The following is a 57,671-nucleotide window of genomic DNA, read 5'->3' as shown; positions in this document are numbered from 1 at the left end:
ATCTTTCGGGTATGAGCAACTGGCTTAAAAATTATAGTGGTATGTTCTGGCTTATTGGCGGCATTACAGCCGGTAGTATAGCCGGTATGGTGTTTGGTAAGCAGGCCGAGATTGTTAAACCTATTGGTGACATCTTTCTAAACTTGTTATTCGTTGCGGTTATCCCATTGGTGTTTTTTGCTATCGCTTCGGCAATTGCCAACCTGCAGGGCGCACAAAAACTGAGTAAAATAATGGGTATCATGACGGCTGTATTTTTAGGAACAGTTATCATTTCGGCCTTATTAACTATCATTGCCGTATGGCTGTTCCCTGTTCATCAGCAATTAAATGCCACCGCCGCTGTAATACAAGATGCTGGTAAGCCCTTTTCGGGAGATCAGATAACACAGCTATTTACAACCGGTGAGTTTTTCCAGTTGTTATCCCGCAAAAACATGTTGGCCATGATCATTTTCGCCATATTGGTTGGTTTCGGCACTTTACAATCCGGCGAAAAGGGAAAGGCATTCGGCAATTTTTTAAACTCGGGCAAAGAGGTATTTCAAAACGTATTCATCATCATCATGAAACCCGCGCCTATTGGCTTGGGCGCTTATTTTGCTTACCAGGTAGCCGAGTTTGGTCCAACACTATTTGGCACATATGCGCATACTTTGGGTATTGGTTATGGCGTAAGCCTATTTTATTATGCTGTTTTCTTTAGCCTGTATGCTTTTATAGCGGGCGGTATAACTGGGGTAAAACGATATTGGCAAAACAACATTATACCATCTGCAACAGCTGTAGGTACTTGTAGCAGCATTGCCACCATTCCGGCTAATTTGGACGCCGTTAAAAAGATGGGCGTTAACGATGTGATAGCCGGCATAACCATCCCGCTTGGCGGTACACTGCATAAAGATGGCTCAAGCGTTTCGTCAATTCTAAAAATGGCGGTGGTGTTCGCCATGTTTGGGAAAGGTTTTGACAGCCCGCAAGTGATACTTTTAGCCTTGGGGATGACGGTGCTTGTGAGCATTGTTGAAGGCGGTATCCCTAACGGCGGTTATGTAGGCGAGTTGCTGTTCATCTCCGCCTACGGCTTTCCGCCCGAAGCATTACCCCCGGCAATCATCATCGGAACATTGATCGATCCTGTAGCAACACTATTAAATGCCACCGGAGATACCGTTGCCGCAATGCTGGTTAACCGCTTTGCCGAAGGGCGAAACTGGCTTAAGGCGGCTTAATAATGCTTGGTTGGATTCCTTAACACCCATTACTAACAACGCTAACATAAAATAGATAAGTTTACAGCAAATACTACTCATGAAAAAGCACTGCCTATTTGTTTTTATTGCATCCTTGATCGGTTTCAATGCCTTTGCCCAGTCGGATTCTATAACTTTTGTTAAAGCCAGGTGGGAAACCCAAGAGATAGCGCCGGGTTTAATATTTAAGCACTTCCAATTTGAAAAATGCTTGTTTGATACCAACGAGAACATCAGCATCCTCGAGATCAATCCCAGCAAAAAATTAAAGATCGCTTTGGGATATGAAAAACAGCTCCTCAAAAAAGTAAGCGATTTTGGTAAAAGTGCTAATGCGCTGGCAGCCATTAACGGCAGTTTTTTTGATGTAAAGAACGGCGGCTCGGTTGATATGCTTCGGTTTAACGGGGAGCTTATCAGTACAAACCATTTAGATAAATCGGGCGAACGTGCAAGGCACCAACGGTCGGCCCTGTTATTTAATAAAGGTAAATTGAGCATCGCTAAATGGGACGGTACCCCCGATTGGGAAAGCAAACTAAGCGGCGATATGCTTAATACCGGGCCCTTGCTTATTTACAATAATAGTCCGCAAGTATTAGATAGCACATTGTTTACCCGTGCCCGGCATCCGCGCACGGCCATTGTCATAACTCATAACCGTGTTTTACTGATCACCGTTGACGGGCGAAATGCAAACTCGGCAGGGGTAAATCTGCATGAGCTTACTAAAATATTAACCTGGCTAAAAGCAAACCAAGGCATTAACCTGGATGGCGGCGGCTCAACAACGCTATGGACCAACAAAAACGGCGTTATGAATTACCCTTGCGATAATAAAAAATGGGATCACGAAGGTGAACGCAAAGTGGCTAATGTGGTATTGGTAACTCAATAACCTACTCGCTCTCTTCGTTCTTAATGCCTTTAAGCAATGCGTAGATAGCCATGGCGTGCCCGTGGCCTAAATCAAAATCATCTTTAAGCCATTTAACAATATCACCGGCTTTTACTTTCAATTCGCCGTTTTGGGTAAAACCTTTTTCTTCGGCCATTTGCCTAAAATCTGTTGGTCCTTTACCGGTTTTTGTTTTGATGGTATTGAGATATGCTTGAAACGACATACGTTTGATGTTTAATTATTTCCTGTTTCCTCTTTTATTAATGATCCAGATCAGTAAGCCAATCAATATAAATACCGACCAGATGCCCATTTTAAATCCCAGCCGGAATACCGAACCTACTAACATATAGCAGCTATTCAGCAAAATGGCTATCAGCACTAAACCAAAATAGTGAATTTTCTTCATCAGGGGGCGAAAGTAAAAATTTAGAATGATATTGTACCCTCATCTAAACAAGCGCTTTATGTAAAGATTATAATTAATATCGTTTAAATTAAACCTAAATAGCTGCATAATGGTTGATGTATCGTATTTTTATGGGTGATTTTTTACTTGGTTAACTGATATGCGGGCGTTTGCTGTAGCTTTAATTATTTTCCTTTCGGGATGGTCCGCGTGTTTTGCGCAGGGTTATACCATTGAAGGTAAAATAACTGATGTGCATAGTAACCCTCTTGCCTTTGTTCCGGTTTACATTAAAGGCACCACAAACGGAACCATTGCCAACGAACATGGCGTTTACCAGCTCAAACTCCAACCCGGCACATACACCGTAGTATTCCGTTTTGTAGGCTATGAACAGCAAACCGAGCAAATAGTAATTATTGACCAGAACGTAAAGCTCGACATGAAGCTTGAGCCCGAAAGCTACACGCTGGAATCATACCTTCCGCAGGATACCGAATTGGATAGCGCCTATGTAATTATGCAGAAGGTAATAGCCCGCCGCAAATTTTATCTCAATCAGGTTAAAGAGTATTCGTGCCAGGTTTATCTCAAGGCTGATCAAAAACTTTTAAACGCCCCACACACTTTTTTAAAGGCCGATGTTGCCAAAATATTAAACCTCGATCCCGAAAGGCGCGGTATTATCAGCCTGTTTGAGTCGATATCAAATTTTGATGCGCGCCATCCCGGTAAGGTAAAAGAGGTGATGCTGGGCGTCAAATCTGCCGGTGGTGAAAACCCATTTGGCTTTAACCGCGCTACCGACTTACAGGTTAACCTGTACGAAAACCTACTCTCGTGGGGTGGCATGAGCAACCGAAGCTATATATCGCCCATTGCCGATAATGCATTGCGGTTTTATCGCTACCGCCTGTTACAGCGCTTTACCGACGACGATAAAACCATTGATGTAATTGAACTTACTCCCAAACACGAAAACGAACACGTTTTTCACGGCGTTATCTATGTGATAGAAAACGATTGGAAGCTTTACAGCGCCGATCTGCACCTCTATAAACGCGCCCATATCGATTTTGTGGATACCCTAAATATCCGCACTCAATACATCCCGGTAACGGATAGCGTATGGATGCCCCTGTCCTTAAACTTTAGCTTCACAGGCAACATAATGGGTTTTAAATATGCCGGTTACTTTTTGGGCGTGGCCAATAATTACAATATCCAGCCCAATTTTGATAAGAAGCATTTTAGCGGCGAAGTATTTGAGGTAGGCAAAAACATCAACAAAAAAGACTCCACCTTTTGGGCCAATAACCGCCAGGTACCCTTGCTGGAAGATGAACGACGCTATTACCACCTATTTGAACAAGCCCAGAAAAAACAAGATGAAAACCATGCTAAAGACTCCGTAAAAGGTGTAAACAATAAATTCAGGCTCATACCCTATGTACTAAAGAACTATACCTATCACGATCCTTTTAAAAAGATCACTATCGATGTACCCTCCCCCTCCAAAGTAGTGTTCTACAATACAGTGGAAGGAGCCAGTGTGGATATCAAACCCCGCTTTTTTAAAGAGTACGACCGGCGCAAAACCCTCACCGTTGAACCCGAAGCGCGCTACGGTAACTCCAACAAAATATTCACCTTTAATACCTATGTTAACTATCGGTACAACCCATCAAAACAGGCCGCGGTATACGGTAGTTTTGGGTCCGATTTCCTCGATTTAAACAACTCCGGAACATTGAGTTTATTCCTCAACTCATTAAGTACCCTGTTTACCGGCAACAACTATTTAAAGCTTTATAAAGCCACGTTTGCATCGGGCGGTACCCAGGGCGAAATAATGAACGGGGTGTTGCTGAACGGGCAAATTGAATACGCGCACCGCGAAACAGTGATCAACACAACCCTTTACTCCATCCGGAAAGATAGTACCCAGCTCACCTCAAACAACCCGCTTAACCCGGGCAGCAATGTGCCGCTCTTTCCAAATCACAATGCGTTATCAATACGGGCATCAGCTACCATTACGTTCAATCAGCAGTACACCATCAATCCCGATGGTAAGTTTATTGAGCCTACTAAATATCCTCGCCTGCGTATCAATTACCGCAAAGGCTTCCCTATTCTAAATTCGAGTGTCAATTACGACTTCCTTTCTTTCGATTTCTTTCAGGATCAGCTTAAATGCGGCATCTATGGCTCTGCCTCGTATTTTATCTCGGTTGGTAAATTCTTTAATGCCAGGAGTATTTTTTATCCTGATTACAAGCAGTTTCGCGGTGGACAAAGCTTCTTCTTCGATTCAAGCCTGGGCGCTTTCCACTTCCTTGATTTCTACACTTACAGTACCGATAAAAAGTATTTTGAAGCCCACTATGAGCATAACTTCGCCGGCTTCTTTTTGGGAAGAGTGCCACTTATCCGCAGTCTGAATATAGAGGAAGTGATAGGCGGATCGTACCTGGTGCAAGAGTTGTTGAGCAGTTATAAAGAATACTACTTCGGTTTAAAACGAAGCGTGATCCGGCTGGACTATGGTTTTTCCTACGGCCTCAACCAGCCACGGATACAAGGCCTCAAGTTTACCTATAACTTTTAGGCTACGGCTATTTCTTATCCTCTTTAGGAGGGTCTGTTTTATCATCCTTTCCTTCACTACCCTCCTTAAAATGGCGGATGCTTTGGCCAAGCCCTCTCGCAAACTCAGGGATCTTCTTTCCGCCAAACAGTAATATAGCCAAAAGTACAACCACCAATAGGTCTGGTCCACTCAAAAATAAAAGCGTTGCGTTTGTCATACTTGCAGGTTTACAAAAAATGTTCAACTAAGTTACAAATTAAAACCACTTTAGCTTTTTATCAGACAGGTTACCAAACCAATAACTCCAATAATCAGCGTAACAAATGATGCCTGCCTGTCGGCAGACAGGGGTATCTATGGGTGTTTCGCAATCAAATCATGCAGCGATTGGGGGGGATAAAGTAGGATTTATTTAAATCATTAAAAAATCTTGCTACTTGATACCTGATACTCAAAGAGGGGGATAAAGTAAGACTTTTTTTGTCCTGATTCCCTGTCTGCCGACAGGCAGGCTGCATCTTGGATCTTGATTCCTCTTCTCTACAAGATACGAAAAATTCACGTAATTAGCAAAAAGGACAACAGCCGGCCCTACAATTTAGCTGCGGCCACAATATCCCTAACTTCCAGTATGTTTTTCTCAAAGCCATGCAAAGTTACATTGATCATGGCCTGCCCAACTTCCGATAACAAGCACGACGAGTTAGGAAACACAGTATGCAAAAACGGATATAACCAGCTTAAATAGCGGTAAAGTTTAGGCGTATTTTTAGCGTCCGGTGCGGCCTTCATCAATCCCGGTCTAAAGGCGAATGCCTGCTTAAACGGGAGTTTCATTAAATCATTCTCGGTTTTACCTTTTACACGTGCCCACATTGATTTGCCTTTTTCGGTACTGTCCGTCTGCGCTCCGGATACATAGGTAAAAGTCATATCGGTGTTCAACCGGCTAACGGTACGGGCAAAATTCATGGTCAGGTCATAAGTAAGCTTGGTATACTCCGGCTCCTTCATCCCTACCGATGATACCCCCAAACAAAAGTAACAGGCATTGTACCCGCTCAATTGCCCTTCAATAGCGCTCAGGTCAAAAAAGTCCCCGTGAATAATTTCTTTCAGTTTAGGATGCACAAACCCACAGGGCTTACGGTTGATTACCAGCACCGCTTCAACCTGCGGATGCTTCAAACATTCCATTAAAACACCTTCGCCCACCATCCCGGTAACGCCGGTAATTATCGCTCTTATTTTATTGTCCATTTCAGAAGGTAAAAGTCAATAAATTAAACCTACGTTATTTTGTTGAATAGCTCGTTTTTCTTTGGCAGGCAGTTCGCCAGGATACTTTCACCATCAAAAATCCCCCCTTTAGGGGGTTAGGGGGCTCTCCACTGTTCCCTCAAACACCAATTTAGCAGGCCCCTCTAAAAATATATTGCTAAACTCATTCCCATCCCGGTCAAAGTGAATGATCAGATCACCACCTAAAACTTTTACAGGCGTATCCACATGCCCGGTTTTATTATGATGTATAGCCATCGCGATAGCGCAAGCCGTAACGCCCGAACCACAGGCATAAGTTTCATCCTCAACACCACGCTCAAAAGTGCGCACAAAATAACCATCGTTCAAAGGCTCAATAAAATTCACATTGATCCCCTTTTCGCGATAGGTAGCATTATTGCGGATAGCTCCGCCATCGTGAAAAACGTTTTTCGATTTCAGATCATCAACCAATTGAATATAATGCGGCGAACCCGTGTTCAGCACATAAGCCTCACCATCGCGTTTAACGCTGCCTTCAAATATCATTTGTAAACTAACCCAATCGCCAGTGTTAGATATTTTGGCATAATGCGGGCCGTCAACCGCCAAAAATTCAGTTTCGTTTTCAATCACACCCAGGTACTTGGCAAAGGCCACAATGCATCTACCGCCATTACCGCACATGCTGCTGGGCTGCCCATCGCTGTTATAATAAACCATTTCAAAATCGTAGCCTTCTTTCAGTTGCAAAAACATCATCCCATCGCCACCCACACCAAAACGGCGGTCGCATAGTTTGGCAATTAATTCCGGATTTTGATGATCTACAACGTTTTCGCGGTTATCAACCAACACAAAATCATTCCCTGCTCCCTGGTATTTATAAAATTGAATATTCACAGTATCAAATTAAAGTACACACAAAAATATCATTTATTAGGTAACCTTTTCAGGGCAGTTCTGTCATAATAAAATCACGTAAGTTTATGAACTTAAAAACATTAACATTTTTTAACACAAATTGGGCTAACTGCCTATTGACTTGATAGTCTATATGGTATTAAATTTGAATAAGAAAAGTGAAAAAGATAGAAAATATGAAAAAATTTGGTTTAACAGTTTTAACAGCCTTCTTAGGTGGTGCCATGGCGATAGGCGCTTATAAAGTAATTGAGAACAATAGAGAAAACAACATGTCTTTCGAAGATCGCCAAAAAGTGTACTTCGCAAGTAACCGCGAGCCGGCTATCGTATCATCAACCGGTAATCTCGATTTTACCGAAGCGGCAGCGGCAGTAACCCCGGCAGTAGTTTATATCCGTACCACTTTCGCGCCAGCAAGCGGCGGCGGTCAGGACGAAATGGAGCAAATGTTCGGTCAGATGTTTGGCCAGCGCTCACGCCCGCAAGGCCCTCAAAAAGCATCGGGCTCAGGTGTGATTATTTCAACAGATGGCTACATTGTAACCAACAATCACGTAGTTGAAAAGGCCGACAAAATTGAGGTGACTATGAACGATAAGCGCGTTTTCCAGGCAAAAGTTATCGGTACCGATCCAAATACTGATCTGGCCCTGATCAAGATCAGCGGAACTAACCTGCCCATTGTAAAGCTGGGTAACTCAGACGAATCTCGCGTTGGCGAGTGGGTACTGGCTGTAGGTAACCCCTTCAACCTAACCTCAACCGTAACCGCCGGTATCATTAGCGCCAAGGGCCGTAACATCGGAATCATCGGCAGCCATAGCGACGAGGATAACAATAACCCGTTTGGCCGTACCCGTTTACAGCAAAGCGCGCCTAAATTGAATAAAGCCATCGAGTCGTTCATCCAAACCGATGCCGCCATTAACCCCGGCAATAGCGGCGGTGCATTGGTAAATACAAAGGGTGAGCTTATCGGTATCAATGCCGCCATTGCCTCACAAACCGGCTCATACGAAGGCTATGGCTTTGCCATCCCGGTTAATCTGGCCAAAAAAGTATTGAACGATATTCAAAAATACGGTTCAGTAAAACGTGGTTTGGTAGGTGTTAGCTTTACCGAGTTAAACACCGATGCAGCACAACAATTAGGTACCGATAAAACCGTAGGCTTATACGTGAACGACCTGGTAGCAGGTGGTGGTGCCGAAGCAGCCGGATTGCGCAAAGGCGATATCATCTCCAAAGTGAACGGGCATACCGTAACCGAATCTTCCGACTTGCAGGAAACCGTAGGCCGCCTACAACCCGGCGATAAGATCAACTTAACCGTTATCCGCGATGGCAGCGAGAAAAACTTCGCCGTAACGCTTAAACCCGAAACCATAGAAAACCGTGTAGCTGCAGTTAACAGATCTGCCGAGGAGCTATACAACAAATTAGGTGCAGGCTTCCAGGCTTTAACCGATGGGCAAAAAGCTAAATACGGTGTAAAATCGGGCGTGGCCGTAACGCAGGTTCGCCCCGGCAAAATGTTTGATGATCTGGGCGTAGAAGTAGGTTCGGTAATCACCAGCGTCAACAACACCCCCATCAACGCCCCAGCTGATATTGATAAAGCGTTAACCAACCTAAAAAACGGTAACCTCAAAATATCCGGCATCGATCCGCAAGGTCAGGCATTTAACAATGTTTATACAGTTAGATAATTGATTAGTGTTTTTTAGTTGAATACCGGGCTAACCGCCCAAAAGCAAAATAGCCGGATAACAATATGTTACCCGGCTATTTGCGTTTAAAACAAAATGAAAAATAAAAAGGAACAGTTTTATATCATTTATAAAATGTAATACATCGCGTTTTTGCTTTTATTTACGCCGTCGGCGCTTACCTTATCCTGCACAACCTCATCATGCAGTAGCTGGCTCAAATCGTGTTCTATTTTATTGCTGATACTTGTTGTAGGCGTATCGGTAGGTTTGTTCTCAAACGGATCCTGTAAATGGATAGCCATTTTTTCTATCAAAAAGAACGACGATGAGATAGCAACCACCAACGGTATCTGGAATACACCAAACAACTCAATTAAGCCAAAGGGCAGCAGCATCACAAACAGCAACACCATAATATGGATATAAAAGCTATAGGTTACCGGGAAAACGGTATTCTTGATCCGCTCGCAGCCACCCATCGAGTTGCAAAAACGAGTTATCGTTTCGTCCATGCTCACCTGCTGGTATTCGTTTATCCAATTCATACGCAACAGCAAGCGCAGGTCCGATCCATGTTGCTCCATCAGCGCCAGCGGTACATGGTCCATATGCGCAATGGCCCTTCTTTCATCTTCGGATATATGCTTACCTAAATTCCGGCTCGCATTCTGGCCGCGCAAATGGCTGCTTAAACTATGGCACCAGGCCATCTGGCGTTTAATAATGCGCTCTTTCATTATCCTTTTATCCTCCTCATCATACGAGTTATCAACAAAGGTTAACACCTGCCTGGCAAACGTTCTCGAATCATTTACAATGGCGCCCCATAGTGTCCGCGCTTCCCACCACCTGTCATAAGCCTGGTTTGACCGGAATGCCAGCAGCAACGATATAATAGTACCTAAAATACTGGGTATAGCTATCGGAATAGATACCCCCGGAAAGTTAAAATAGGTATGTGCCACATACACCACGGTTGAATACAGGGCCAACAAGGTAATCTCTACCTTTACTTTGCCTAAAACATAGCTTATCGGGATATTCTTTTTAAGTAACATAAAACCTGGGTTTAAATTTAAACTTCGTTTTCAACCAACTCATTAGCGGGTTGTAGCTTGGGTTTAGGTAACACATACTCAAACACGGGCTTACAATCTAAATGCATTACGGGCCTGTTGCAGCGGCTTATCAGTACCGATGGGTCAATACTGTTTTGAGTAAGCTCATCATATTGATAGTTATTCAGCTTAACAACGGCATCAATATTATTGGCATCTAAAAGGTTGTTGAATATGGCTACCGTACTGCCATAAAAAAATTCTATCCTAATGTTGTTTATCCTGTCGGGATAATTGTTTTTCAGCGTTGCGCCCAGTTTATAAAAAGCTTCCGGTACATGGCGGTACTCTGCCGATCGGCGCGATAACATCAACAACTCCTGGATCGAATCGGTAATATCCAGCACATGTATCAGTATAATGTTTAGCTTATCCGGATAAGTCCTTTTTAATAGTTCGGGTACACAATTAAAGGTTTCCGGTTTAAAATCTGTTGGAATGAGAATAGTTTTCATAATTGCCTTATTATTTGGTTAACTAATATTGTTTGATACAATAGTAGCCCCCACTAATTAGCAACTGATAAGAGAGTTATTAGAATTTGATTAGAATATCACAGGTGCCCTGATCTCTTAATTCGATATTGGACATTCGAAATTCATTATTCGGTATTACCCCCTTTCACTTCCTCAACCATAGCATAATCTGCCCCCGGCGGGGGCTAAACATTTGTAGAAAACAAATAGATCCTTGTTTTATGCCCCGGAGCGGGCTACCCTTCTATAAGCGACAAACGGACCTATTAATACCATATTTACGCTTGCGCCGATGGCAAAAATACCTGTATCTCGGTCCCAACATTAACCTCCGATCGGATCCCGATACTACCCTTATGCAAGCGGATAATGTTTAGCGCCAGCGGCAGGCCAACACCATGCCCATAAAAATCCGAAGTGTTTGATGCCCTAAAAAAAGGCTCAAATATGTGCTGCACTTCCGTTTCCGGAATGCCTATCCCTTTATCTGTTATGGATAATACAATGTTTTTATTTTGTACCCTTAGCTTAACCATTACCAGTTTATTTTGCGAGTATTTGCACGCGTTGTTAATAATATTGGTAATAGCCAGGTTAAGCAGGTTGCTATTGCCGGGTGTATTCAAGGCCTCCTGGTTTTGGGGCAGTTCGCTAAGGTCAACCTCAATATTACTTTCGGGATGTATTTTTTTTACCGATGCAATGGCCAGCCAAACCAGCTCGTCAACCCTGATACTTTGCCAGTTTTGCTTCTTACCATCATAACCCGATTGCGCCAACAGCAAAAGGCTGTTCAATATCTGTATCAGTTTATTGGTTTCGGCTTGCATCACATGCAAAAACTGCTGCCCGGCCTGGCCTGTAGGGTAGTTTTTTAAGGCTATCTCAACCTCGCTGTTAATAATAGTGAGCGGGGTACGCAGCTCGTGCGATGCATTGCTCACAAAATTGTTCTGAGTTTCAAAAGCCGTTTCAAGCCGGTTAAGCATATCATTAAACGTGAACGATAGTTCGGCAATTTCATCCTTGCCGCTTGGCTCAAGGCGCAAGTGCAGGTTGTTTGATGTAATGCCCTTAACCCTGTCCGTAAGCTTGCGCACCGGTATAAAAGTATAATGCGAAAACACCTTCCCGGCAAAAAACACAACAATAAGGGATCCCAAAAAACCTATCAGTAGTATTTTTTGCAGCTCATGTATCTCATTCAACCCATAGGGGTTTGTGGCAGATACCGCTACTATAAACTTTTCGTTACCGCGGTTTACAATTTTGCCGGCAAAAAACTGGTTGTCGTTTTTATAACTATAAATACTATAAGTTACTACCGCGTTAAAAAACTCTTCGGGCAAACCATCATTGCTAAAGGTTCCTAAAGCGTTCGCTTTTATAATGTGTTCCTTTTCGTTGTCCAGTTTTTCAAGGTAACGGTTGCGCACCTGCTGGTACGCCCGGCTCTCTTCACCCGGAAAAAGGTGTATCTGGGCGGCAAGCTTTACCCGGGCCTCCAAACGTTTATAAAAATCCTGGTAGTTAAATTTATATTCAAAATACAAAATAAAGGCGTTCAACAATATCAAAATGCCGGTTGATAAGGCTAAAAACATCAAAGTTATTTTGGTCTGAATTTTCATTTATCAGCCTCCTTCATCATATAACCCATCCCAAAAACAGTATGTATATATTTAGTAGGATTAGTTTTATCCAATTTTTTACGCAAATAGTTAATGTATACATCAACCACGTTAGTACCCAGGTTAAAATTAATATCCCAAACATTATCAAGCAATTGTATGCGCGAGAGTACTTTACGCTGGTTTTTAATAAAATACTCCAGCAAACGGTATTCTGTAGCGGTTAAATTAAGCGGTACATTATTCAGGCTCGCAACTTTGGCATCAGTATTCAATATAATATCATCTATGCGGTAAGTGTTTTTTACAGCAGGAGTACTGTTGCCCGCCCGTCGCAACAGTGTCCGGATACGCGCTGCCAGTTCGGCCAGTTTAAAGGGTTTAACCATATAGTCGTCGGCGCCGCTGTTAAGCCCGGTCACAATGTTCTCAGTCGAATCAAGCGCGGTGAGCATCAGTATAGGGATGTGCGCATCTCGCTCGCGTATTCGCTGGCAAAGTTGTATCCCGTTCATCGAGGGCAGCATCACATCCAGAATGATCAGGTCAAAAGCATGATCTCTTGTCATTTGCAGAGCGGTTAACCCATCGGCGGCAACGCTTATATCATAACCCTCGTCGGCCAGACCGCGTTTAATTACAGATGCAATATTGGGTTCGTCCTCAACTAATAATATAGCCATTAACTACAAAATAATAAAAAAATGTGTACCAAGCATAATTGCCGGTAATCTGCATTATAATTTAGTTTAAGGCTGTTATTGCATAAAATGTTTTATGATTTTTTTGAGCAGCAAATAATTCGCTGTAAAGCTTAAATTTGCCCCAGATGATGTGCGACGAATTAGTGTTCCCCTTTTTAGAGCAAACGTTGACGCTGCTTTGCCAAAAAGCCATTTACTGGAAAGAAGAAAAAGCCCTCATAGCTGCCGACGTACACCTGGGCAAGGGCGGCCATTTCCGCAAGGCCGGAATAGCGGTTCCCCGCGATCTGGCACAGGAAGACTTAGCCGTACTATCCGACCTCATCCATCAACACAAACCCGAAAAAATTATCTTTTTAGGCGACTTGTTCCACAGCGATATGAATACCGATTGGGATTGGTTTGCCCTCTGGCGCGAACAATTCCCCAAACTCGAGATCATCCTGATCCGTGGTAACCACGATGTGATACACGACAGCCATTACCACAAACTAAACATAAGCCTGCACCACGAGCTGCTAATAGGGCCATTCCTGATGCTTCACCACCCATTGCCGCCAACAAAATTAGAACAAGCCAGGGGTTATGTACTCTGTGGTCACATCCATCCCGGGGTAAATTTGCAGGGTCGTGGCAGGCAATCCATCACCCTTCCTTGTTTCGCCTTTTCAGATAAACAAGCCATCCTGCCATCATTTGGCAAATTCACCGGCAAGGTAGCCATCCAGCATCAGCAAACAGATAAGGTTTTCGGTGTATTACCCAATAAAATAGTAGCGCTCGGTCTTGCTATTTGATACTAACTACTTGCTATTAATTATTTATGCTTCTCCAAATACTGCGTAGCCTCTAATTTGACCGATCCTAAAGAGATGTCTTTCATATAAATATTCCAGTCCTTATCAACAAGGTAATAGGTTGGTATAGTTGTAACATTCCAGTTTGCCGCATTAGGCGAATCATTGCCTTTCAGATCGCTAATTTGTGGCCAGGGTAGTTTATCATCCTTTACAGCAGTTGCCCACCATAATTGTTTTTTATCTAACGATACGCTGATCACCTCAAAGCCCCGGTCTTTTAACAACCCATAAACGGCCTGGATATCTTCATGATTAATCCGGCTAAACTGGTTAACAGACCGCCAAAAATCAATCAAAAACAGCTTCTTACCTGCTTTAACGGCCGCGAAGGTTTTCCCGTCAAAAAACTTGCCCTCAATAGCAGGAGCCTTTTTGCCGGGTGCCAGGTTAATGTTCAAGGTCAGTTTTTTGCTTATTTCTTTACCCTCTTCGCTGTTTTTTGCAGTAGCGTTTAAAATATTGAAAAGAGTCTGGTACTTTTCCGGGAAATCGGTATAAGCTTGTTTAGCCATAAAATGAGCGGCCAACTCGCTTTCAGGATATTTTTTAACAAAGCGCTCTAAAACAGTAAATTCAGCATGGCGTGCTTTATCTTGTGCCATTTCAATTTTGGCTACCAGGTTCCGGTAAGCATTTTCGGGTAGGTTTTTTCCACCATCCTCAAGCTCTTTGTTAAGTTCGGTTGTCTGTGCCCTCGCGTTTCCTACTACTTCATCATAAATAGCATAATAATTAGTGATCTCCTGCTGCTTTTTTGATGAGCTTTCTATTTTAGGATATTTGGATAGTTTGTTGGCATCGGCTGTAATTGTGTACTTACCCGGCTCTAAATAAACCTCAAACGGAGTATGCGCTACAATTCCGTCTTTTGCTATATTAAGTTCGTAAAAACCGGGCTCATCCAACTGCTTTTTAACGGTACACTTTCCATTTTTAATGTTTTCGCCAAAAATAGTTTGCTGCCCCTGGTCTTTAATAGTGAAAACACCGCTGCTTAAACCAGTTGCGGTCACATCAAATTCTATAATTTTAGATGGCTGGCAAGCCGATAAAAAAGCCACCACTATGGCTAATAGGATATATTTTTTGTTCATAAGGTTTTTAGTTGGCACAATATATGGCATTACTTTAAATTCAATGTTTCCTGTTTTGACATTAGAATGGTTCTAAATAAATTATAAAGCACGAATAAGCCAAATCCATTTATATCTTTTGGCATTTAATAAATACTTTTGCCGAAATAAATCTAACAATATAATGAGCGAATTTAAACAAACCTTTAACTCTTCATTGGGCAAAAAGCTGATCATGGCTTTAACAGGATTGTTTCTTTGTACTTTTTTAATAGTGCATTTAGGAGGTAACCTGTTGTTGTTTAGCAACGATAATGGTTATTCATTTAACGTATATGCAAACTTCTTAACGCATTTCCCGCCAATAGAAGTAATAGCATACCTGTTATACATCAGTATTATAGTGCATGCTATATACGCAACTATATTAACTATCAAAAACCGTAGGGCAAGGCCGGTATCTTATGCCTCGGCTCCAAAATCACCAACCTCATGGTCGTCACAAAACATGGGTTTGCTGGGTTCTATCCTGCTATTATTCATCGTGATCCACATGAGCGATTTTTGGTACAAGTACAAATACACCGATACCATCGCTTTTAAAGAATACCGTACCAACCTGTCATCAGGTGTAACAACGGTTCAGCCATTCACACCCGAGGCTAAAGATTTTGAGCATTCAGTTTCAACCCAGGGTAACGAAGAGATCGTTCGTGTTAAAGATATCCACGCTAAAGTGGCCGAAACCTTTAGTCAATGGTGGTATGTTATCATCTATGTTATCGCTATGGGAGCCTTATCATTCCACTTGCTGCATGGTTTCCAAAGCGCGTTCCGTACCATGGGTTGGGTTCACCGCAAATACACACCGGTAGTTTACTTTATAGGTACCTGGTTGTTCGCGGTAATTATCCCGATAGGTTTCGCGGCTATGCCGGTTGTGTATTTCTTTTGCAAATAATAATATCCTTTTTGGGGTAAGAATATAAATTATATCAAAATATGATCTTAGACGCTAAAATTCCAGTAGGCCCATTGGCCGAAAAATGGGGCAAGCATAAGTTTAACCTTAAATTGGTTAACCCTGCAAACAAGCGTAAATACGATGTTATTGTAGTTGGTACCGGCCTTGCTGGTGCATCTGCAGCGGCATCACTGGCCGAGCTTGGCTATAATGTAAAAGCGTTTTGCTTTCAGGATAGTCCGCGCCGTGCACACTCTATTGCCGCGCAAGGTGGTATAAACGCCGCTAAAAACTATCGTAATGACGGTGATAGCGTTTACCGGTTATTTTACGATACCATTAAAGGTGGCGATTACCGCGCCCGCGAAGCCAACGTTTACCGTTTGGCCGAGGTTTCTGTTAACATTATCGACCAATGTGTGGCGCAGGGCGTACCATTCGCCCGCGAATACGGAGGTTTATTAGATACACGTTCATTCGGTGGCGCGCAGGTATCACGTACATTCTACGCCCGCGGCCAAACCGGACAACAATTATTATTAGGTGCCTACTCTGCCCTAAACCGCCAGATCCACTTAGGCAAGGTGAAAATGTACACCCGTACCGAAATGCTGGACGTGGTTACCGTTGATGGCAAAGCGCAAGGTATCATCACCCGTAACTTAAAAAGTGGCGCTATCGAAACCCATTCTGGTCACGCTGTATTGCTGTGTACCGGTGGTTATGGTAACGTGTTCTACCTGTCAACCAACGCGATGGGCTGTAATGTAACCGCAGCCTGGAGAGCTCACAAACGTGGTGCTTTCTTCGCTAATCCTTGCTACACTCAAATTCACCCAACCTGTATCCCGGTATCTGGTGATCACCAGTCTAAGTTAACCTTGATGTCTGAATCACTTCGTAACGACGGACGTGTTTGGGCGCCAAAAACAGTGGAGCTTGCGCAGCGTTTACGCAAAGGAGAATTAAAAGTAACCGACTTAAAAGAAGAAGACAGGGATTACTTCCTGGAACGTAAATATCCATCATTCGGTAACCTGGTTCCGCGCGACGTGGCATCACGTAACGCTAAAGAAGCTGTTGATGAAGGTAAAGGTGTAGGTGCGTCAGGCGTTGCCGTATATTTGGACTTTGCCGATTCTATCGCCCGTTTGGGAGAAGATGAAGTAAGGGCACGCTATGGTAACCTGTTCGATATGTACGCGCAGATCACCGACGAAAACCCTTACAAAACACCAATGCGTATTTACCCGGCGGTTCACTATACCATGGGTGGCCTTTGGGTTGATTATAATTTGCAAACCAGCATTCCTGGCTTGTATTGCTTAGGCGAGGCTAACTTTTCCGATCACGGCGCAAACCGCTTAGGTGCTTCGGCGCTGATGCAGGGTTTATCTGATGGTTATTTCGTTATCCCTTACACTTTAGGAGATTACTTAGCTACAATCGGTCCAAAACCTATCGACGCTACTCACCCGGCATTCGCGGCAACCAAAAAGGATGTTGAAGAACGCATCGCAAAATTATTAGCCTTGCGTGGAACCAAAACCGTTGATGAATATCACCGCGAATTGGGCCACATTATGTGGGAATATTGCGGAATGGCACGTACTGCCGAGGGTTTGACTAAAGCGAAGGGTTTGATCCACGCTTTGAAAGAAGACTTCTGGAAAAATGCAATTGTGCTTGGCGCGAACGAAGAGTTTAACTCATCGTTAGAGAAAGCCGGCCGTGTTGCTGATTTTATCGAACTGGGCGAACTGATGGTTGATGACGCTTTAATGCGTTCGGAATCATGCGGTGGTCACTTCCGTGTAGAATCACAAACCGAAGAAGGCGAAGCTTTACGCGACGACGAGAATTTCGCCTTCGTAGCAGCCTGGGAATACGCAGGCGAAAACCAACCAGAAGTGCTCAACAAAGAAGCACTGGTTTATGAAAATGTTAAGTTAACACAACGATCTTATAAATAGTAGTGAGTAGTTAGTATCAAGTAGCAAGACAAAAAAATCTTGTTACTTGATACTCGCTACTTGATACCAAATCTCAATTCAAAAAAGATATGAGTACTGGAAATATGAACCTGACGTTAAAAGTATGGCGTCAACCAAATTCTGAAACACCGGGTAAACTGGTTACTTACAAGGCAGAAGGCATCTCTCCGGATATGTCTTTCCTTGAAATGCTCGACGTGGTGAACGAGAGCCTGATCCATAAAGGAGAGGACCCTATCCACTTTGATCACGATTGCCGCGAAGGTATTTGTGGTATGTGCTCATTGTACATCAACGGTCAGCCGCATGGTCCAAAAAGGGCTATTACAACCTGTCAGTTACACATGCGCAGTTTCCACGATGGTCAAACCATTACTATTGAACCATGGAGAGCAGCAGCATTCCCGGTAGTGAAAGATTTGGCTACAGACCGTTCCGCGTTTGATCGTATCCAGCAAGCAGGTGGTTACGTATCGGTAAACACAGGTGGTGTGCCAGATGCTAACGAGATCGCTATCCCTAAGGTAATTGCCGATGAGGCTTTTAACTCGGCTACCTGTATAGGTTGCGGCGCTTGCGTTGCGGCATGTAAAAATGCATCAGCCATGTTGTTCGTATCGGCTAAAATATCACAATTCGCGCTGTTGCCGCAAGGCCAGCCAGAACGTTACCGCCGTGCCCAATCCATGGTTGCTCAAATGGATGATGAAGGCTTTGGTAGCTGTACCAATACCGGTGCCTGCGAGGCCGAATGTCCTAAAGAGATCAGCCTGGTAAACATTGGCCGTATGAATAATGATTACCTGAGCGCCAAATTATTCCGCCAGGAAGAGATCACCCATCACAACGATTAAGGTTTAACCTATCATAATTTAAAAGCCATCCTTTTGGGGATGGCTTTTTTGTTTGAGGTGTTGTTATCTGTATAACCGAACCCTTCACCACGTCATCGCGAGGTACGAAGCAATGACGTTTTTTTTTGTTTGCTTTTACCAACAGTAAACAACACATTTGCAGTATGCCCAAAGGAACACTTTACTTAATACCAGTACCACTTGCCGAAAACGCGGCGGCCAAATCGTTTACACCTTACCTGGTTGATACCATAAACAACATCACCGAATATATTGTTGAGAACGAAAAAACCGCCCGCAAATTTTTAAAAGAAGCGGGCTTAAAAACCGCCCAAAGCGAACTGCTTATTCACGACTATGGTAAACACAACCGCGGCAACAGTCTGGGCTATTTCTTTGCAGGATTAGAATCCGGTAAAAGCGTTGGCCTGATGAGCGAGGCCGGCTGCCCCGGCGTAGCCGATCCCGGTGCCGAAATTGTTGCCGAAGCACACAAGCGCGGCATATCCGTAGTGCCTTTAGTTGGCCCAAGCTCTATTTTGCTTGCGCTGATGGCTTCAGGCTTTAACGGTCAAAGCTTTACCTTCCATGGCTATATACCTATTGATAAGGCCGAGCGCAGCAAGCGTGTTAAAGAACTGGAAAGCTTATCTACCCGGAACGATCAAACACAGATATTTATCGAAACCCCATTCCGCAATAATTCTATGTTGGAAGAGGTTTTGAAAAGTTGTAACCCCAAAACCAAACTTTGCATTGCCTGCGATGTTACTGCTGAAACAGAATTTATCAAAACCATGAACATTGAAAGCTGGCGCAAGCAAGTGCCCGATCTGCATAAACGGCCAACTATTTACCTGCTATTCCATTCATAAATGAAATTACCGGGCGAACAAGCTTCTGTACTCATTGTAGGCGCCGGTCCGTCGGGTTTAATGATGGCCGCGCAACTGTTGCGCAATGGCATCCAGCCGGTAATTATCGATATTAAAAAAGGCCCTACAGATCAATCCAAAGCTTTAGCGGTGCAAACTCGCTCGCTCGAAATTTACCGCCAGTTAGGCATTGTTGATCCCGTTTTAAACGGAGGTAAAAAAGCGACAGGTGTATTTTTGAATCAGGAAGGCAAACAGGTAGCCAGGCTTTCGCTGAACAATATTGGCGAACCGCAAACCCTATTCCCCTACATCCTGATGTATCAGCAAAGCAAGAACGAACGTTTGCTGTTGGATTACCTTACCCAAAATTGTTGCCCCGTTTACTGGGATACCTCACTAATATCTTTTGATCAAAAAAATGATAAGATCGAGGTATTACTCAACAACGAAAACGAAAAAACCTTCCTCACCTGCGATTGGCTCATTGGTGCTGATGGCGCGCACAGCATTGTACGCAAAGAGCTATTCATCAAATTTGAAGGCGATACCTATGCCAACGAGTTTTACCTTGCCGATGTTACCTTTGCCGATCTGAACGACGATAAGCTCCATCTTCATCTATCAAAACCAGGCTTCGCGGCCTTTTTCCCGATGCCCGAAGATGGACGTTACCGCATAGTAGGTAGCCTTACACCTGATCTATTAGCCAAACAGGATTTAACTATTGATGATGTTAAGCCCCTCTTAAACAATGTAGCCAAAGCTAAGATCAGCATTGCCGAAACGCATTGGTTTACCACCTACCGCCTGCACCATCGCATGGCCGAAAGCTTCCGTTCAGATCGTGCTTTCCTTATCGGCGATGCCGCGCATATCCATTCGCCCGTTGGTGGCCAGGGCATGAATACCGGCTTACAGGATGCCTACAACTTAGCCTGGAAATTAGCAGGCGTGATCAACAACCAGCTCAACAAATCAGTATTAAGCAGCTATGCTGACGAACGCATGCCCGTTGCAAAAGACCTGCTCAAAACTACCGATAGGGCCTTTACCTTTATCGTATCCGATGGTTTCTTAAATCGCATCCTAAAAAAATGGGTACTACCCTTCGCTATCAAAAAACTATGGGGAAGCGAAAAACTAAGGCGTGCGTTTTTCAATAGGGTATCACAAACCAGCATCAACTATCACCATAGTAAAATAAACCTGCACCTAAGCCAGGGCACTAAAATAATTGCCGGCGACAGGCTGCCCTACCTCAAAGTATACGACGAAAAGAAACAGCAGGAAACCGATCTGCATGAGTGGTGCAGCAAACCAGGTTTCACCTTCATCGCCTTGGGCAAACAAACCGAAGATGAGCTTTTCCGCCTGGCCAAATGGATAACACAGCACTATCCCAACATCCTCAACTTCTTTTACCTGCCGCCAACCAACAAAAACCGCCACATTTTCGATGCTTTTGAGATGGGCGCAAGCCAGCAGAAAACATTGATCATCCGCCCGGACATGTACATCGGCTTTATTAACGATTCAATTGATATTGCTAAGATTGATAACTATTTGAGTACGGTAATGGGCGTGGTGAAGAGCGTGTAATTATTATTCCCGGGGTTATCTAATCCTTTTAAATTTATAGGTATAAGCTGTATCTACGCCGTAAATTATACCCGAAGATGCGAAATAGCTTTTCAGCAAATCTAATTTGCCTTCGCAATACCCGCCTATATTCATTTTCTCGGGACGGGTACTAATTTTCCTGCATTCAAAACAGATCTCGATGTGGGCAAATATCTTACCTTTTGAATTTGTAAATACAATAGCGTTACGTGGTTCATAACATGCGTACTGGTTATAAATTATATTATAATCAATTGCGCGCTGGTCTATGTTGTAAAGAATATCAGTTAGTTTATTGACTTGTACTTTATTCAATAATTTGACTTCTATAAACTGGGTGGTATCTGTTTCGTTCCCATTAAATGGATATTTCCAATAGTTAATTTTTTTGGGTGCTTTTTGGGCTACGCTATCAACGAATACCTGCACGTTAGGGTCGGAAAGGCCGTAAAATGCAACCAATTTAACTTGTACCGCTTTATTAAACGGATAAAACCTTAATCGTTGCGCGGCGGAGTATTTATTACGGTGAACACATTGAGCATTGTATTCGGCCAGTTCAGTTTCAGCCTTCGTTGGTTCGTGCCAGCGTGGTAACTTGCGTTGGCCGAAAGCAGAAAACAACGGTAATAAGAAAACTAAAATAAGTGCTGCTTTTTTAAGCATGAATGTAGGTTTATGATATAAATCTAAGCAAAACACAGCTCCTACCCATGTATAGTTTCCTTCTTCCCGTAATTCTTAACCACTTCGGCTTCGTAAGCTAAAAACTCTTTCCAGCGGGCATCAACATCAATATTGCCGCAATGCTTTTTAGCCAGATTTAAAAACATGGTATAATGTCCCGCTTCGCTTACCATCAATTCATAGTAAAACTCGGATAATTCCTTGTCGTTAATATTCTCGGATAGCACCTTGAACCGTTCGCAACTGCGGGCCTCTATCATCGCCGAAAGCAACAATCGGTCTATCATCTGGGTTAACCTGCTTCCTCCCGGTGTTAAAAACTTGAATAGCTGGCCCACATAATCATCTTTACGCTCCTTACCAAACTCATACCCACGTTTAACAATGATCTCGTGTACACGCCTAAAATGGTCCATTTCTTCGCGTACCAATTCGGCCATTTCTTGCACTATATCCGGATAGTTATGGTTTTGGATGATGAGCGTAATGGCATTGCTGGCCGCCTTTTGCTCACAATAAGCATGGTCGGTCAATAACTCTTCAATATTGCTTTCTACCACATTTTTAACCCAAAGCGGGTCGGTAGGTAATTGTAGTTTTAGGATAGTTTTTTCGCTCACAGCACAAAGATAGGGTTTTGATGGCCGTTATAAAAAACACAGCCTTCATTCCAGCCACCCAATGTTAGATATTAGTTCCCAGGTACCATTAGTTAACTTAAACAAATAATGGTTACCACTCATACCTCGTGTAGTTGCCACAAACGCATACTGCCGGTCGGTTGAGAAAACCGGTTTAGAAAAAGAAACGCAAGTAGTTTCGGCCAAGGCTTTCGGGTCGGGTTTATGACCGGTATTTGGCAAGATTTCGCCCGTTTCAGTATTTACCGACGGGAAACTGGCTGTTATCTTCGCCCATGCCCATTTTTTACCAACATGATCTTTATTAACATATCGCGCTTTCGGCAAACCAAAGTCAGACCATTTTATAGAAAAAGTATCCCTTTTAGCATTGCTTACAAATTCCTTTACAAGCTGAATTTTCAATTTATTATCTGCTAATTTAATATCAGCACTAATATTCTCATTAATAGAAGAGGTATTTCCCTTATTGATCAAATAAAAGTATGGATAGTCTGAAGGTATCTCAACTTCAATCACCTTGTTTATCAACTTTACCATACTTGTATCAATGGCTGTAGCCGAAAAACCTGATAAGATGAAAATGATTGTTGAAGCCAGCCGTTTCATATACTCAAATCTAAATTATTTAGAATGAAGTATCTATAACAATGTGGTTACCTGTACAAACCCTTACTTTCAATAAATTTTAAAACCGGGTCGGGCACAAAAAACTGCACATTCTTTTTAGCTGCGATAGATTTACGGATAAAGGTTGCCGATAGTTCCATCAACGGTGTCATGGTAATATGTACCGATGGGTGCGATGCCAGATCGGTATTCTCATAACCCGGGCGCGGGTAAACATAGATCTGGTAATCGCGCAAAATGAGCTTGTAATTCTTCCATTTATGCAGTGTGACTAAGTTGTCCGATCCCATAATTATGGCAAACTCATGCTCAGGATATTTCTCTTTCAGTAAGGTTAGCGTATCAATGGTATACGACGGCTGTGGCAGCTTCAATTCAATATCGCTTACGTTTAGGTTATCGCTATGGTCGGTTGCCAAACGGGCCATTTCAAGGCGATCATAGGTATTGATCAGGTCGCCGTATTTTTTTAGTGGGTTTTGTGGCGATACCACCAGCCAAACTTTATCCAGATCGGTATGGTTAGCCATATAATTGGCAATAATTAAATGGCCGATATGTATGGGATTAAACGAACCAAATAGTAAACCGATCTTCATTTTTCCGTTTATGCTGCGCTTATTGCTTTAAAAAATCAGTTACTAATGCCTTTGCTTCTTTGCAAGCCGTTTCAAGTTCGTAATTTTTTAGGATTATATCAAATTGCGGAGCATAATTCAGTTCTTTTTCTGCTTTTATAAAGCGTTCATGTAGTTTTTCGGTGCTATCAGTACCCCTGCCGGTTAAACGTTCCTTTAAAACCTCCAGCGATGGGGGCTGAACAAATATGGCTAAAGCATGTTCTTCGTACTTCCGTTTCAGGTGCAAGCCGCCTTCAACATCAATATCAAAAATTACATGTTTGCCCTTATCCCAAATGCGTTGTATCTCTGATCTCAGCGTGCCGTAAAACGTTCCCGAATAAACCTCTTCAAACTCAACAAACTGCTTTTTAGCTATGCGGTGCAAAAACTCTTCGTTTGATATAAAGTAATAATCGCTGCCGTCGTGCTCATCGCCGCGCGGCTTGCGGGTAGTTGCCGAAATGGAAAACTCCAGGTCCGGAATTTGTTTCAGCAGATGATGCACTATGGTAGTTTTACCAGCTCCTGATGGTGCCGAAAATATGATGAGTTTACCTTGGGTCATTGTAATTAGTCAATGGTCCATAGTCCATGGTCCATAGTTTTGATCCATTGTCTATGGACCATCGGCTATGGACTATCTTCTACAGTACGTTCAATAGTTGTTCTTTAATTTTCTCCAGTTCTTCTTTCATGCCAACAACAAGCTTTTGTATGTTGGCATCGTTGGCTTTTGAGCCGAGGGTATTGATCTCCCTGCCGATCTCCTGCGAAATAAAGCCCAGCTTTTTACCGTTGGCATCAGCATTCTTCAGCGTTTCGATAAAGTAATCACAATGCGCTTTCAGGCGTACCTTTTCTTCGGTAATATCCAGCTTATCAATAAAGTAGATCAATTCCTGCTCAAAGCGGTTTTGATCCAGGTTTTCGCGACCAACACTTTCAGTCAAAAAAGTATTCAACCGCTCGCGGATAACCGGAACACGTTTAGGCTCTTCAACTTCAACCTTTTTTAGGTTATCCATGATGATGCCAATGCGCCCTTTCACCTCTTCTTCAAGCACGTTGCCTTCGTCACTTCTAAACTGTTGGAATGCCTTTAATGCCTTTTGGAAAGTTTGCTCAACAATTTTCCATTCCTCGTCAGATACTGTTTCTTCGCCATATTTAACAACTTCGGGTAAACCCAAAGCCAGTTGCAACAGGTTGTTTGTAGGTTCGTTCAAATCAATACTAACAGCCTTTAATTGCTCGTAGTAATGTTTTAAAAGCACGGTATCAATACCGGCAGCTTTTACCTGCTGACTAACTTGCTCAATATTGATAGATAAGCTAACTTTACCGCGTTCTATTTGCTTGCTGCAATCGTTGCGCAACTGAAATTCTTTATCGGAGAATGAGCGGGGGATTCTGAGGGTCAGTTCAAGAAATTTACTATTCAGGGATTTTATTTCAACAGTATATTTTGTACTTCCCGAATCGTAGGTGGCCAGTCCATACCCTGTCATGGATTTTATCATGTGCAAAGATAAAAAATTAAATAGGATAGCTAAACACCATTTAAAGGGATATTTAACAAGTATTTAACAAATAAACCTCTCTTTAAACGTTAACTTTGATACATTGAGTAAACCTGATAAAAATACCATCCCACGCTACAGTATCCCAACCATCACTGTAATACTATGCTGCTTTAGCCTGTTTTTACATGCCCAAAGGCAAGAGTTTATGCTCAAAGGAGTGGTGTTTAAAGCCGGCAATATTCAACAGCGATTAAGCAAAGTATTGGTGGCAAACTTAAACAGTACAGGCATTGTAACTACCGATGACCTCGGCATATTCAATATTCAGGCCGCTGTTGGCGATACCCTGCTCTTTCGCCAAAAAGATTATGCCGATCAAAAGGTTGCCGTAACCGGCCAAAGCACCGCCATGGTATTTATGCAAACTAACATTACCCTAAATCAGGTTGATATAAAAGGCCTAACCAAACGCCAGGAGCTACAAGGCGTAATGAAAGAATACAATAGCCAGGGCATCTACAGCAATGGCAAGCCATCGGTAGCATCTGCCATACTAAGCCCCCTAAACGGATTGTATGACCTTTTCGGAAGCGGCCCAAAGCAAGCCCGCCGTTTCGCAAGGTTCAGCGCCGCTGACCTGGAACAAACCGAGGTCGATCGCCGCTTTACCAAATCATTTATCCAACGCATAACCGGCATAACAGATACCATCAAGCTTCAGGCATTCAAACAAGCCTACCGCCCATCATACGAGGATATCAAAAGCTGGAACGATTACGACCTTATCAATTACACCAAACGCTCCTATACCGATTTTGTAAAGAATGGCGAAAAAGCACCGGATAATGGATTGCAAAAATTGGTGCCTGTTACACCGCCCCAAAAGCCGGAATAAGCCGTTAATCGTTTTTTAAAATAGCCAGGTAATGATCTGGTCCCCATGATGCCAAACCTCGGTATTTCCCCGTTAACTTGCCTATTATTAACGATTTAATGCGAGCAAAAGCAGAGCGCTTGTAACCAACAGACGCATAAGTATGTATCAACCTTTCCACTTTAAAGCCAAGGCTTTGGTAAAATGCTGGGGCAGCAAACACTACATGCTCCGGATATTTTAGATACCACCAATTGCTACCCGCCCAACGAGCGCTTTTACTACGGATATTACCGGTAAGGATAACCATACGGCCGTCTTTTTTCAGTTTTGATTTACAGAATTTTAGAAAACCAGGCATATCATACAAATGTTCAACTAAATCAAATGCAGCTATCACATCCAAACTACCATCTTCAATTTCGGATAAGTTAAGACACACTTTATGACCTTTTGCCAGTAATATTTTTTGGCTTTCGGCTGATAGTTCATTACCATAGGTAATGCAGCCGTTCTCTTTGGCCAGGTCAAGCAATTCGCCGGTATTACAGCCAACATCCAGCACATGGCTTCTTGCAGGAAATATATCCAGCAAGGCTTGCACTACATTTGGAGTTTTCATTTGCCTGAAAGGAGCGGCCTTCCATCGCTCACCGCTAACACTATTGGCATATAATTCCATAGCTGTAGCTTCAGGAACGGCATTTTGTATAAAGCCCGACAGGCATTGTGTACAGTGGTATAACTCTGGCTTATTGGTGAGTTGTATCTCTGTTGTAGAAAAACGAAGTGGGGTTAAATAATCAACATTACCTACACGTTGTATTCCCGAAGCGGCACAAATCGGACAATTAGTATGTTGAACAGTATTGTTTATAAGTTGCATCAGGCTGTATAAATATAGTTTTTAAAAGCACCTCCAATATGATAACAGGCCTACCTTATTGAAGATATTGCCGACTAATATAAAACAAAAACTGAATTTGTAATGCAGATAAACTAAAGCAGGTAGCCGAAGGAAACAAAAAGCTATATCCCCAAAGCCTCACAAGCCTTCTCAGCCGCTAACTTCTCAGCATTCTTTTTATTAAACTCTTTACCCGTACCTAAAACCTCGCCATCAATACTGGCTTGTACGGTAAACAGTTTATTGCTTTCGCCTTCCTGGTTCTCGGTTAAGTCAAACGATACATCCTTGCCATGGCGCTGGCTCCACTCAATCAACTTACTTTTAAAGTTAGTTTCGGTTTTCTCTAATTGATGGATGTCAATATGCGATTTGATGATGTGGTTCACCAAAAAACTCTTGGTAAAGTCATACCCTTTATCCAGGTAAACAGCCCCTACCAGGGCCTCAAAAGCATCACCCAAAAGCGATCCCTGCCTTGAGTTGCCAACCATACGGCTATCGTACTCAATCAGCTTATCAAAGCCCAGTTTACGTGCAAGTTGGTTCAGGTTAACACGGCTCACAATTTTTGATCGCAACTCGGTTAAAAAACCTTCATCCTCATAAGGGTAAAGCTTAAACAAAACCTCGGCAACCACGCTGCCTAAAACAGCATCGCCTAAAAACTCTAATCGCTCGTTGCTGTTCTTAACGCCCTTCTTAACGTTGGTAGCTACAGATTTATGCCTAAAAGCCAACCTGTATAAACTCAAATTGCCCGGCACAAAGCCGAGCAAATTTTTTAGTGCCTTTACATACTTTCTATTCGGAGAAAAATATAGCTTATAAACCCTTAGAATTGGCATTCAATACTATTAAGCCAGGTACTTGGTGAAAATAACCGATGCATTATGGCCGCCAAAACCAAACGTATTACTTTGAGCGGTAGTAACCTCACGCTCCTGTGCCTTGTTGAATGTAAAATTCAATTTCGGGTCCAGATCCGGGTCATCCGTAAAGTGATTGATGGTGGGTGGTATAATGTTGTTTTTAACAGCCAGAATAGCCGCAATGGCTTCAATAGCTCCGGCAGCACCCAACAGGTGACCGGTCATTGATTTGGTTGAGCTGATATTGAGCTTGTAAGCATCTTCGCCAAAAAGGGTTACGATGGCTTTTGTTTCGCTCATATCACCAAGCGGGGTTGAAGTTCCGTGAACGTTGATGTAATCAATGTCACTGGTTTTAAGGCCCGCATCACGTAAAGCATTGGTCATTACCAAACGCGCGCCTAAGCCCTCAGGGTGAGGAGCGGTAATATGGTTAGCATCGGCACTCATGCCGCCACCAATTATTTCCGCGTAAATTTTAGCGCCACGTGCTTTGGCATGTTCCAGTTCTTCCAGAATGATGGTACCCGCGCCTTCGCCGGCCACAAAACCGTCGCGATCCTTATCAAAAGGGCGCGATGCAGTCGCAGGGTCGTCGTTACGTGTGGATAAGGCATGCATGGCGTTAAAACCACCCATACCAGCCTCATTGATGATCGCCTCACTTCCGCCAGATATAATGATATCACTGATACCCAGGCGTAAATAATTAAATGCATCAATTAGCGCGTTTGTTGATGATGCGCAGGCAGAAACAGTTGAAAAGTTTGGCCCGCGTAAACCGTATTTGATACTGATATGCCCTGGAGCAATATCAGCGATCATTTTAGGGATAAAGAACGGGTTAAACCTTGGCGTACCGTCGCCTTTGGCAAAGTTTATCACTTCGTCCATAAAGGTTTTCAATCCTCCAATGCCCGATCCCCATATCACACCTATGCGGTTGGTATCAAGTTTGTCAAAATCAAGGCCCGCGTCCAATACCGCCTCATCTGTAGCAAATAGGGCATATTGCACAAACGGATCAAGTTTTCGTGCTTCTTTTCTTCCTAAATAACCGTCGGCATCAAAGTTTTTTACCTCGCAGGCAAATTTTGTCTTGAACTTCGAGATATCAAAACTTTTGATGATGTCGGCACCGCTCACCCCTTTGATCAACGAATCCCAGTAATCCGGAACGTTGTTTCCAATAGGTGTAAGTGCGCCAAGCCCGGTTACTACAACTCTTTTAAACTCCATACTAAAATGTAAGGTTGGAGTGTTGCTTACTTAACGTTTTTTTCAAGGTAAGCTACAGCTTGACCTACAGTGCCGATTGTTTCAGCCTGATCGTCAGGAATAGCAACGTTAAATTCCTTTTCAAACTCCATGATTAATTCCACGGTATCTAATGAGTCAGCGCCAAGGTCGTTGGTGAAACTTGCCTCTGGTGTAACTTCACTTTCGTCAACACCTAATTTTTCTACGATAATAGCTTTTACTCTTGAAGCGATATCCGACATAGTCTTTATGATTTAATGATTAATAAATTCTGTGCAAAGAAAAATAAATTCTGTCAATAATCAAATCTAAAATCTTTTAGCAAATTAATAACACAATTCGGTGCTAAGAGTTTTGGGTTTAGGTAAGTTATTTCGATGTCTATTTTTTTATAAAGGTACTCATCGGTTGCAATCCGCATGGGTATCAGCAAGCTTATTTTTCCACAAAATACGATTAAAGCGTTTATGCGCTTACAACCATCAATAATTGCACCGCATATATTATATATAATATTGAAAATATCCCATTCCTTTGTACTTTTACAGCCGGATAAATCAATCTGTTTTGAATAAAAAAGTACTCAAGTTTGAGATCGATCTTGATTTTGTGCTCATCGCCATTACCTCGTCGTTAAAAGATTACCGCCTTTGTTACATGATCAATAAAGGCCTTAATTTCAACTTTATACGCGATGAGGACTTGCAGCTCGACTCGCACAACGGCTCATCAAAAGTGTTTTTTTCTTTTTTTAAGTACTATTGGGAGGCCAGCGAAACCGAGTTTTTTTTCATCTCGAACAAAGGCACCGAGGGCTACCTGATACCCGAAATGAACAAGACAGATTACCTTTTAATGATCAAAAATTATATTGATGAAGACGACCTGGATGAGATCGTTTTGAAGCTAAATAAGATACCCGAAATTGTTGCCGCGGTAAAGGTTGATCCAAAAAAAATAAAATCACGAGAAAATCTGTTATTTTAGTGCCATATTTGCATGGTGTATTAAGTACACTATTTGACATAGAAAAGCGACCATAACCTAAAAATATTATATGAAAATTTCTAATAACAGGACCAAAATTGTAGCAACCTTAGGGCCTGCATCAGTAAAAAAAGACGTTTTATTATCACTTATAAAGGCCGGAGTTAACGTTTGCCGCCTTAATTTCTCGCACGGAAAAGCCGAAGATCACCAAAATGCGATTGATACTATTCGCGAAATAAACGATAAATATAAGATCAACGTTGGTATCCTTGCCGATTTACAAGGGCCAAAAATCCGTATCGGATTGGTAAAAGATGGTGGTATCCACTTAGTAAATGGTACCCGCATCAACATCACCACCAAAGAATGTATTGGCGATGATAACCAGATCTACATCACTTATGATACCTTCCCACAGGATGTACACGCCGGCGAAACCATTTTGCTGGATGATGGTAAACTGCAAATGAAGGTTATTTCTACCAACCGTAAAGACACCGTAGTTTGCGAAATTATGCACGGTGGTATTTTAACATCCCGCAAAGGTGTTAACCTGCCAAACACCAAAGTATCTATCCCAAGCTTAACCGAAGAGGATTTGGTGAACCTTGATTTCGCTTTACAAAACGATGTAGAGTGGATCGGTTTATCGTTTGTTCGTACCGCCGAAGATATAGTTGAACTGAAACGCATCATTAACCGCAGCGGTAAAGCATCACGCGTTATCGCCAAGATCGAAAAACCAGAAGCTATCGAAAACATAGATGCCATCATAGCCGCTACAGACGGTGTGATGGTTGCCCGTGGCGATTTAGGTGTTGAAATGCCTTTGGAAGAAGTACCATTGCTGCAAAAAATGATCGCACGTAAATGTCGCGCGGCTTCAAAACCGGTAATTATTGCTACCCAGATGTTGGAATCAATGATCACTACCCCGCGCCCAACACGTGCCGAGGTGAACGACGTTGCCAACTCAGTACTAGATGGTGCCGACGCGGTAATGCTAAGCGGCGAAACATCAGTAGGCGAGTTCCCTTTGATCGTTATTCAAACCATGGCTAAAATTGTTCACAATGTTGAAGAATTAGGTTATCCGTTCAACTCACCAAAAGATGCCGCAACCACACCAGTTAATGTAATTGGCGATGCTGTTTGTAATGCAGCAGTGTTCCTGTCAGAGCAAACCAACGCCGTAGGTATCGTATCCATGACAGTTTCTGGCTATACAGCCTTCGAAATTTCGAGTCACCGTCCTAAAGCTGCAACATACATCTTCACATCAAACCGCAACCTGTTAAACGCGTTGAGTTTGGTATGGGGAGTAAAAGCGTTCTATTACGACAAGTTGGAAAGTACCGATAAAACCATCGCTGATGTTAACGGCATCCTGAAATCAGAAAGCCTGATAGAGAATGGCGATATCGTGATCAACACAGCCGCTATCCCAATTGCCAAACAAGGCAAAACCAACATGCTAAAAGTAACCGTAGTTGAGTAATCAACCGGTTTAACTAAATATAAAAGCCGTTCTGATATCCAAATCAGAACGGCTTTTTGTTTTTTCTCTAAGTGTCATTGCGGGCGATAGCGTGGCAATCTCTACTTAGGACAATCGATAATGTAATTCAGAACAAATAAACACTCCTAATACACCTCAGCCACACAAATCTGCCTAAACATCCTGTCCAGGCTGCCAAAGTAATAATTCCAGTAAATAAATATCATTCTTAACATGTTCTTTAATTTTAATAACATACGTTTCGACGGTTTATAACTCACATGGTTTAGTGTATTAAAAACTCCATTATGTTGGTTTTATTGTGCTCTCCACTATCCCGCAACCGGAAAACTCACATAAAAAGTAGTCCCTACCCCCAATTCCGTATCAAAGGATATGCTGCCGCCGGTATGCTCTATGGCATTCTTCACCATGGCTAAACCCAGCCCCGTTCCCGATGTTTTGGTGGTAAAGTTTGGCACAAATATTCGCTTACGCAAAGCTTCGGGTATGCCATTACCATTATCTTTAATATTAATGAACACCTGCTCATTGGTTATTTCATAGGTTATCTCAACAATACCCTGCTTTTCGTCAGGCACAGCTTCAATAGCATTTTTGAGCAGGTTATTAAAGCTTCGCAATACCTGGTCTTTATCCGCTAAAATGTAAAAAGGCTGTTCCGGATTCCTATAAATAATGTTGAAGTTCTCGGTTTGCTTAAAAATAGTTACCGCCTGGCTAATGATCTCGAATATGTTAAACCGCTCTAATAAAGTCTCCGGCATTTTGGCAAAGTTGGAAAACTCAGATGCTATTTTCGATAAGCTATCTATCTGCTCAACAAACGATTTGCTAAAACGCTCAAATTTAATATCAAACTTAGGGTCCTTATCCCTCCACGATTTTTCGAGTAACTGTAAACCCAGTTTCAAGGGTGTTAGTGGGTTTTTAATTTCATGGGCAACCTGTTTGGCCATTTCGCGCCATGCGCTCTCACGCTCACTCTGCGCAAGTTTCTGTGCGCTGTTCTCTAACTGCGCAATCATGTTATTATACTCCTTAATTAACGAGCCTATCTCATCATTATGTTGCCATATAATAGGTTCGTTCTTACGTCCGTATATGGTATTGCTCAGGCTTTGTTGAATAATGGTTAGCGGTGTGGTTATTTGTCTGGCAACCGCTATCGCGAATAAACCAATAGCGATAAATACCAGCGCATATACATTGATCATGGTGTTCAAAAATGCGCCTATACGTTCGCGGTATTCTGTTTCGTTCGAAAAATAGGGCAGCTGCAAAAAGCCTATCACATCTTTATTTGCATTACGCACAGGCGCGTAGGCTGCTTTATATTTCAGCGTACCAATGGTTTCCTCATTAATAAATCCCGATTTGGAGAGCGCGTTCAAATAAATAAACGCCTGGGCATTCATCCTCCGGTAAATTAAACCGTTATCATATAGCTTAGGCTGAGTGCTGAATACCGGGATACCTTGCTTATCAAATAAAGTAAGATCAGACGAGTAAGTATCTGCAAACGAATTAAAGTTCAACTGAGCCTGTTCGTTAGTGGCAAGGGCGTTTTTATCAAAACCCAATTTTTCATAAGCTATAGCTATACGCGATATTTTATCATGAATAAATTCATCCTGCTGGGTTGCATACTGCGCGCTTACCGAAATAAAGGTGAGTATCCCAATAATGAGCAAGGTTATCACAACCGCGAAAACCATTGATAGCTGGATCCGGGTTTTGTACAATATCTTATCAAAACTATCCCAAAAATTCCAGCGCAATCCTTTTATCTTATCAAATTTTTTAAGGTTTTTCCATAACCACTCAACACCCAGCAACAAAAACACATAAATTAAAAATACCAGGAAGAAAAACGTTAACGAGGTAACAATACTGAAGATTTTATCATCGGCCTTACTTACCACAATCAGTTCACTCCCTTTAGGTTGGTATATCAAGTGGCTATAGCCCGGGCTGCCACCGGTGTATTTATAAACAAACCTTTTAAGCTTACCTTCAAACTCATAATTGGCAATACTGTAAGTATATTTCCCGCTTTGATTAAGCAGTTTACCATCGCTGTAAAAGGCATACGAATAACCTTTAAACTCATCATTATCCTGCGTTTTACCTTCAATCAACAATTCCGGAAATGGTTCAGCACTTTTAAGCGGTTTTGATTTAAGGTTAACAACAATAGTACCTATCTGCTCATCCCCGGCGTTAACCGGTATAATGGCAAAATAGCTTTGAAACCCAAATGAACTGTTCCTGTAAAAGTATTGGGTAGAGGTAACCTTCGACGCTGTGTACACCACCATATCCTTAAACACATTCAAATCAAACTCGTTGTTGCCAGATAATGCTTTGTTATCGGCATCGTACTCATAAGTATCAAAATCGTATTTTGATAGGTAACCATCAAAATACATCTTCTGAAGCTTGCTTTTTAGATAGGTTTGGTTCCGGTCTTTATTATTAAAATAGTTGGCAACAAAGCGTGAGTTCGAAATTTGTTCTTCTATCTGGCTAAACTTAAATTCGGCAGTAGGGTCCTCGGCCGAATCCAGTTTCTGCACCAGCAGCTTGCGGGTATCTTTTTCTTTAATAGATTGAAAAGTGTATAATTTAATTGATGATATGGTAGAGCATATCACAATAATACCAATGTAAGTTAGGGCACTATATTTCCCCTTATCATAAATTACAGCATATCCGCGAATGATAACAATGAGTGACCATAACAGGTAAAAGCCAGAAACATCACGATTATAATAAGCATCTACTATTGTAGTAATAACGATCAATCCAATAAACACGATCAGCTTATTCCGGTTGCTGATGTTCAGCTTAGAGCTTATAGCCAGGCAGGTTTCGCAATAAAGTACAAAAATAAAAAAACCAAAGCAGAGCAGCATAACGCCTATAATGCTAAAGCCGGTTAAGTTGAGTACGTTATTTACATCGAAGTTAATTTTAGAGTTGAGTACCAGGCCCGAAAAAAGCTTCAGTAAACCAGTTGATAAGCCTATCAAAAACAGGATAAGGCCAATCAATACAACATAACTTAAACCCCGGCTTTTAATGGGTTTAATAATTTGGTTCCGTGTATTATAAACAAACAGCGTAAACCAGGTCAACAAAGTAACATTGATAACAAAATCGCCAAGCGAAGGAAAAACCCCATTCGAAGCATAAAACAATGGCGAAAACAGGTTAATTCCCTGATAAATATCGGGCCAGTGATAATGCAGGTTAACAAACCTAACCGCAACTATTAAGCTTGCAATAATTAAGTAGGCTGAAAAAATATTGCCTCTTGCCGCTATATTTTTTGCGGTGCTGTTTGTTAATGCGCACAATAGTAATAGGCCGCTTATCCAAAGCATAATTTGCACCAGAGCAAAAAGCTGGTTCAAATCATCAGCAGATAGCTTTACCGAAAACAGGTAATAGTTATCTATACTGTGGATGGCATAAACATTAACATCGGTAAAATCAGCAATTTCAATGTTATTATCACGCAATAATTCCGGCGAAAATATATTTTGCAGGTACTGGTTTTGATAGCTATAGTTGTTTTTTATCGGGATGAATATGGCCGCGGCAAAATCACCTTCGGTTTTTTTAACAACCTCGTAATAGCCATTGCTGCCTTTAAAAATACTGATGCCATCTTTAATGCTCTGTGGCTTCTCGGGCAATACCCTTACACCATTCCAGTAACCTAGGTGGTTATTGTGGTAAGTAGCAATGTAAAGTTTTTCTTTTTTAAGCAGCTCAACCAGGTCAATAGCATATTGCTCATTGTTACCTATGTTTTTTAGTTTGATGAAATTGGTTTTATCATCAACAAAACTACGGGCAAGCTGTTCTTGCTGGTGTAAATGGCTTTCGAGCGTTTTGGCGCTGCTCTCCAGGTTATTACGCGGACTGTATGATTGCTTTGCAATAATAGCTGTTAAAAACAGACTCAAGCATATCAGCGCAAGTAACCAGCGTATTTTGGCAGCAGCATTCAAATTGAAAAATTTACAGATTATTAAATAACAGTTGTAAAAGAGAATACCACCTAAATTGTTTTATAGCGCGGCGCTTTCTGTTTTAACAGCACGATCAACCTTTTTTACCAAACCCTGCAAAACATTACCCGGCCCAACCTCGGTGAACGATGTAGCGCCATCCTGCAACATGCGTTGCATAGTTTGCGTCCAACGTACAGGGCCGGTTAACTGGGCTATCAGGTTACCTTTTATCTTATCCGGATCAGTATAAGGCTTGGCATCAATATTTTGATAAACAGGGCAAACCGGGCTTTTAATTTCGGTAGCAACAATAGCGGCTTCCAACTCAACACGGGCAAGCTCCATTAATGGTGAGTGGAACGCGCCACCAACATTTAATTTTAAAGCACGTTTAGCACCCGCGGCGGTTAACTTTTCGCAAGCCTCATCAACCCCGGCTATAGTGCCCGATATAACCAACTGGCCCGGGCAGTTATAATTTGCCGGAACAACCACATTGCTTATCTGGCGGCAGATCTCTTCAACCGTATAATCATCCAAGCCCAAAATAGCGGCCATGGTTGATGGCTGCACCTCGCAGGCTTTTTGCATAGCGTTGGCACGTGCGGCCACCAAACGCAAACCATCCTCAAACGATAATGCATGAGCAGCAACCAACGCCGAAAACTCACCTAAAGAGTGGCCGGCAACCATATCCGGAATAAAGTTTTCGCCCAGGGTTTTAGCCAAAATAACCGAATGCAGAAAAATTGCCGGTTGGGTTACATTGGTTTGTTTTAGGTCCTCCTCGGTACCGTTAAACATAATATCGGTAATCCGGAAGCCTAATACTTCGTTAGCATGTTCAAAACGTTCACGGGCAAATTCTGATTGATCGTAAAGATCTTTACCCATGCCTATAAACTGTGCCCCTTGTCCTGGAAATACGTATGCTTTCAATGTTGTTATTAGTTAATTGGTGAGCCCCCTAACCCCCTAAAGGGCAACATGAGAGCATGTTTAGTTATTAAAATAAAAAAGCTTCGCCCTTTTGCTCCCCCTTAGGGGCTGGGGGGCTTTTAGCTCAACTTAGATGATATCAAATGTAAAAATTCGGCCCGGGTTTTTTCTTTAATAAACTCGCCCGTAAATGCCGATGTTGTAGTTACCGAGTTTTGCTTTTGCACACCGCGCATACACATGCACAAGTGGCGGCATTCAATCACCACACCTACGCCTATAGGTTGCAGGGTTTCTTGTATACAATCGCGTATTTGATTAGTTAAACGCTCCTGCACCTGTAAGCGCCGTGCAAAAGCATCAACCACACGTGGTATTTTGCTCAAACCAACAACCTGCCCGTTCGGAATGTAAGCAATATGCGCCTTTCCAAAAAACGGCAGCATGTGGTGCTCACACATCGAATACACTTCAATATCCTTCACCACAACCATCTGGCTGTACTCCTCCGTAAACTTAGCCGATTCCAAAATATCTTTCGGATTCAGATCATAACCATGCGTTAAGTAAAGCAAAGCCTTGGCTACACGCTCGGGGGTTTTAAGCAAGCCTTCGCGCTCAGGGTCTTCTCCCAATTGCTTTAATATATCTTTATAGTGCGTTGATATATTATTGATCAGCTCTGGGTTGTAACGGTCAATTTTAATATAGCCGTCAACATCCTCTTCGTCGTCGTACTTATCGTAATTTTCGTTGCTCATATAGGTTAGTCGCCAAAATACTCGGCGCTGTTATTTTCGGTTTCAAAAAGCCTTACCGAGTGTAAAAAAACACCCTCTTTAGCCTCAATAGGTGCTTTAAGCTGGTTAAATATCTCAATCGTCAACAACTCTGTCGATGCCATTTTACCTTTCATAAAGGGCACATCCAGGTTAATGTTCTTATGATCAAGCTTTTCTATCACGTATTCGTTTATGATAACCTTCAGGTCTTTCAGGTCCATCAAATAACCAGTGGCGTGTGTAATTTCGCCCTTTATAGTTACAAATAAGTTATAGTTATGGCCATGCCAGTTGGGGTTAGCACATTTGCCAAACACCTCGTTGTTTTGTTCGGCGCTCCATTCATCGCGGTACATCCGGTGTGCCGCGTTAAAATGTTCTTTCCGTGTAATATAAATCATCATAACTTTTGTTGCTGCAAATATATAAAACAAAAACATCCTGATAGTTTATAACTTAGTGATGAAAATGATGATGCAGATATTAATAGTTGCCGCAACCCAACCCGAAATACAACCGTTGTTGGACCATTTTGGCGATAAAAAGCCCTTTGATGTACTTATAACCGGTGTTGGAATGGTTGCCACAGCTTACGCGATGGGTGTACAATTAGGTATAAAAAAATACACCCTTGTGATAAACTTAGGTATAGCCGGAAGTTTTGACCGCCGCATTGAATTAGGCGAAGTGGTTGAGGTAATTCGGGATACCTTATCTGAGCTTGGCGCCGAAAACGATACAGCATTTATCCCGATAGAACAACTTGGCTTCGGCAAAAGCCAATTCGATACCACAAATAATCTCTCCGATTTTTGGAATGGGGCCAGCATCAAAAAAGTAAATGCTATTACCGTAAACACTGTGCACGGTAACGAAGCCTCGATAACAAACATTACCAAAAGAATATATCCTCAACTGGAAAGTATGGAAGGCGCTGCGTTTTTTTATGCTTGCCAGCAGATGAATGTTCCGGCTATACAAATCAGAGCTGTGTCAAATTACGTTGAAAAACGTAACCGCGACAACTGGAAGATAGGGTTGGCCATCAAAAATCTGAATAACTTCGCCATCGAATTGATCAGCACATTAATTCAGGCTTAATTTATTCACCATGAAACTTACCCTCGGCTTTTCGCCCTGCCCTAACGATACTTTTATTTTTGACGCCCTCATCCACCATAAAATTGATACCGAAGGTTTAGAGTTCGAAGTTTTTTTTGATGATGTAGAAACGCTGAACCAAAAAGCGTTCAACAACACACTTGATATTACCAAGCTTAGCTACCATGCCTTTGCCTACGTAGCCGATAAATATGCGCTTTTGGATTCGGGAAGTGCTTTGGGTTTTGGTGTTGGCCCATTACTGATCACCAAAAATCCAGATATCTCAAGTCTTAAATCTAATATCTCAAATCTTACCATTGGTATCCCGGGTAAATATACCACAGCCAATTTTTTATTAGGATTAGCATTCCCCGAAGCTCAAAATAAACAGATCATGGTATTCTCAGAAATTGAAGATGCCTTATTGAATGATCAGATCGATATCGGCCTCATCATCCACGAAAACCGCTTCACCTATCAGGATAAAGGCCTGCATAAAATTATTGACCTGGGCGATTACTGGGAAAAGCAAACCGGCTGCGCCATCCCTTTAGGAGGCATAGTGATCAAGCGCGATCTACCAATGGATGTTCAGCTCAAAGTGAACCGCATTATCAAACGTTCGGTTGAATACGCCTTCGCCAACCCAAAATCCGGACTGGACTTTATCCGCCAGCACTCGCAAGAAATGAGCGAAGACGTAATGTACAAACATATCAACCTATACGTAAACAAATATTCAGTAGAATTAGGAGCCGAAGGCAGAAAAGCGATCCAGCTATTGTTTGATAAAGCTTTGCAGAATAATATCATCCCAGCAATAAAACACAACCTGTTTTTAACCGCATAAAAAAGGGCCACGGTAACCAGCCGTGACCCATACCTAAACTAAAATATAAAAGAGATTCTTAATTTTTCGGGGAATTTGATGGTTTGACTATAGCTTTTTTTAAAGGTTTAATTGACATTTAAAAATATTTAAATGTCAGTCATTTTACCCGTATACGTATTAATAAGCTTTTTGTTTTAAAAAATACGTTTCATATGGATATTTTATTTACTTTTCCTTAAAATATAGTTTCATGAAAAAAACCTTTACCCTAATTATCACTACTTTTACACTCCTTTTCACAACCCGCCTACAAGCGCAAACCCAGCCCCAAACCATGCCTTTCGGCAAAGTTGACATGGTCGACTTACAACTAAAACAGTGTGATTTTGAAAAAGATGCCAATGCTATGGTATTATTTGACAAAGCCGACTTGTATTACGATAACCAATTCAATATTGTTATTGAGCGCCACAAAAGGATAAAGATATTTAACGATAAGGGTAAAGACGAGGCAAATGTACGCCTGGTTTTTAACGGCGGAAATCGAACCGAAAGCATAGGTGATGTGCAGGTTGAAACTATTAACGAGAACAATGGCAAGCCCGAAATAACAAAGATAGAGCGTAAGTTAATTTATAGCGAGGTGGTTGATAAATATAAAAATGCTATTGTTTTTGCCTTTCCTAATGTAAAAGCGGGTTCAATTATCGAGTACAAATATCGATGGCAAAATACAGGTTACAGTATACCAAGCTGGTATTTTCAAAATCGTTTGCCTGTGCGCTACAGCGAGTTGAGCACCGAGATTCCCGAGATATATATTTATAAAACACCGATGCGTGTTCTACAACCCTTTGTTAAAAATACTACCTCAACCGAGTCGCATTCGGAAGGTAGCATCACTTATAACTCTAATAAACAAACACGGGCCTTAGCTAATATTCCCTCGTTAACCGATGAGCCTTACATGCGTTCAAGACATGATAATTTACAAAACGTAGAGTTTCAATTTGTATCGTACAGGCCAATTGGCGGTTTTATTCAAAATTTTAACGATACCTGGGACAAGGTTGGCGGCATATTAATTGAAGACGAGGACTTCGGGTCACAATTAAACAAAAAGCTTAAAGGCGAAGATCTGATCATCGCGAAAGCAAAAACTTTAAAAACCGACAACGATAAAATAGCCTATATTTTTAATGAGGTAAAAAACCGGATGAAATGGAACGGGCTCGACAGATGGTACACTATTGACGGCACACCCAAAGCCTGGGAAACACAAACCGGTAACTCAACCGAAATTAACATAGCCCTTTACCATTTACTTAAACAGGCTAATATTAAAGGCTACCCTATGGAAGTTAGCACCCGCGAAAACGGAAGGGTTAACCCCGCCATACCTAACGTTAACCAGTTTAACAGGGCCGTTGTTTACATTCCTATTGATAGTACACAACAATACGTGTTAGATGCATCAGACAAGTACAACGTTTATAATGAAATACCCCGCGAGTTGTTAAACTCAAGCGGCCTATACATCAACCGCGAACAAAAGAAATTTGACATGCTGTTTTTGCAGAAAGAACTCCCCGCAAGGCAGGTAGTAATTGTTGATGGTGATATTACGCCCGATGGTAAACTGGAAGGTAAAGCTCAGGTGAGTAGCTTTAGCTATCACAAATTAGCCAGGGTTGAGCAGTATAAAAAGGATGGTGAAGAAAAGTATAAAAAGAGCTTAATAGACGACGATAACAACCTAACTATCACATCATTAAAGTTAGATAATATGGATGTTGACAGTCTGCCTTTAACGCAAAGTATCGGCTTTAAACTTGCGCTGGCAGGCTCGGACGAGAAGTATATTTATGTAAACCCTAACTTGTTCACCACCTTAAAAAACAATCCGTTTTTAAGTGAGAACCGCACCACCGATATCGACTTTGGCAATAAAAACAGCTATGTGATAAGTGGGAACTACAAAATACCGGCAGGCTTTAAAGTTGATGCCTTACCTAAAAGCGTCAATATGGTTTTGCCCGATAAGAGCATTTCCTTCAGGCGCATTGTTGCCGAAGAAGATGGCATGGTGAAGATCAATTTTATGATCAACTATCGCAAAACAATCTATTATTATCAATCATATGCCGAATTACGCGAGTTTTATAAGCAAATGCATACTTTGCTTAACGAACAAATTGTACTAAAAAAATCATAAAACATGAGTAAGAATATATTTAGCAAGCTTTTAACCGGCTTGCTAATTTGTTGTTTGCACAGTATAGCTTACGGCCAGAGTAAAAATATTCCGGCTGATCTTTATAAAGCAGCCACCATTCCCGATTCGTTAAAAAAAGATGCAAATGCCGTTGTGCGATATCGTTTTGTTGATATCACCGTTAAATCGGCGGGAAGAAAGGTGACCAAAGAGCATAGCATTATTACCATATTAAACGAGAAAGCTGAGGGTGAAGCTGAAATAGAATTAGGGTACGATAAAAGGTTCAGAAGTGTTAACACAGAAAGAATGCTGGTTTATAACGCTGAAGGTAAAATGATTAAAAAGTACGAACGGAGCGATATGTATGATAGAAAAGCCTACGATGGTATGTCTATCATTACTGATGATCGCATTATTGGTATGAAGCACGATATTGCCACTTACCCCATAACTATTGAGCAAATAATCGAAACCGAGAGCAATAGTTATCTTGATCTGGGAAGCTGGTATTACCAATATCCGGAGATGGCTGTACAAAATTCCACCTATCGTATATCGATAAACCCGGCAATTGGTTTCAGGTATAAAAACAAGAATACTACAATTGCACCTAAAAAGGAAGTACTAAACGGCATGGACTCGTACACATGGTATGTACAAAACCTGTCGGCTTTTAAGATGGAAGATGAGGCACTTTATTGGCAGGTAGTACCCAAAATATCGTTTGCGTCTAACCTCTTTGAATACGATGGCATGCCTGGCGACATCAGTACCTGGCAAAATTACGGCAAATGGCAATACGCCTTAAATACTGATGTTTGCTCACTTACACCCGCCCGGGAAGAAGAAGTGAGGGCCATGACTGCCAATTTAAAATCGGATAAGGAAAAGGTTAAGTTTTTGTACGAATACATGCAGCACAATATGCGTTATGTGAGTATTCAGTTAGGCATAGGTGGCCTCAAACCGTTCCCGGCAACCTTTGTCGATCAAAAAAAATACGGAGATTGCAAAGCGCTTTCAAACTATATGTGCTCATTATTAAAGGCTGTAAAAATACCGGGGTACTACGCAATTGTTCGCGCCGAGCCTAATCAAGAGCCCGCCGACCCGGATTTCCCTGCTGACCCGTTCAATCACATTATTGTTTGTGTGCCCTTAAAAGGCGATACTACCTGGCTCGAATGTACCAGTAGCACCCAGCCATTTGGAAAACTTGGCACCTTTACCGAAAATAGAAACGCACTTTTGGTTACCGAGGCCGGTGGTAAACTGGTGAGTACCCCTAAAAGCAACATAGACGACAACCAATTTAACAATGAAGTGCATTTAGTTTTAGATGCAGATGGTGGAGCGAAAGTAAAAATGCAACTGCGCGGTAGTGGCGGTTACAGGGATATTCTTTTAAGTCTGGATCATATTAAAGTTGATGAGCAAAAAGAAGGCTTAATAAAACGACTTGGTTTTAAACAACCATCATCAATAAACATTACACCGGCTGATGATAAAGATGGCGTGAAAACCATCGATGTTGAAATGGAGTACGATAAGTTTTGCGATATCATGGCCGGTGATAAACAGTTTTATCGTCCTCGTGTTTTTGACCTTTGGCGTTTAACTATACCCGTTTTAGAAAAGCGCAAAAGTGATTATTACTTTGAGCACCCCATGAAAAAAACCTGCGTAACCACTATTGATCTGCCAGCAGGTTTCGAGGTTGAATCACTTCCGGCAAACGCCAGTCTTAAATTTAGCTATGGCAATTACGAGGCTAATTATGTTTACGATGCTGCTAAAAATCAAATTGTTGCTACTACTAAATTTAATTTGACCAATTATGTAATACCCGCTGCCAAATACAACGAAATGCAGCAATACATGGATAACATAGCCAAGGCGCAAAATAAAAAATTGGTGATCCGCAAGAAGGCTTAATTTTGCCGCATGATATTCAGGCTTGATGAGCGCATCCTCTTTCCGGACCCCCAACTGGCCGAAGAGGATGGTCTGCTCGCCGTAGGCGGCGATCTATCGCCCGAAAGGTTAACCCTTGCCTATGGCAACGGTATCTTCCCCTGGTACAGCGAGGGCGAACCGATTTTGTGGTTTTCGCCACACGAGCGCTTTGTGCTGTATCCGCAAGAGCTAAAAATATCAAAAAGTATGCGCCAGGTTATCCGCTCAAACAAATTCATGGTGAGCTTTGATACCGCTTTCGCGGAAGTGATCAGCAACTGCGCCCAGGCCGAAAGGGTAGATCAAGACGGCACCTGGATAACCAGCGATATGCAGCAAGCCTACATCAAGCTTCATCAGTTGGGTTACGCCCACTCGGTAGAAGTATGGCAGGATAATGACTTGGTCGGCGGCCTTTACGGCATTCAGGTAGGCCATGTATTCTGTGGCGAAAGCATGTTCAGTAAAACAAGCAATGCATCAAAACTGGCCTTAATAACCCTTTGCCAAACCGGGAAATACAATATGATAGATTGCCAGGTTCATACCGATCACCTCGCATCATTAGGCGCAAAAATGATCTCCCGCGCAGCTTATCTAAACGTTCTAAAACATCAGGAGAACATTAAATTCCCCCTTTAGGGGGTTAGGGGGCTCTACCCCAATATCTCCTTAATATCCTCTGCCGAAAGCGACTTGATAAAACTCTCCTCGGTAGTGATCAATGCATTGGATAATTTCAATTTGCGCTGCTGCAAGGCCAGTATCTTCTCCTCAACCGAATCTTTGGTGATAAATTTATAGATAAACACATTTTTGGTTTGGCCAATGCGGTGCGTACGGTCGATAGCTTGCTGCTCAACAGCCGGGTTCCACCATGGGTCGAGGATGAAAACATAATCGGCCTCGGTTAAATTCAAACCAACCCCACCCGCCTTTATCGATATTAAAAACACCCGGGTATTTTCATCTTCCTGGAATTTTTTGACTATCTCGCCCCGGTTTTGCGTGCTGCCATCCAGGTATAAGTAAGGGATATTCTCCCGCTCCATATACCGGCGGTAAATGTTCAGCTGCTTCACAAACTGCGAAAATATCAGCACCTTATGCCCGGCTTCCAAAACGTTGGTTAGCGTGTGGGTAACATTCTCAAACTTGCCCGAGTCACCCTCGTAATTCTCATCAATCATTGATGGGTGATTAGCTATCTGTCTTAGCTTGATCAAACCTTGCAATACCTGCATTTGCGATTTGGCAAACGTTCCATCCTCTAAACTCTTCAGCAACTCGTTCCTGTATTCCGATTTTACGTTCTCGTAAACCTCGGCCTGCTCCTCGCTCATCTGGCAATAGAACAGATTCTCGGTTTTAGGCGGTAACTCGGTAGCCACCTGCTCCTTGGTGCGGCGCAATACAAAGGGTTTAATTAAGGCTTGCAGCTTGCGCGCCTTTTCTTCGTCCTTCTTTTTCTCTATCGGCGTTACAAACTCGTTCATAAAAAACTGCTGGCTGCCCAGCAATCCCGGGTTAATGAACGACATTTGTGTCCACAAATCATTCACCGAGTTTTCAACCGGCGTACCACTCAATATCAGCTTAAACCGCGATTTCAATAACTTAACCGACCGGAATGATTTTGACGACGGGTTCTTAATATTCTGGCTCTCATCCAAAATAACATAATCAAAAAAGAAACTCTTCAGCACATCGATATCAATTCTGGTAATGCCATAAGTAGTTATTACTACATCGTAATTACCAAACGCCTCTGGCATTTTATTACGCAAAGCGCCCGTATGTACCATTAACCTCAACTGCGGCGCAAACTTGGTAGCCTCGTTAAGCCAGTTGTAAATTAACGACGTAGGCATAATAATTAACGACGTAGCCTTACTACCAGCCGCTTCGGCCTCCTCCTTGTTTTTTTGCAGCAGGGCCAGCGTTTGTATGGTTTTACCCAAACCCATATCATCGGCCAGGCAACCGCCAAAGTTATAATCCTTTAAAAAGTGGAACCAGTTATAGCCCGCTTGTTGGTAATGGCGTAAAGTACCGGTAAAGTTCACAGGCATATCAACCTCATCCATTTGCTCAAAATCCATCAACTTTTGTAGCTTCCGGTTTATGGCAATGCCGGCCATAGCACCATCATCAAGGTCGTTAATTAAACCAATGTGGTGCTTCTTTAACTTCAAACTCTTATCATTCTCCGCAAAAGCCAATAGGTTACCATACTGCGAAAACCATTTCTCCGGTATAACCGCTATCTCGCCCGATGGTAAGATAAACTCCTTCTTGCGGTTCAAAATATGATTGCGCAGTTCCATAAAGGGAATCTGGTACGGACCAAAATGTACCACCGCGTGTATATCAAACCAATCATTACCCTCTTTAACCTCCAGGTCAATTTTGCTGCTACCGAAAAGATAACGCTTTTTACCTTCGGGTTGCTCCAATTCAAAACCCATTTCAAGCAATTCGTCATGATACTGGTTGAGCCATTCAAATACCGAAAACGACTGGTCTATATCATCATCCCCACCATTAACCTCCAGGTTTTGAAACAAGCTTGATACTATTTTCAAACCCCTATCTTCTAATTCTTTTAGCCTGCTTTGTTCCCAGCCAATGGAGCGCTTAACGCGATGAAAGGTATACTCATCTCCATTCTTCTCTATCCTCACCGAAACCTGCCTGCCATCCCCATAAGGGAAAACATAATCGGCATACCTAAAATAAAGCTGTATTTGCGATGTTCCGCTTTCTACATAAATAGGCTTCAAAACCGGGGTAGCTTCGTGCTTTTCATTATTGATAGTAAAGCCTTCGGCATATACATGATGCTTCTCTATCAGCGGAGCAACAAATTTTTCAAAGTACGATTGCTCGCTTGATTTTGGAATAGCGATGTAACGCTTATTTAAAAACGGAAACAGCTTTTTTCCCTCAATATCTTTATCAAAGTAATACAGTGTATCATCCAACAGCATCCACGCCGGGTGGTTGCTAATGATCTCGGCATTCTTGAACATAAATTCAATGCGCATGCCCTGGTATTTAATAGTAGGGAAATACCTGATCTCTTCCTCATTCCGCCTAAAGTGGAACAATACCGTAGCCTCTTCGGTAGCTATCTGTAGCTTTTTACCTGCCGGATAACCCTCCTTGCTCATTTGGTAAACTTGCTTATGATGCAGCATCCCCAAAGCCTCAACCATCCGCTTCTCCATTTTGGGGCGAATAGTATCCAAAAACTGGTCGTTAAATATCTTGGCAAAAAATTCTATCGGCCTGATGGCCTTTTTGTGATACTTGCGTATGATGGCCCCCTGCTCCAGATCATCCAATATCCGGATCAGCTTAATATCAGCATCATCTAAACAATTGGTAAACTCTTTGGCGGTATTACTAAATAAACGCTGGTGGGTTAAACTGAACTCGCCGTTGGGGTTAAGCTGTACAATGTGGGGCTCAATAACATAGCCCAAATACTCGTGCTTGCACACCGAGTAAACTATTTGGCAAGGCTTAGAACTATCAACACGTAGCATAGCTTATATAAAAAATTTATAGAAGCTACATCAACAAAAAATTCAAACGTACTTAGAATTATGATGAATAAGAAACTTTAACCGTTAAATAATTGTTAACAGCTCCAAATGTGGATATCTCATTTAACAATAACCCCGATAACCGGCATAACAAATAGGGGGGTATTTATGGGTATTTTCAAAAAAACCAGTGAAATCTCTCTTTTCAAACCAGCGAAATCCTGATCTATACAATATACCAAAATCCTTCCACATAAACAAAAAAAGCCCGGCAAATACCGGGCCTCTTTCATCAAAACATAATCAATAATTAATTCTGCGGATTGTTGTTATTATTATCTTGAGGATAAACATCATCGTTACCGTGGTCGGTATTTAACTCACCATCCTTACCAACAATTTTATAACCTGTTGTACCATCGCTGGTGGTAACGGGTTGGTAATATATACCATTCAATTCATAGTATTCTAAACCATCAATGGTAATGCTTTTGGCATCGTTTGGTACGGTTGGTACTATGGCACCCATTGGTGGAGCAACAACTTCATATTGAGTATTATCATATTGCTGATAAAACAACCCGTTGTTGTAATAGAACTGGTCATCTCCCCAATAAAACGGATAATATCCATACGGCAATACATTCAGCCTGAAACCGATGTGCGGTGCATATAATCTGTTATAATAGCCACCATAAAAGTTACGGTAAGTACTGCGGTAACCACCATGATAATAAACCCCAGCTCTACCGGTATAACCACGCCCGTTGCTATAAAAACCGCCACGTGGGCTATTACTATAAGCTCTTTGCCCACCTCTATAAGTTTGAGACGAGTAAGCTCTCGAATCCCTGTTATAAGATTGTGAGCCTTGATTTACCCTTGGGCTATTGTTAACCTGTGGTTGTCTTTGTCCGCCTTGAAAGCTGCCACGGTTACCACCGTTAAACGAACCTCCACTATGACCAACAACACCACCAGAACGACCGCCAAATGAGCCACCGCCACTACTATGGAAGCCGCCGCCGCCGTGGGAACCACCACCGCCGCCGCCACCTCTACCTCCACGCTGGGCGTAAGTTGAATTAGCTGAGAAAGAAACAAGTATGGCTAAGGCCGCACCCGCTAAATATTTAATTGAGTTTTTCATTTTTATTTTAGTTTGTGTTATGTAGAGATAGACTAATAAAATTTGGTTGGTTTAATTTGAAACAAGTTAGTTACCATTATCTGACACCCCGTTTACAATACTAAATTTGATTCACTACCTATTATATATAACGTTTAATTTCCATTTTTAATATCATCCCACCCGCCAATTTTCCTTTCAGTTATAATACATTAACCATTACAACACGTGTGCCAACACTTAAAATGGCAGTAATCCATTTGTCATCCTTACGGGATAGACGCAAAAAAAACCGTCATGGTTGCATAGCGGGTTCTTAGAAAATAATTGGCAAGAGATGTCCTTTTGTAATATAAATTAACGTGAGTTCGTGATGAGAATTTTGATGTCATTTAATAAAAATCAGTAAGCTTTTTCACTGTAATTTTTATTTAATGTTTTATTAATCATACACTTCGTAATTGCGCTCACCAATTATTTAAGGTTATAATTTTCTTGGCCAACAGGTAGTGCAAGCAGCTATTATAAGTATCGCACCAAAACTATACTTAGCAAAAAGCACATGCACTCATTGTTGCTAAAATACCTATAACCAACACGTTAAACCAATATTAAATGGCCCCGCAATAATTAACCAATACACAAAACAAAACCATGAGATCAAACAACAAAGGGAACATGCTCCCACTTATAAGCATGGCAACTATGCTAATTTTTCTGGCTATTGCCGGATGTAAAAAAACCCATTCAACAACAGAAGAAATTGTGGTTACGCCCCCGGCAGATACCTCAAAAACAAATTCAACCACTTTAATAATTGGTATTAACGGGCATCCATTTAATACGGTTGCTTATAACGCTAATTCATCAACCATTGCCGGTATTGATTACGACACACAGTGCAACATGGTTAAAGCCATGGGTATGACCTATTACAGGCTTGATATCTCCACCGATGCCAACGGTAAATCCACCAATGAATCAAAACTGCTGAGTATGATTGCCAAATGCCAGGCTAATAATATTAAAATACTACCTATGATATACGACAGGTGTAGTTATACCGGCACCACCACCTCTAATTATAGCGCGGCCTATACACAAATGGTTGGTTTTGCCACACTGTACGGCCAGTATTTCGATTATTTTGAATTGGGTAACGAATGGGAACTATTTGATGATTTGCTTTTAAATGGCAAATTAGGCCAGGTACAGGCCGATTATGATATGCCAAAGTTATTACTGGCCGAGCAATATGTAAAAGGCATGGAGGCTGGCTTAAAATCGGTATTACCAAACAAACAAAGTATTGTGAACACAGCAGGTTACTTTCCTACCTTTTGGATGGACAGGATGTTTGCGGCGGCACCCACCATCAATATATGCGGCTGGCATTACTATGCTAATGTGCCGGCGGCATATGCCAGCAATAATTTAACAACAAATATCCATCAATATTTATACAACCGTTATCATAGGCCAATTTGGTATACCGAAGCTGGCTATAACTTTAAAACAACATTAACACAGCAGGCCAATGAAGATGCATCAAACGCCTGGCGCATAACGCTTACTGAACAGGCCAAGGCCGATCCTAATGTAAAGGCAGTTATATTTTATGAACTGTTAGATGAGCCGGAACGCTCAGGCTTTAGTCCGTATAACTTTCAGGAAGAGAATTTTGGCTGGGTAAAGTATAATAATTATCCTGGCAAAACAGATCAAACCGCCTGGAACGCCTGGAAAGCTGATCCCAACAGGTATCAAAACTGGACTTATAAAAAACCCGCCGCCGGACTGGTTGTAAAGTAGATGGCTACCAATCAAGCTTTGAATTAATGCTTATAAAAAACCTTCCGACAAAACCCGGAAGGTTTTTTATTTGACTCTGGCTAAATACCATTAGGCGCATAAGTTTTATTTATGAAAACAATACACATTACCATAAAGATGGGATAAATGAAAGTAATAATTATAACCCTAAAAACTGGCAAGGTCACGATTAATTTCTGTTCCTATTCACAAAAAAAGCCCGCCATGTTTCCATAGCGGGCTTCAATATCAAATGTAATTTAAAAAATATACTTCGTACTCAAAAAGTTCGAATCGTGCTTGCTAACTATTTCGTTAATAATAGTCTTATTCGCGTCGTTCAGTTTAGTTGCAACTAACGAGCGGATAGAGAAGCTACGTAAAGCATCAACAACCGATAATGTACCCTCGGCACTGTCTTTCCTTCCGGTGAAAGGGAACACATCCGGCCCGCGTTGGCATTGCGCGTTAATGTTAACACGGCTCACCAAATTCACAAACGGATCTATCAGTGCTGATATTTCTTCCGGATCGTTGCTGAATATACTTACCTGCTGCCCATGTACCGAATCCAATTGGTATTGGATAGGCTCTTCAATAGATTCGTAAGGCACGATCGGGATGATCGGACCAAACTGCTCTTCGCGATAAAGTTTCATCTCGCTGTTAACCGGGTAAACAATAGCCGGGAAAACTAACGAAGTAGCAGTAGCGCCACCATTCTCATTAATTACTTTACCACCGTGTGCAGCAGCATCGGCAATACATTCTTTAATATAATCTGGTTTGCCGGGCTCTGCCAATGGGGTAATGCTTACACCTTTTTCCCATGGCATACCTAATTTTATTTTACCGATCTCGGCACTAAGCAAGGTATTGAACTGGTCAACAACATCCTTATGTACAAAGAATATTTTAAGCGCGGTACAACGCTGCCCGTTAAAGGATAGCGAACCTAAAACTGCTTCGCTTACCGCTATCTTCAAATCGGCGCTCTTGGTTACAATAGCAACGTTCTTAGCATCCAAACTTAAAATAGCACGCAGGCGGTTAACCTTAGGGTGCATTTTTTTCAATTCGTTAGCCACCTTGCTCGATCCGATCAGCGTTAGCACATTCACCTTGCCCGATTGCATCAAACCCGGTACCGTATTGGCGCCACGGCCATACACCGTATTCACAACACCCTTAGGGAAACATTCGCGGAAAGCCTCTAACAACGGGTAGTGAACCAAAGTACCATGCTTTGGTGGTTTAAAAAGTATCGTGTTCCCCATAATTAGCGCAGGGATCAACGTAGTAAAGGTTTCGTTCAACGGATAGTTAAATGGCCCCATACACAACACAACACCAAGCGGTGAGCGGCGTGTTTGAGCAACGATACCCTGCTCTATGATGAAGCGCGATGATTCACGGTCGATATCTTTAAGCGCGTCGATAGTTAAGTTGATGTATTCAACAGTACGGTCAAATTCTTTTGTGCTATCAGCGATAGATTTGCCAATCTCCCACATAATCAACTTGATCACCTTATCGCGTTGTTCAACCATTTTAAAGGTAAACTTTTCTACGCAGGCAATTCTATCGGCAACACTCATGGTTGGCCATTCGCCACGGCCATTGTTGTAGGCCGTGGTAGCCGCGTCAAGCGCTTCCATAGCTTCCTTTTCGGTACCTAATGGATAGCTGCCTATTAGTTTACGCTTCAAACCATCCGGGCCAGGGAAACAAACCGGCGAGTAAACTTCGCTAACCGGGCCGTCCCATTTTTTCATTTCGCCATTACTCAGGTATTCCCGTTGGTGAACTTCTTCACCCAACTGAAACTCTGCCGGTATCTGGCTCTCCTCAATAAACAAGGATTTCAATTGATCTTCAAAACTCATTATAAATTGTTTGTTGTTATAATTCAATAACCTTATACTTAGGCACCAATGTTTTCATCACTACCCATGCAATAAGGTATGCTGTTGCACAAATGGCAAACATAATGGTATAACCCGTTTCAATATGGCCTAAACCTTTGTAGTAATCAAATAACGCACCACCAAGTTTGGTAATTAAAACACCACCAATACCACCGGCCATACCACCAATACCGATCACCGAACCTATCGCCTTTTTAGGGAACATGTCCGAAACTGTAGTGAATATATTTGCCGACCAGGCCTGGTGAGCTGATGCTCCAATACCTATTAATAAAACCGGCATCCAGTATGATGCATGCCCTAAGGGCTGGGCCAGCAATACTACCAATGGTATAAAGGCTATTAAAAGCATGGCGCGCATACGGCCATCATAAGGCGTATATCCTTTTTTAATAAAGTATGCAGGGAAATATCCACCGCCAATACTACCAAACATGGTCATACTGTATAATACGGCTAAAGGGATCTGGATATCAAGCATCCCCATACCGTATTGATCTTTTAAATAAGCAGGCAGCCAGAATAAAAAGAACCACCATACACCATCGGTCATAAATTTACCAAAGGTAAACGCCCATGTTTGGCGGTAACCCAAAAGCTTAAACCACGATACCTTCGCAACATCACCACCAGCAGCGGTCTCGGCTTTATGATCTTCCTGGTCACTGTTAATATAAGCAAGTTCTTCTTTTGATAAGCGCTTTTGCTGATCGGGACGCTCATAACATATCAACCAAAAGGCTAACCAAATGAAACCTATAGCACCAATAATTAAAAACGCTGATTCCCAACCCCAGTTAGCAGCTATCCATGGTACAGAAAGCGGAGCCAGAATAGCCCCAACGTTCGAACCCGAGTTGAATATACCTGTAGCTAAAGAGCGTTCCTTTTTAGGAAAGTACTCTGCCGTAGCCTTAATTGCCGCCGGAAAGTTACCCGACTCACCTAAGCCCAGTATCGCTCTCGAAAACATAAAGCCCAATATAGAAACCGGTACAGTAGCAATACCTATCCATCCTAACAAAAAGCTTAATTTTTCTCCTATCGGGATAGCAAGCGCATGTATAATAGCACCTACAGACCATAGTATAATTGCCCATGCATATCCTTTTTTGGTGCCCAGCTTATCAATAATACGGCCGGCAAAAAGCATCGATATAGCATATATGAACTGAAACATTGCCGCTATATCCGCATAGTCACTATTGGTCCAGTGAAACTGTTCTTCAAGCGTCGGCTTTAAAAGGCTCAATACCTGTCTGTCCAAATAGTTTACTGTTGTAGCAAAAAACAACAGCGCGCATATCGTCCAACGGTAGTTGCCTACTTTTTTGATCTCCATCTTTTAATTTAGTTTATTGGTAGGTTTATTACCTGCAAGCTTTCACTATCTCAATAGCTTCTTTTGTAGCAGCAGTTAACTCAGCATATTTTTGGTTTTCCATTACATCTTTGCTCACCAGTTTACTTCCCATACCAACTGCGCAAACACCAGCCTTAAACCAGCCAGATATGCTTTCTTTGGTCATATCAACGCCACCGGTAGGCATAAATAACAGGTTAGGGAACAATTCTTTTATTCCTGAAAGGAATGATGGACCCAATATATTACCAGGGAATAATTTGATCACTTTAGCGCCCAACTTCTCCGCACGGATAATTTCACTCGGCGTCATACATCCCGGGAACCACAAAATACCGGCTTTATCAGCAACAGGCACTACATCTTCTACCAGGCCCGGGCTAATAATATAATCAGCACCCGCATCAATAAATTTTTGTGCGGTTTCGCCGTCTTTTATTGTACCAATACCAAGGTACATACCTTTTAATTCGGTATCGCAAACCTTACGCAAAACTTTAAAGTTTTCATAAGCCGCTTCTCCACGGTTAGTGTATTCAATTGTTTTAATACCCGCTTCGTAAAGGGCGTGCAAAAGCTTCACGCTAACTTCGGGGCTTTTGTTAAAAAATAGTGGTAAAATACCTTGCTCTGGTATTAATTTTAAAAGTGTTTCTTTCTTATCCATTACAGTTGTTTTATTATTACAATACAATTGGGGCCTAAAAGTAGAAAAGAATTACGATAAACAAGGTAGATATTTGGCAATTAGTGCAATTATTTACGCAATCGTTCCCGTAATTTTTTATTATAAAAACTTAGTAATTAGTTAGGTTTAATGTATTTTTGGCACACTCCGCTTTAGCGGGATAATACCGATCACTTATTTATCAAATTTAAATCATACAAAACGATGTCTAAAAAAGTCGTAACTCTTGGAGAGATAATGTTGAGATTATCAACTCCCGATTTCAAAAGGTTTGTTCAATCAGATACCTTTGATGTTACCTATGGTGGTGGCGAAGCAAACGTAGCCGCGGCACTTTGCAACTATGGTCTAAACGGTACCTTCGTGTCAAAAGTACCCGCTAATCCAATCGGCCAGGCTGCTATTAACCACTTACGCCGTTACGGTGTTGATACTCAATTTGTGGCCCGTGGTGGTAAACGCTTAGGTATCTACTTCCTTGAAACTGGTGCTTCAATGCGTGCCTCACAAGTAGTTTATGATCGTGCTGATGCTTCTATATCAGAAGTTGAAGCCAGCGAGTTTGATTTTGATAAGATTTTTGAAGGTGCCGATTGGTTCCACACAACTGGTATCACACCGGCATTGAGCGATAAAGCCGCTGCTTTAACCTTAGCTGCTTTAAAGGCTGCTAAAGCAAAAGGTATCACTACTTCTATCGATTTAAATTACCGCAAAAAACTTTGGAGCAAAGAAAAAGCACGCCAGGTAATGACCGAGCTTTGTAAATATGTTGACGTTTGTATTGGTAACGAAGAAGATGCCGATACTACTTTAGGCTTTACAAGCGCTGGTACCGATGTAACTAAAGGCGAATTAAACCTTGATGGTTACAAAGACGTATTTAAACAAATGAAAGAAAAATTCGGTTTCAAATACATCGCATCAACTTTACGCGAAAGCCATTCAGCATCAGACAACGGATGGAGCGCTTTAGTTTACGATGGTACCGAATTCTATCATACTAAAGAATATAGCGTACGTATTGTTGACCGCGTTGGTAGCGGCGACTCATTCGCCAGCGGTTTCATCTTCGGTTTGGTAACAAACATGAAAATGAGCGATGCTGCCGAATTTGGTGTTGCTGCATCAGCAATCAAACACACTATCCCAGGCGATTTAAACCACGCTACATTAACCGAAGTTCAGGAACTGGTTAAAGGTGATGGTTCTGGCCGCGTACAAAGATAATTAGTTACAAGCTGCAAGCCTCAAGTAGTTAGCCAAAAAGGCTTGCAGCTTGGGGCTTGTTGCTTAAAGCTTATAACAAACTAAACAAGAGAAAAAATGATCATAGATACTTTAGCAAACGGCAGTCAGTACACTGCTCTACACCCGGGTTTTAAAGCCGCTTTTGACCATTTGGCTTCTATCGACCTTAACGCGCTTGAGATTGGTAAATACGAAGTAGATGGCGTTAAATATGCTGTAATGGCTAAAGATGGCGCTACTAAAGAAGCAGCCAGCGAAAAATTTGAGTGTCACGATAAGAATATCGATATCCAGGTACTCATTAGTGGGGTAGAAACCATGGGCTGGAAATCTCGTAACGATTGTACATCACCAAAAGGCGAATATAATGCCGAAAAGGACGTAATGTTTTACAACGATGCCGCCGAAATGTATTTTACCTTGCAGGCAGGCCAGTTTGTGATCTTTTATCCAAATGATGTTCACGCGCCAATGATAGGCGATGGCTTTATCAAAAAATTAGTGGTAAAAGTTAAAATAGCTTAGTATTAAGCTACTCATAAAACAAGCCCGGTTATTGAAAAAGTGACCGGGCTTATTTGTATGCGACATATTCGATATAAATCTTGATTCTGTATCTTAATTCTCTCTTTATTTCACGCCTTCTACATTCTTATCATTCAGCAAAAAATCTTTAAGCTTAACCAGCTTATCCGTATTGATCAGGTCTACCCCGCAATTTAACAACTCTTTCCAAACTGAATGGTTATCCGGCGAATCCCATAACCTAACCTTCTCGCCGTTTTTGTGGGCCATGCGCACATAATTGCATAATCGTTCACGTTGTGCTTCCGGAAATTCACCCTTGCCATTCCATTTCACTAAACGCGAGTATTTGCAACTTGCCATCTGGTAAATATCTGTAGAAACAGTATCCTGGTGTGCTTTCATTAAATCAGCATCAATAAAAGCCAGGCGACTACCCTGCTGTTTTAGCATTTTCATCGGTTTGTTCCCACTCAGTACAACTGTAATTTGCCGCTCCACAAATTTACCACCCTCATAGCCCGAAATAATAGACTTGTATTTATCCAGCAATACCTCAAGTTTACGATAAGTGCCATCCGCGCCCGATTTAATATCGATCATCAGCGTTATAGGGTATGCCGGTAAAGTAACATTGGTGGTATCGCCGTTAATCCGGTCAAACAATGGTTTAAAATACATGTTTTCCAGTTCTTTCTTTCGGCGTAACATCGGGAATATGTGGGCTACAATAAGTTTACCCCGCCGCAAATAAACATCGGCTTCTATATGGTTGTAACCATTATCCAAAGCATCAAATAATGGCCGCTTATGAAAGTAATCATTATGCGCAAAAGCATTGATCAGGGGAGTGTTTTGCGCTTGCACCTTATATCCAATAAACAGCATCAAAAACAAGGCCAATAGTATACCTTGCTTAAAGCGGGTTTGGGCTCTTTGCATCATTAATTAGGGTTTATACAAATCTATATATTTTTTGTTATTGTAATATAAATTTTACAAAAAGAAATTATATTTCCCGAGCAGAAACAAGGGGACCGTCGGGCTTTACATAAAACAGATTGCCGCAGCCATTGAACACGTTTCCGGAGATCTTTAATTTTTTGCAATTTTTAATTTGAATGGCATTTTCGGTTTGCGTAAAGGTAAACCCGTTTATAGTTGCCGAATAAGCCGGAGCGTATCATCACCAATATTAATTGTTCCCAATAGGTTTCATTGGTAGCCTAAGATATTTACATTGGGTTTTGTAAGGGTACCGAAGTAAATTTATAAGTCCCCTTATGTTATTTAGGTTTATCGTCTCAATATAAATATTATTGGCATCACACTGACGGATAAGTAATTATTAATGTATTTTTAATGTGCCTAATAAGGTAGTTAATTAAAAAAAGGGTAATATTGACTACACAAATTAAACCTTTGATTATTTAATAGTCAAAAACCTTATACTACCTATCAACCACGTACAATGCAAATTAGATCAACCGCACTCCGGCTATTTGTTCTGCTTAATTTATTCGCGACAATTGCTATTGCTCAAAAGGCTAAACCCACAACTACTTCCACACCACCGGCTACAGGCATTAATGGCCTTATTCAAAAAATAGGCGATTATAATACTAATATGCCTGCCGAAAAAGTGTTTCTGCAATTAGATAAATCATATTACTCAACCGATGATACTGTATGGTTTAAGGGATATTTAGTTAACGAGAATATAAGCTATACGCCCTTAAGCAGTCGTTTATACATTGAGCTGCTGAACGATAGCAACGCGGTTATGAAACGCTACGTTTTTCCGGTAGGCTT

Annotated in this window: 52 protein-coding genes (1 of these 52 only partly in view); 22 read left to right on the top strand and 30 right to left on the bottom strand. The window is 41.9% G+C overall.

From position 1 onward, the window contains the following. Window positions 1-11 precede the first annotated feature (11 nt). Together ABIN91_RS08795 and ABIN91_RS08790 are read left to right on the top strand one after the other, a co-directional pair. On the top strand, window positions 12-1,232 hold the full coding sequence (locus ABIN91_RS08795) for a dicarboxylate/amino acid:cation symporter (protein WP_348050622.1): 1,221 nt from the start codon (window positions 12-14) through the stop codon (window positions 1,230-1,232). A 79-nt stretch (window positions 1,233-1,311) separates the two neighbouring features. Then, complete coding sequence (locus ABIN91_RS08790; RefSeq protein ID WP_348050620.1) at window positions 1,312-2,151, top strand: phosphodiester glycosidase family protein; 840 nt, start codon at window positions 1,312-1,314, stop codon at window positions 2,149-2,151. Between the two features lies 1 nt (window position 2,152). On the opposite strand, the gene ABIN91_RS08785 is transcribed toward ABIN91_RS08790, so the two are convergent. After that, window positions 2,153-2,377: a DUF4287 domain-containing protein gene (locus ABIN91_RS08785; RefSeq protein WP_348050618.1), complete on the bottom strand. Its 225-nt coding sequence runs from the start codon at window positions 2,375-2,377 to the stop codon at window positions 2,153-2,155. 15 nt (window positions 2,378-2,392) lie between these two features. Further along, the gene (locus ABIN91_RS08780; protein WP_348050616.1) at window positions 2,393-2,563 is read right to left on the bottom strand and encodes a hypothetical protein; all 171 of its coding nucleotides are present in this window, start codon (window positions 2,561-2,563) and stop codon (window positions 2,393-2,395) included. Between the two features lie 160 nt (window positions 2,564-2,723). Between ABIN91_RS08780 and ABIN91_RS08775 the strand changes: the two genes are divergently transcribed. Next, window positions 2,724-5,174 (top strand): DUF5686 and carboxypeptidase regulatory-like domain-containing protein, encoded by a 2,451-nt coding sequence (locus ABIN91_RS08775; protein WP_348050614.1) that lies wholly within the window; start codon window positions 2,724-2,726, stop codon window positions 5,172-5,174. Window positions 5,175-5,181: 7 nt separating this feature from the next. Here ABIN91_RS08775 and ABIN91_RS08770 read toward each other — a convergent pair whose 3' ends face one another. From ABIN91_RS08770 to dapF, 3 genes are all read right to left on the bottom strand, one after another. Then, a complete protein-coding gene (locus ABIN91_RS08770; RefSeq protein ID WP_348050612.1) occupies window positions 5,182-5,373 on the bottom strand; it encodes a twin-arginine translocase TatA/TatE family subunit in 192 nt (63 codons plus the stop codon). Between the two features lie 374 nt (window positions 5,374-5,747). Beyond that, window positions 5,748-6,416, bottom strand: coding sequence for an NAD-dependent epimerase/dehydratase family protein (locus ABIN91_RS08765; RefSeq protein WP_348050610.1), 669 nt, complete (start codon window positions 6,414-6,416; stop codon window positions 5,748-5,750). Window positions 6,417-6,524: 108 nt separating this feature from the next. After that, entirely contained in the window at window positions 6,525-7,322 is a 798-nt protein-coding gene (dapF, locus tag ABIN91_RS08760; protein WP_348050608.1) for a diaminopimelate epimerase, read from the bottom strand. A 197-nt stretch (window positions 7,323-7,519) separates the two neighbouring features. On the opposite strand from dapF, the gene ABIN91_RS08755 reads away from it, so the two are divergent. Beyond that, window positions 7,520-9,055 carry a Do family serine endopeptidase gene (locus tag ABIN91_RS08755; RefSeq protein ID WP_348050831.1) on the top strand — a complete coding sequence of 512 codons (1,536 nt, stop codon included), beginning with the start codon at window positions 7,520-7,522 and terminating at the stop codon, window positions 9,053-9,055. Between the two features lie 128 nt (window positions 9,056-9,183). Here the strand turns inward: ABIN91_RS08755 and ABIN91_RS08750 are convergent, their stop codons facing one another. The 4 genes from ABIN91_RS08750 to ABIN91_RS08735 form a co-directional block, all read right to left on the bottom strand. After that, the gene (locus ABIN91_RS08750; protein WP_348050606.1) at window positions 9,184-10,116 is read right to left on the bottom strand and encodes a bestrophin family ion channel; all 933 of its coding nucleotides are present in this window, start codon (window positions 10,114-10,116) and stop codon (window positions 9,184-9,186) included. Window positions 10,117-10,133: 17 nt separating this feature from the next. Next, complete coding sequence (locus tag ABIN91_RS08745; RefSeq protein WP_348050604.1) at window positions 10,134-10,631, bottom strand: hypothetical protein; 498 nt, start codon at window positions 10,629-10,631, stop codon at window positions 10,134-10,136. A 299-nt stretch (window positions 10,632-10,930) separates the two neighbouring features. Beyond that, the gene (locus tag ABIN91_RS08740) at window positions 10,931-12,283 is read right to left on the bottom strand and encodes a HAMP domain-containing sensor histidine kinase (protein WP_348050602.1); all 1,353 of its coding nucleotides are present in this window, start codon (window positions 12,281-12,283) and stop codon (window positions 10,931-10,933) included. Continuing rightward, window positions 12,280-12,966 carry a response regulator transcription factor gene (locus ABIN91_RS08735; RefSeq protein ID WP_348050600.1) on the bottom strand — a complete coding sequence of 229 codons (687 nt, stop codon included), beginning with the start codon at window positions 12,964-12,966 and terminating at the stop codon, window positions 12,280-12,282. The genes ABIN91_RS08740 and ABIN91_RS08735 overlap by 4 nt, the downstream gene beginning before the upstream one ends. Window positions 12,967-13,112: 146 nt before the next feature. On the opposite strand from ABIN91_RS08735, the gene pdeM reads away from it, so the two are divergent. Next, on the top strand, window positions 13,113-13,784 hold the full coding sequence (gene pdeM, locus ABIN91_RS08730; protein ID WP_348050598.1) for a ligase-associated DNA damage response endonuclease PdeM: 672 nt from the start codon (window positions 13,113-13,115) through the stop codon (window positions 13,782-13,784). A 20-nt stretch (window positions 13,785-13,804) separates the two neighbouring features. On the opposite strand, the gene ABIN91_RS08725 is transcribed toward pdeM, so the two are convergent. After that, complete coding sequence (locus ABIN91_RS08725) at window positions 13,805-14,941, bottom strand: thioredoxin-like domain-containing protein (RefSeq protein WP_348050596.1); 1,137 nt, start codon at window positions 14,939-14,941, stop codon at window positions 13,805-13,807. 163 nt (window positions 14,942-15,104) lie between these two features. Between ABIN91_RS08725 and ABIN91_RS08720 the strand changes: the two genes are divergently transcribed. From ABIN91_RS08720 to ABIN91_RS08700, 5 genes are all read left to right on the top strand, one after another. Further along, a complete protein-coding gene (locus ABIN91_RS08720) occupies window positions 15,105-15,881 on the top strand; it encodes a succinate dehydrogenase cytochrome b subunit (protein WP_348050594.1) in 777 nt (258 codons plus the stop codon). Between the two features lie 41 nt (window positions 15,882-15,922). Next, window positions 15,923-17,857 (top strand): fumarate reductase/succinate dehydrogenase flavoprotein subunit, encoded by a 1,935-nt coding sequence (locus ABIN91_RS08715; protein WP_348050592.1) that lies wholly within the window; start codon window positions 15,923-15,925, stop codon window positions 17,855-17,857. An 89-nt stretch (window positions 17,858-17,946) separates the two neighbouring features. After that, window positions 17,947-18,732, top strand: coding sequence for a succinate dehydrogenase/fumarate reductase iron-sulfur subunit (locus tag ABIN91_RS08710; RefSeq protein WP_348050590.1), 786 nt, complete (start codon window positions 17,947-17,949; stop codon window positions 18,730-18,732). 164 nt (window positions 18,733-18,896) lie between these two features. After that, the gene (locus ABIN91_RS08705) at window positions 18,897-19,607 is read left to right on the top strand and encodes an SAM-dependent methyltransferase (protein ID WP_348050588.1); all 711 of its coding nucleotides are present in this window, start codon (window positions 18,897-18,899) and stop codon (window positions 19,605-19,607) included. Next, window positions 19,608-21,209 carry an FAD-dependent monooxygenase gene (locus ABIN91_RS08700; RefSeq protein WP_348050586.1) on the top strand — a complete coding sequence of 534 codons (1,602 nt, stop codon included), beginning with the start codon at window positions 19,608-19,610 and terminating at the stop codon, window positions 21,207-21,209. It begins immediately after the preceding gene. A 15-nt stretch (window positions 21,210-21,224) separates the two neighbouring features. Here the strand turns inward: ABIN91_RS08700 and ABIN91_RS08695 are convergent, their stop codons facing one another. The 6 genes from ABIN91_RS08695 to ABIN91_RS08670 all read right to left on the bottom strand — a co-directional run bounded on the left by ABIN91_RS08695 (window position 21,225) and on the right by ABIN91_RS08670 (window position 25,331). Then, window positions 21,225-21,896, bottom strand: a complete 672-nt coding sequence (locus tag ABIN91_RS08695; protein WP_348050584.1) for a hypothetical protein — start codon at window positions 21,894-21,896, stop codon at window positions 21,225-21,227. A 41-nt stretch (window positions 21,897-21,937) separates the two neighbouring features. Further along, the gene (locus tag ABIN91_RS08690; protein ID WP_348050582.1) at window positions 21,938-22,537 is read right to left on the bottom strand and encodes a tRNA-(ms[2]io[6]A)-hydroxylase; all 600 of its coding nucleotides are present in this window, start codon (window positions 22,535-22,537) and stop codon (window positions 21,938-21,940) included. A gap of 45 nt (window positions 22,538-22,582) precedes the next feature. Then, window positions 22,583-23,167, bottom strand: coding sequence for a hypothetical protein (locus ABIN91_RS08685; RefSeq protein WP_348050580.1), 585 nt, complete (start codon window positions 23,165-23,167; stop codon window positions 22,583-22,585). Between the two features lie 47 nt (window positions 23,168-23,214). Then, window positions 23,215-23,787, bottom strand: a complete 573-nt coding sequence (gene nadD / locus ABIN91_RS08680; protein WP_348050578.1) for a nicotinate (nicotinamide) nucleotide adenylyltransferase — start codon at window positions 23,785-23,787, stop codon at window positions 23,215-23,217. Window positions 23,788-23,806: 19 nt separating this feature from the next. Next, window positions 23,807-24,376: a guanylate kinase gene (gene gmk / locus ABIN91_RS08675; RefSeq protein ID WP_348050576.1), complete on the bottom strand. Its 570-nt coding sequence runs from the start codon at window positions 24,374-24,376 to the stop codon at window positions 23,807-23,809. 79 nt (window positions 24,377-24,455) lie between these two features. Further along, on the bottom strand, window positions 24,456-25,331 hold the full coding sequence (locus tag ABIN91_RS08670; RefSeq protein ID WP_348050574.1) for a YicC/YloC family endoribonuclease: 876 nt from the start codon (window positions 25,329-25,331) through the stop codon (window positions 24,456-24,458). Window positions 25,332-25,434: 103 nt separating this feature from the next. Between ABIN91_RS08670 and ABIN91_RS08665 the strand changes: the two genes are divergently transcribed. Then, on the top strand, window positions 25,435-26,229 hold the full coding sequence (locus ABIN91_RS08665) for a hypothetical protein (protein ID WP_348050572.1): 795 nt from the start codon (window positions 25,435-25,437) through the stop codon (window positions 26,227-26,229). A 4-nt stretch (window positions 26,230-26,233) separates the two neighbouring features. Here the strand turns inward: ABIN91_RS08665 and ABIN91_RS08660 are convergent, their stop codons facing one another. The 4 genes from ABIN91_RS08660 to ABIN91_RS08645 all read right to left on the bottom strand — a co-directional run bounded on the left by ABIN91_RS08660 (window position 26,234) and on the right by ABIN91_RS08645 (window position 29,489). Continuing rightward, on the bottom strand, window positions 26,234-27,094 hold the full coding sequence (locus ABIN91_RS08660) for a class I SAM-dependent methyltransferase (protein WP_348050570.1): 861 nt from the start codon (window positions 27,092-27,094) through the stop codon (window positions 26,234-26,236). Between the two features lie 143 nt (window positions 27,095-27,237). Then, a complete protein-coding gene (gene rnc / locus ABIN91_RS08655) occupies window positions 27,238-27,963 on the bottom strand; it encodes a ribonuclease III (protein WP_348050568.1) in 726 nt (241 codons plus the stop codon). Between the two features lie 9 nt (window positions 27,964-27,972). Next, on the bottom strand, window positions 27,973-29,226 hold the full coding sequence (fabF, locus tag ABIN91_RS08650; protein WP_348050566.1) for a beta-ketoacyl-ACP synthase II: 1,254 nt from the start codon (window positions 29,224-29,226) through the stop codon (window positions 27,973-27,975). A 26-nt stretch (window positions 29,227-29,252) separates the two neighbouring features. Further along, on the bottom strand, window positions 29,253-29,489 hold the full coding sequence (locus ABIN91_RS08645) for an acyl carrier protein (protein ID WP_031266521.1): 237 nt from the start codon (window positions 29,487-29,489) through the stop codon (window positions 29,253-29,255). A gap of 325 nt (window positions 29,490-29,814) precedes the next feature. Here ABIN91_RS08645 and ABIN91_RS08640 point away from each other — a divergent pair, with 325 nt between their 5' ends. Both ABIN91_RS08640 and pyk read left to right on the top strand, forming a co-directional pair. After that, window positions 29,815-30,234 (top strand): IPExxxVDY family protein, encoded by a 420-nt coding sequence (locus ABIN91_RS08640; protein ID WP_348050563.1) that lies wholly within the window; start codon window positions 29,815-29,817, stop codon window positions 30,232-30,234. A 70-nt stretch (window positions 30,235-30,304) separates the two neighbouring features. Continuing rightward, window positions 30,305-31,735 (top strand): pyruvate kinase, encoded by a 1,431-nt coding sequence (gene pyk / locus ABIN91_RS08635; RefSeq protein ID WP_348050561.1) that lies wholly within the window; start codon window positions 30,305-30,307, stop codon window positions 31,733-31,735. 332 nt (window positions 31,736-32,067) lie between these two features. Here the strand turns inward: pyk and ABIN91_RS08630 are convergent, their stop codons facing one another. The 4 genes from ABIN91_RS08630 to ABIN91_RS08615 all read right to left on the bottom strand — a co-directional run bounded on the left by ABIN91_RS08630 (window position 32,068) and on the right by ABIN91_RS08615 (window position 37,903). After that, a complete protein-coding gene (locus ABIN91_RS08630; RefSeq protein WP_348050559.1) occupies window positions 32,068-35,778 on the bottom strand; it encodes an ATP-binding protein in 3,711 nt (1,236 codons plus the stop codon). Between the two features lie 60 nt (window positions 35,779-35,838). Beyond that, the gene (gene fabD / locus ABIN91_RS08625) at window positions 35,839-36,720 is read right to left on the bottom strand and encodes an ACP S-malonyltransferase (protein WP_348050557.1); all 882 of its coding nucleotides are present in this window, start codon (window positions 36,718-36,720) and stop codon (window positions 35,839-35,841) included. A gap of 119 nt (window positions 36,721-36,839) precedes the next feature. Further along, complete coding sequence (gene folE, locus ABIN91_RS08620; RefSeq protein ID WP_348050555.1) at window positions 36,840-37,481, bottom strand: GTP cyclohydrolase I FolE; 642 nt, start codon at window positions 37,479-37,481, stop codon at window positions 36,840-36,842. A gap of 5 nt (window positions 37,482-37,486) precedes the next feature. Next, on the bottom strand, window positions 37,487-37,903 hold the full coding sequence (locus ABIN91_RS08615; RefSeq protein ID WP_348050830.1) for a 6-carboxytetrahydropterin synthase: 417 nt from the start codon (window positions 37,901-37,903) through the stop codon (window positions 37,487-37,489). 61 nt (window positions 37,904-37,964) lie between these two features. Here ABIN91_RS08615 and mqnB point away from each other — a divergent pair, with 61 nt between their 5' ends. From mqnB to aat, 5 genes are all read left to right on the top strand, one after another. Beyond that, window positions 37,965-38,603 (top strand): futalosine hydrolase, encoded by a 639-nt coding sequence (mqnB, locus tag ABIN91_RS08610; RefSeq protein ID WP_348050553.1) that lies wholly within the window; start codon window positions 37,965-37,967, stop codon window positions 38,601-38,603. Window positions 38,604-38,613: 10 nt separating this feature from the next. Then, window positions 38,614-39,456 (top strand): 1,4-dihydroxy-6-naphthoate synthase, encoded by an 843-nt coding sequence (locus ABIN91_RS08605; RefSeq protein WP_348050551.1) that lies wholly within the window; start codon window positions 38,614-38,616, stop codon window positions 39,454-39,456. Between the two features lie 232 nt (window positions 39,457-39,688). After that, window positions 39,689-41,653 carry a DUF3857 domain-containing protein gene (locus tag ABIN91_RS08600; protein WP_348050549.1) on the top strand — a complete coding sequence of 655 codons (1,965 nt, stop codon included), beginning with the start codon at window positions 39,689-39,691 and terminating at the stop codon, window positions 41,651-41,653. Between the two features lie 3 nt (window positions 41,654-41,656). Next, the gene (locus tag ABIN91_RS08595) at window positions 41,657-43,591 is read left to right on the top strand and encodes a DUF3857 domain-containing protein (protein ID WP_348050547.1); all 1,935 of its coding nucleotides are present in this window, start codon (window positions 41,657-41,659) and stop codon (window positions 43,589-43,591) included. Between the two features lie 9 nt (window positions 43,592-43,600). Further along, the gene (gene aat, locus ABIN91_RS08590; RefSeq protein ID WP_348050545.1) at window positions 43,601-44,254 is read left to right on the top strand and encodes a leucyl/phenylalanyl-tRNA--protein transferase; all 654 of its coding nucleotides are present in this window, start codon (window positions 43,601-43,603) and stop codon (window positions 44,252-44,254) included. A 14-nt stretch (window positions 44,255-44,268) separates the two neighbouring features. Here the strand turns inward: aat and ABIN91_RS08585 are convergent, their stop codons facing one another. Both ABIN91_RS08585 and ABIN91_RS08580 read right to left on the bottom strand, forming a co-directional pair. After that, on the bottom strand, window positions 44,269-47,163 hold the full coding sequence (locus ABIN91_RS08585) for an SNF2-related protein (protein ID WP_348050543.1): 2,895 nt from the start codon (window positions 47,161-47,163) through the stop codon (window positions 44,269-44,271). Window positions 47,164-47,473: 310 nt separating this feature from the next. Then, on the bottom strand, window positions 47,474-48,313 hold the full coding sequence (locus tag ABIN91_RS08580) for a DUF6515 family protein (protein ID WP_348050541.1): 840 nt from the start codon (window positions 48,311-48,313) through the stop codon (window positions 47,474-47,476). A 633-nt stretch (window positions 48,314-48,946) separates the two neighbouring features. Here ABIN91_RS08580 and ABIN91_RS08575 point away from each other — a divergent pair. Continuing rightward, window positions 48,947-50,104 carry a hypothetical protein gene (locus ABIN91_RS08575; protein ID WP_348050539.1) on the top strand — a complete coding sequence of 386 codons (1,158 nt, stop codon included), beginning with the start codon at window positions 48,947-48,949 and terminating at the stop codon, window positions 50,102-50,104. 260 nt (window positions 50,105-50,364) lie between these two features. Here the strand turns inward: ABIN91_RS08575 and ABIN91_RS08570 are convergent, their stop codons facing one another. The 3 genes from ABIN91_RS08570 to ABIN91_RS08560 are packed head-to-tail and all read right to left on the bottom strand — an operon-like array spanning window position 50,365 to window position 54,062. Continuing rightward, window positions 50,365-51,990, bottom strand: a complete 1,626-nt coding sequence (locus ABIN91_RS08570; protein WP_348050537.1) for an NADP-dependent glyceraldehyde-3-phosphate dehydrogenase — start codon at window positions 51,988-51,990, stop codon at window positions 50,365-50,367. A gap of 16 nt (window positions 51,991-52,006) precedes the next feature. Then, a complete protein-coding gene (locus ABIN91_RS08565) occupies window positions 52,007-53,374 on the bottom strand; it encodes an MFS transporter (RefSeq protein ID WP_348050535.1) in 1,368 nt (455 codons plus the stop codon). A gap of 28 nt (window positions 53,375-53,402) precedes the next feature. Further along, the gene (locus ABIN91_RS08560; RefSeq protein WP_348050533.1) at window positions 53,403-54,062 is read right to left on the bottom strand and encodes a bifunctional 4-hydroxy-2-oxoglutarate aldolase/2-dehydro-3-deoxy-phosphogluconate aldolase; all 660 of its coding nucleotides are present in this window, start codon (window positions 54,060-54,062) and stop codon (window positions 53,403-53,405) included. A 225-nt stretch (window positions 54,063-54,287) separates the two neighbouring features. Between ABIN91_RS08560 and ABIN91_RS08555 the strand changes: the two genes are divergently transcribed. Both ABIN91_RS08555 and ABIN91_RS08550 read left to right on the top strand, forming a co-directional pair. After that, window positions 54,288-55,313, top strand: coding sequence for a sugar kinase (locus ABIN91_RS08555; RefSeq protein ID WP_348050531.1), 1,026 nt, complete (start codon window positions 54,288-54,290; stop codon window positions 55,311-55,313). Between the two features lie 96 nt (window positions 55,314-55,409). After that, the gene (locus ABIN91_RS08550; RefSeq protein WP_348050529.1) at window positions 55,410-55,859 is read left to right on the top strand and encodes a YhcH/YjgK/YiaL family protein; all 450 of its coding nucleotides are present in this window, start codon (window positions 55,410-55,412) and stop codon (window positions 55,857-55,859) included. A gap of 105 nt (window positions 55,860-55,964) precedes the next feature. Here the strand turns inward: ABIN91_RS08550 and ABIN91_RS08545 are convergent, their stop codons facing one another. Continuing rightward, window positions 55,965-56,804 (bottom strand): phosphatidylinositol-specific phospholipase C/glycerophosphodiester phosphodiesterase family protein, encoded by an 840-nt coding sequence (locus ABIN91_RS08545; RefSeq protein ID WP_348050527.1) that lies wholly within the window; start codon window positions 56,802-56,804, stop codon window positions 55,965-55,967. A gap of 526 nt (window positions 56,805-57,330) precedes the next feature. On the opposite strand from ABIN91_RS08545, the gene ABIN91_RS08540 reads away from it, so the two are divergent. After that, window positions 57,331-57,671, top strand: partial view of a carboxypeptidase-like regulatory domain-containing protein gene (locus ABIN91_RS08540; protein ID WP_348050525.1) — the start only. It continues 2,590 nt past the right edge of the window; 341 of the gene's 2,931 nt are visible here — the first part of the coding sequence; its start codon is at window positions 57,331-57,333; its stop codon lies beyond the right edge, outside the window.

Origin of the sequence: Mucilaginibacter sp., from assembly GCF_039921305.1 — a bacterium.
Lineage (GTDB): Bacteria > Bacteroidota > Bacteroidia > Sphingobacteriales > Sphingobacteriaceae > Mucilaginibacter.
This window is presented reverse-complemented; position numbering and strand designations above follow the sequence as displayed.

Excerpts from the sequence above, each read along its gene's own strand:
- ABIN91_RS08695 (WP_348050584.1), bottom strand. The coding sequence starts at position 21,896 with ATGCTTAAAAAAGCAGCACTTATTTTAGTTTTCTTATTACCGTTGTTT.
- ABIN91_RS08700 (WP_348050586.1), top strand. The coding sequence starts at position 19,608 with ATGAAATTACCGGGCGAACAAGCTTCTGTACTCATTGTAGGCGCCGGT.
- aat (WP_348050545.1), top strand. The coding sequence starts at position 43,601 with ATGATATTCAGGCTTGATGAGCGCATCCTCTTTCCGGACCCCCAACTG.
- ABIN91_RS08755 (WP_348050831.1), top strand. The coding sequence starts at position 7,520 with ATGAAAAAATTTGGTTTAACAGTTTTAACAGCCTTCTTAGGTGGTGCC.
- gmk (WP_348050576.1), bottom strand. The coding sequence starts at position 24,376 with ATGACCCAAGGTAAACTCATCATATTTTCGGCACCATCAGGAGCTGGT.
- ABIN91_RS08770 (WP_348050612.1), bottom strand. The coding sequence starts at position 5,373 with ATGACAAACGCAACGCTTTTATTTTTGAGTGGACCAGACCTATTGGTG.
- ABIN91_RS08720 (WP_348050594.1), top strand. The coding sequence starts at position 15,105 with ATGAGCGAATTTAAACAAACCTTTAACTCTTCATTGGGCAAAAAGCTG.
- rnc (WP_348050568.1), bottom strand. The coding sequence starts at position 27,963 with ATGCCAATTCTAAGGGTTTATAAGCTATATTTTTCTCCGAATAGAAAG.
- ABIN91_RS08595 (WP_348050547.1), top strand. The coding sequence starts at position 41,657 with ATGAGTAAGAATATATTTAGCAAGCTTTTAACCGGCTTGCTAATTTGT.
- ABIN91_RS08790 (WP_348050620.1), top strand. The coding sequence starts at position 1,312 with ATGAAAAAGCACTGCCTATTTGTTTTTATTGCATCCTTGATCGGTTTC.
- ABIN91_RS08715 (WP_348050592.1), top strand. The coding sequence starts at position 15,923 with ATGATCTTAGACGCTAAAATTCCAGTAGGCCCATTGGCCGAAAAATGG.
- ABIN91_RS08660 (WP_348050570.1), bottom strand. The coding sequence starts at position 27,094 with ATGCAACTTATAAACAATACTGTTCAACATACTAATTGTCCGATTTGT.
- ABIN91_RS08735 (WP_348050600.1), bottom strand. The coding sequence starts at position 12,966 with ATGGCTATATTATTAGTTGAGGACGAACCCAATATTGCATCTGTAATT.
- ABIN91_RS08780 (WP_348050616.1), bottom strand. The coding sequence starts at position 2,563 with ATGAAGAAAATTCACTATTTTGGTTTAGTGCTGATAGCCATTTTGCTG.
- ABIN91_RS08550 (WP_348050529.1), top strand. The coding sequence starts at position 55,410 with ATGATCATAGATACTTTAGCAAACGGCAGTCAGTACACTGCTCTACAC.
- ABIN91_RS08565 (WP_348050535.1), bottom strand. The coding sequence starts at position 53,374 with ATGGAGATCAAAAAAGTAGGCAACTACCGTTGGACGATATGCGCGCTG.
- ABIN91_RS08560 (WP_348050533.1), bottom strand. The coding sequence starts at position 54,062 with ATGGATAAGAAAGAAACACTTTTAAAATTAATACCAGAGCAAGGTATT.
- ABIN91_RS08580 (WP_348050541.1), bottom strand. The coding sequence starts at position 48,313 with ATGAAAAACTCAATTAAATATTTAGCGGGTGCGGCCTTAGCCATACTT.
- fabF (WP_348050566.1), bottom strand. The coding sequence starts at position 29,226 with ATGGAGTTTAAAAGAGTTGTAGTAACCGGGCTTGGCGCACTTACACCT.
- folE (WP_348050555.1), bottom strand. The coding sequence starts at position 37,481 with ATGAGCAACGAAAATTACGATAAGTACGACGACGAAGAGGATGTTGAC.
- ABIN91_RS08555 (WP_348050531.1), top strand. The coding sequence starts at position 54,288 with ATGTCTAAAAAAGTCGTAACTCTTGGAGAGATAATGTTGAGATTATCA.
- ABIN91_RS08705 (WP_348050588.1), top strand. The coding sequence starts at position 18,897 with ATGCCCAAAGGAACACTTTACTTAATACCAGTACCACTTGCCGAAAAC.
- ABIN91_RS08570 (WP_348050537.1), bottom strand. The coding sequence starts at position 51,990 with ATGAGTTTTGAAGATCAATTGAAATCCTTGTTTATTGAGGAGAGCCAG.
- ABIN91_RS08600 (WP_348050549.1), top strand. The coding sequence starts at position 39,689 with ATGAAAAAAACCTTTACCCTAATTATCACTACTTTTACACTCCTTTTC.
- ABIN91_RS08605 (WP_348050551.1), top strand. The coding sequence starts at position 38,614 with ATGAAACTTACCCTCGGCTTTTCGCCCTGCCCTAACGATACTTTTATT.
- nadD (WP_348050578.1), bottom strand. The coding sequence starts at position 23,787 with ATGAAGATCGGTTTACTATTTGGTTCGTTTAATCCCATACATATCGGC.
- ABIN91_RS08740 (WP_348050602.1), bottom strand. The coding sequence starts at position 12,283 with ATGAAAATTCAGACCAAAATAACTTTGATGTTTTTAGCCTTATCAACC.
- pyk (WP_348050561.1), top strand. The coding sequence starts at position 30,305 with ATGAAAATTTCTAATAACAGGACCAAAATTGTAGCAACCTTAGGGCCT.
- ABIN91_RS08670 (WP_348050574.1), bottom strand. The coding sequence starts at position 25,331 with ATGATAAAATCCATGACAGGGTATGGACTGGCCACCTACGATTCGGGA.
- ABIN91_RS08645 (WP_031266521.1), bottom strand. The coding sequence starts at position 29,489 with ATGTCGGATATCGCTTCAAGAGTAAAAGCTATTATCGTAGAAAAATTA.
- ABIN91_RS08685 (WP_348050580.1), bottom strand. The coding sequence starts at position 23,167 with ATGAAACGGCTGGCTTCAACAATCATTTTCATCTTATCAGGTTTTTCG.
- ABIN91_RS08615 (WP_348050830.1), bottom strand. The coding sequence starts at position 37,903 with ATGATTTATATTACACGGAAAGAACATTTTAACGCGGCACACCGGATG.
- ABIN91_RS08710 (WP_348050590.1), top strand. The coding sequence starts at position 17,947 with ATGAGTACTGGAAATATGAACCTGACGTTAAAAGTATGGCGTCAACCA.
- ABIN91_RS08750 (WP_348050606.1), bottom strand. The coding sequence starts at position 10,116 with ATGTTACTTAAAAAGAATATCCCGATAAGCTATGTTTTAGGCAAAGTA.
- ABIN91_RS08745 (WP_348050604.1), bottom strand. The coding sequence starts at position 10,631 with ATGAAAACTATTCTCATTCCAACAGATTTTAAACCGGAAACCTTTAAT.
- ABIN91_RS08545 (WP_348050527.1), bottom strand. The coding sequence starts at position 56,804 with ATGATGCAAAGAGCCCAAACCCGCTTTAAGCAAGGTATACTATTGGCC.
- mqnB (WP_348050553.1), top strand. The coding sequence starts at position 37,965 with ATGAAAATGATGATGCAGATATTAATAGTTGCCGCAACCCAACCCGAA.
- ABIN91_RS08795 (WP_348050622.1), top strand. The coding sequence starts at position 12 with ATGAGCAACTGGCTTAAAAATTATAGTGGTATGTTCTGGCTTATTGGC.
- ABIN91_RS08575 (WP_348050539.1), top strand. The coding sequence starts at position 48,947 with ATGAGATCAAACAACAAAGGGAACATGCTCCCACTTATAAGCATGGCA.
- ABIN91_RS08775 (WP_348050614.1), top strand. The coding sequence starts at position 2,724 with ATGCGGGCGTTTGCTGTAGCTTTAATTATTTTCCTTTCGGGATGGTCC.
- ABIN91_RS08765 (WP_348050610.1), bottom strand. The coding sequence starts at position 6,416 with ATGGACAATAAAATAAGAGCGATAATTACCGGCGTTACCGGGATGGTG.
- ABIN91_RS08725 (WP_348050596.1), bottom strand. The coding sequence starts at position 14,941 with ATGAACAAAAAATATATCCTATTAGCCATAGTGGTGGCTTTTTTATCG.
- ABIN91_RS08785 (WP_348050618.1), bottom strand. The coding sequence starts at position 2,377 with ATGTCGTTTCAAGCATATCTCAATACCATCAAAACAAAAACCGGTAAA.
- pdeM (WP_348050598.1), top strand. The coding sequence starts at position 13,113 with ATGATGTGCGACGAATTAGTGTTCCCCTTTTTAGAGCAAACGTTGACG.
- ABIN91_RS08585 (WP_348050543.1), bottom strand. The coding sequence starts at position 47,163 with ATGCTACGTGTTGATAGTTCTAAGCCTTGCCAAATAGTTTACTCGGTG.